This window comes from Faecalicatena contorta, from assembly GCF_001404335.1.
In the GTDB taxonomy this organism is placed as follows: domain Bacteria; phylum Bacillota; class Clostridia; order Lachnospirales; family Lachnospiraceae; genus Faecalicatena; species Faecalicatena contortus_B.
This window is the reverse complement of sequence record NZ_CYZU01000001.1, coordinates 57,672-114,688: the sequence shown is the minus strand read 5'-3', so window position 1 is coordinate 114,688 and position 57,017 is coordinate 57,672. Positions and strand designations below refer to the sequence as shown.

Annotated in this window: 65 protein-coding genes and 2 tRNA genes (2 of these 67 cut by a window edge); 7 read left to right on the top strand and 60 right to left on the bottom strand. The window is 44.3% G+C overall.

From position 1 onward, the window contains the following. Positions 1-494, top strand: partial view of a 6-phosphofructokinase gene (locus ARB69_RS00595; protein ID WP_050641787.1) — the end only. The gene continues 739 nt to the left of window position 1, outside the view; 494 of the gene's 1,233 nt are visible here — the last part of the coding sequence; its start codon lies beyond the left edge, outside the window; the stop codon is at positions 492-494. 129 nt (positions 495-623) lie between these two features. Here the strand turns inward: ARB69_RS00595 and ARB69_RS00590 are convergent, their stop codons facing one another. From ARB69_RS00590 to ARB69_RS00555, 8 genes are all read right to left on the bottom strand, one after another. Next, on the bottom strand, positions 624-1,982 hold the full coding sequence (locus ARB69_RS00590) for an 8-oxoguanine deaminase (RefSeq protein ID WP_055149923.1): 1,359 nt from the start codon (positions 1,980-1,982) through the stop codon (positions 624-626). 12 nt (positions 1,983-1,994) lie between these two features. Beyond that, on the bottom strand, positions 1,995-2,912 hold the full coding sequence (locus ARB69_RS00585; RefSeq protein WP_242857483.1) for an ABC transporter permease: 918 nt from the start codon (positions 2,910-2,912) through the stop codon (positions 1,995-1,997). Next, entirely contained in the window at positions 2,913-3,974 is a 1,062-nt protein-coding gene (locus ARB69_RS00580; RefSeq protein WP_083486973.1) for an ABC transporter permease, read from the bottom strand. Next, complete coding sequence (locus ARB69_RS00575; protein WP_050642739.1) at positions 3,975-5,471, bottom strand: ABC transporter ATP-binding protein; 1,497 nt, start codon at positions 5,469-5,471, stop codon at positions 3,975-3,977. Positions 5,472-5,543: 72 nt separating this feature from the next. After that, positions 5,544-6,599 (bottom strand): BMP family lipoprotein, encoded by a 1,056-nt coding sequence (locus ARB69_RS00570; RefSeq protein ID WP_050641789.1) that lies wholly within the window; start codon positions 6,597-6,599, stop codon positions 5,544-5,546. A gap of 41 nt (positions 6,600-6,640) precedes the next feature. Beyond that, entirely contained in the window at positions 6,641-7,585 is a 945-nt protein-coding gene (locus ARB69_RS00565) for a nucleoside hydrolase (RefSeq protein WP_050641790.1), read from the bottom strand. 28 nt (positions 7,586-7,613) lie between these two features. Then, positions 7,614-8,453: a YjjW family glycine radical enzyme activase gene (locus tag ARB69_RS00560; RefSeq protein WP_050641791.1), complete on the bottom strand. Its 840-nt coding sequence runs from the start codon at positions 8,451-8,453 to the stop codon at positions 7,614-7,616. Continuing rightward, entirely contained in the window at positions 8,453-9,964 is a 1,512-nt protein-coding gene (locus tag ARB69_RS00555; RefSeq protein ID WP_050641792.1) for a YjjI family glycine radical enzyme, read from the bottom strand. Before ARB69_RS00555 ends, ARB69_RS00560 begins: the two co-directional genes overlap by 1 nt. A gap of 140 nt (positions 9,965-10,104) precedes the next feature. Here ARB69_RS00555 and ARB69_RS00550 point away from each other — a divergent pair, with 140 nt between their 5' ends. Then, entirely contained in the window at positions 10,105-10,806 is a 702-nt protein-coding gene (locus tag ARB69_RS00550; RefSeq protein WP_050641793.1) for a Crp/Fnr family transcriptional regulator, read from the top strand. A gap of 88 nt (positions 10,807-10,894) precedes the next feature. Continuing rightward, positions 10,895-10,968, top strand: a tRNA-Arg gene (locus ARB69_RS00545). A gap of 42 nt (positions 10,969-11,010) precedes the next feature. Here the strand turns inward: ARB69_RS00545 and ARB69_RS00540 are convergent. From ARB69_RS00540 to ARB69_RS00485, 12 genes are all read right to left on the bottom strand, one after another. Then, the gene (locus ARB69_RS00540; RefSeq protein ID WP_055149921.1) at positions 11,011-13,254 is read right to left on the bottom strand and encodes a diguanylate cyclase domain-containing protein; all 2,244 of its coding nucleotides are present in this window, start codon (positions 13,252-13,254) and stop codon (positions 11,011-11,013) included. Positions 13,255-13,274: 20 nt separating this feature from the next. After that, on the bottom strand, positions 13,275-14,360 hold the full coding sequence (gene trpS, locus ARB69_RS00535) for a tryptophan--tRNA ligase (RefSeq protein WP_050641795.1): 1,086 nt from the start codon (positions 14,358-14,360) through the stop codon (positions 13,275-13,277). Between the two features lie 356 nt (positions 14,361-14,716). Further along, positions 14,717-15,397 carry a phosphatase PAP2 family protein gene (locus ARB69_RS00530; protein ID WP_050641796.1) on the bottom strand — a complete coding sequence of 227 codons (681 nt, stop codon included), beginning with the start codon at positions 15,395-15,397 and terminating at the stop codon, positions 14,717-14,719. 156 nt (positions 15,398-15,553) lie between these two features. Further along, positions 15,554-16,378 carry a glycerophosphodiester phosphodiesterase family protein gene (locus ARB69_RS00525; RefSeq protein ID WP_055149918.1) on the bottom strand — a complete coding sequence of 275 codons (825 nt, stop codon included), beginning with the start codon at positions 16,376-16,378 and terminating at the stop codon, positions 15,554-15,556. 15 nt (positions 16,379-16,393) lie between these two features. Then, the gene (locus tag ARB69_RS00520; protein ID WP_055149915.1) at positions 16,394-17,314 is read right to left on the bottom strand and encodes a diacylglycerol/lipid kinase family protein; all 921 of its coding nucleotides are present in this window, start codon (positions 17,312-17,314) and stop codon (positions 16,394-16,396) included. A gap of 73 nt (positions 17,315-17,387) precedes the next feature. Beyond that, positions 17,388-17,990 (bottom strand): TetR/AcrR family transcriptional regulator, encoded by a 603-nt coding sequence (locus ARB69_RS00515; protein ID WP_050641799.1) that lies wholly within the window; start codon positions 17,988-17,990, stop codon positions 17,388-17,390. Between the two features lie 243 nt (positions 17,991-18,233). Next, on the bottom strand, positions 18,234-20,006 hold the full coding sequence (gene mutY / locus ARB69_RS00510; protein WP_050641800.1) for an A/G-specific adenine glycosylase: 1,773 nt from the start codon (positions 20,004-20,006) through the stop codon (positions 18,234-18,236). A gap of 365 nt (positions 20,007-20,371) precedes the next feature. Next, positions 20,372-21,118, bottom strand: coding sequence for an amino acid ABC transporter ATP-binding protein (locus ARB69_RS00505; RefSeq protein ID WP_050641801.1), 747 nt, complete (start codon positions 21,116-21,118; stop codon positions 20,372-20,374). Beyond that, complete coding sequence (locus ARB69_RS00500; protein WP_050641802.1) at positions 21,108-21,800, bottom strand: amino acid ABC transporter permease; 693 nt, start codon at positions 21,798-21,800, stop codon at positions 21,108-21,110. Before ARB69_RS00500 ends, ARB69_RS00505 begins: the two co-directional genes overlap by 11 nt. 14 nt (positions 21,801-21,814) lie before the next feature. Continuing rightward, a complete protein-coding gene (locus ARB69_RS00495) occupies positions 21,815-22,588 on the bottom strand; it encodes a basic amino acid ABC transporter substrate-binding protein (protein ID WP_055149912.1) in 774 nt (257 codons plus the stop codon). A 204-nt stretch (positions 22,589-22,792) separates the two neighbouring features. After that, a complete protein-coding gene (locus ARB69_RS00490) occupies positions 22,793-23,620 on the bottom strand; it encodes an undecaprenyl-diphosphate phosphatase (protein WP_050641804.1) in 828 nt (275 codons plus the stop codon). After that, positions 23,614-24,459, bottom strand: a complete 846-nt coding sequence (locus ARB69_RS00485) for a Cof-type HAD-IIB family hydrolase (protein ID WP_055149909.1) — start codon at positions 24,457-24,459, stop codon at positions 23,614-23,616. Before ARB69_RS00485 ends, ARB69_RS00490 begins: the two co-directional genes overlap by 7 nt. 119 nt (positions 24,460-24,578) lie before the next feature. On the opposite strand from ARB69_RS00485, the gene ARB69_RS00480 reads away from it, so the two are divergent. After that, entirely contained in the window at positions 24,579-25,745 is a 1,167-nt protein-coding gene (locus ARB69_RS00480) for a cell wall hydrolase (protein WP_055149906.1), read from the top strand. Positions 25,746-26,612: 867 nt separating this feature from the next. Here the strand turns inward: ARB69_RS00480 and ARB69_RS00470 are convergent. The 38 genes from ARB69_RS00470 to ARB69_RS00280 all read right to left on the bottom strand — a co-directional run bounded on the left by ARB69_RS00470 (position 26,613) and on the right by ARB69_RS00280 (position 52,130). After that, positions 26,613-27,368 carry an aminoglycoside phosphotransferase family protein gene (locus tag ARB69_RS00470; RefSeq protein ID WP_050641807.1) on the bottom strand — a complete coding sequence of 252 codons (756 nt, stop codon included), beginning with the start codon at positions 27,366-27,368 and terminating at the stop codon, positions 26,613-26,615. 318 nt (positions 27,369-27,686) lie between these two features. After that, positions 27,687-30,305, bottom strand: coding sequence for a bifunctional acetaldehyde-CoA/alcohol dehydrogenase (adhE, locus tag ARB69_RS00465; RefSeq protein WP_055149900.1), 2,619 nt, complete (start codon positions 30,303-30,305; stop codon positions 27,687-27,689). Between the two features lie 276 nt (positions 30,306-30,581). Further along, positions 30,582-31,118 (bottom strand): bL17 family ribosomal protein, encoded by a 537-nt coding sequence (locus ARB69_RS00460; RefSeq protein WP_025654686.1) that lies wholly within the window; start codon positions 31,116-31,118, stop codon positions 30,582-30,584. A 173-nt stretch (positions 31,119-31,291) separates the two neighbouring features. Continuing rightward, entirely contained in the window at positions 31,292-32,251 is a 960-nt protein-coding gene (locus ARB69_RS00455; protein ID WP_025654685.1) for a DNA-directed RNA polymerase subunit alpha, read from the bottom strand. Between the two features lie 165 nt (positions 32,252-32,416). After that, a complete protein-coding gene (rpsD, locus tag ARB69_RS00450; RefSeq protein ID WP_025654684.1) occupies positions 32,417-33,010 on the bottom strand; it encodes a 30S ribosomal protein S4 in 594 nt (197 codons plus the stop codon). Between the two features lie 21 nt (positions 33,011-33,031). Further along, positions 33,032-33,427 (bottom strand): 30S ribosomal protein S11, encoded by a 396-nt coding sequence (rpsK, locus tag ARB69_RS00445; protein WP_009001882.1) that lies wholly within the window; start codon positions 33,425-33,427, stop codon positions 33,032-33,034. A 30-nt stretch (positions 33,428-33,457) separates the two neighbouring features. Beyond that, positions 33,458-33,826 carry a 30S ribosomal protein S13 gene (gene rpsM, locus ARB69_RS00440; protein ID WP_025654683.1) on the bottom strand — a complete coding sequence of 123 codons (369 nt, stop codon included), beginning with the start codon at positions 33,824-33,826 and terminating at the stop codon, positions 33,458-33,460. 384 nt (positions 33,827-34,210) lie between these two features. Next, complete coding sequence (gene rpmJ / locus ARB69_RS00435; RefSeq protein WP_003497809.1) at positions 34,211-34,324, bottom strand: 50S ribosomal protein L36; 114 nt, start codon at positions 34,322-34,324, stop codon at positions 34,211-34,213. 119 nt (positions 34,325-34,443) lie between these two features. Then, positions 34,444-34,662 (bottom strand): translation initiation factor IF-1, encoded by a 219-nt coding sequence (infA, locus tag ARB69_RS00430; RefSeq protein WP_005613024.1) that lies wholly within the window; start codon positions 34,660-34,662, stop codon positions 34,444-34,446. Between the two features lie 2 nt (positions 34,663-34,664). Next, positions 34,665-34,946 (bottom strand): KOW domain-containing RNA-binding protein, encoded by a 282-nt coding sequence (locus ARB69_RS00425; RefSeq protein WP_025654682.1) that lies wholly within the window; start codon positions 34,944-34,946, stop codon positions 34,665-34,667. A gap of 1 nt (position 34,947) precedes the next feature. Next, entirely contained in the window at positions 34,948-35,592 is a 645-nt protein-coding gene (locus ARB69_RS00420; RefSeq protein ID WP_025654681.1) for an adenylate kinase, read from the bottom strand. A gap of 192 nt (positions 35,593-35,784) precedes the next feature. Further along, positions 35,785-37,137, bottom strand: coding sequence for a preprotein translocase subunit SecY (secY, locus tag ARB69_RS00415; protein ID WP_025654680.1), 1,353 nt, complete (start codon positions 37,135-37,137; stop codon positions 35,785-35,787). Then, on the bottom strand, positions 37,137-37,577 hold the full coding sequence (gene rplO / locus ARB69_RS00410; protein WP_009001876.1) for a 50S ribosomal protein L15: 441 nt from the start codon (positions 37,575-37,577) through the stop codon (positions 37,137-37,139). The genes secY and rplO overlap by 1 nt, the downstream gene beginning before the upstream one ends. A gap of 26 nt (positions 37,578-37,603) precedes the next feature. After that, on the bottom strand, positions 37,604-37,786 hold the full coding sequence (rpmD, locus tag ARB69_RS00405; protein ID WP_025654679.1) for a 50S ribosomal protein L30: 183 nt from the start codon (positions 37,784-37,786) through the stop codon (positions 37,604-37,606). Positions 37,787-37,908: 122 nt separating this feature from the next. Beyond that, positions 37,909-38,418 carry a 30S ribosomal protein S5 gene (rpsE, locus tag ARB69_RS00400; protein ID WP_025654678.1) on the bottom strand — a complete coding sequence of 170 codons (510 nt, stop codon included), beginning with the start codon at positions 38,416-38,418 and terminating at the stop codon, positions 37,909-37,911. 15 nt (positions 38,419-38,433) lie between these two features. Further along, the gene (gene rplR / locus ARB69_RS00395) at positions 38,434-38,802 is read right to left on the bottom strand and encodes a 50S ribosomal protein L18 (RefSeq protein WP_025654677.1); all 369 of its coding nucleotides are present in this window, start codon (positions 38,800-38,802) and stop codon (positions 38,434-38,436) included. A gap of 17 nt (positions 38,803-38,819) precedes the next feature. Next, entirely contained in the window at positions 38,820-39,362 is a 543-nt protein-coding gene (gene rplF / locus ARB69_RS00390; protein ID WP_025654676.1) for a 50S ribosomal protein L6, read from the bottom strand. 144 nt (positions 39,363-39,506) lie between these two features. After that, complete coding sequence (gene rpsH / locus ARB69_RS00385) at positions 39,507-39,908, bottom strand: 30S ribosomal protein S8 (RefSeq protein WP_025654675.1); 402 nt, start codon at positions 39,906-39,908, stop codon at positions 39,507-39,509. A gap of 33 nt (positions 39,909-39,941) precedes the next feature. Continuing rightward, positions 39,942-40,127 (bottom strand): type Z 30S ribosomal protein S14, encoded by a 186-nt coding sequence (locus ARB69_RS00380; RefSeq protein WP_025654674.1) that lies wholly within the window; start codon positions 40,125-40,127, stop codon positions 39,942-39,944. A 13-nt stretch (positions 40,128-40,140) separates the two neighbouring features. Beyond that, positions 40,141-40,680 carry a 50S ribosomal protein L5 gene (gene rplE / locus ARB69_RS00375; protein ID WP_025654673.1) on the bottom strand — a complete coding sequence of 180 codons (540 nt, stop codon included), beginning with the start codon at positions 40,678-40,680 and terminating at the stop codon, positions 40,141-40,143. A gap of 23 nt (positions 40,681-40,703) precedes the next feature. Then, complete coding sequence (gene rplX, locus ARB69_RS00370) at positions 40,704-41,015, bottom strand: 50S ribosomal protein L24 (RefSeq protein WP_050641817.1); 312 nt, start codon at positions 41,013-41,015, stop codon at positions 40,704-40,706. Positions 41,016-41,028: 13 nt separating this feature from the next. Next, entirely contained in the window at positions 41,029-41,397 is a 369-nt protein-coding gene (gene rplN / locus ARB69_RS00365; RefSeq protein WP_025654671.1) for a 50S ribosomal protein L14, read from the bottom strand. A gap of 45 nt (positions 41,398-41,442) precedes the next feature. Continuing rightward, positions 41,443-41,700: a 30S ribosomal protein S17 gene (gene rpsQ / locus ARB69_RS00360; RefSeq protein WP_025654670.1), complete on the bottom strand. Its 258-nt coding sequence runs from the start codon at positions 41,698-41,700 to the stop codon at positions 41,443-41,445. Positions 41,701-41,711: 11 nt separating this feature from the next. Continuing rightward, positions 41,712-41,918, bottom strand: a complete 207-nt coding sequence (gene rpmC / locus ARB69_RS00355; protein ID WP_025654669.1) for a 50S ribosomal protein L29 — start codon at positions 41,916-41,918, stop codon at positions 41,712-41,714. Next, positions 41,908-42,345, bottom strand: coding sequence for a 50S ribosomal protein L16 (gene rplP, locus ARB69_RS00350; RefSeq protein ID WP_025654668.1), 438 nt, complete (start codon positions 42,343-42,345; stop codon positions 41,908-41,910). The genes rpmC and rplP overlap by 11 nt, the downstream gene beginning before the upstream one ends. Next, positions 42,345-43,001 (bottom strand): 30S ribosomal protein S3, encoded by a 657-nt coding sequence (rpsC, locus tag ARB69_RS00345; RefSeq protein WP_050641818.1) that lies wholly within the window; start codon positions 42,999-43,001, stop codon positions 42,345-42,347. Before rpsC ends, rplP begins: the two co-directional genes overlap by 1 nt. Positions 43,002-43,015: 14 nt before the next feature. Continuing rightward, positions 43,016-43,402, bottom strand: coding sequence for a 50S ribosomal protein L22 (gene rplV / locus ARB69_RS00340; protein ID WP_025654666.1), 387 nt, complete (start codon positions 43,400-43,402; stop codon positions 43,016-43,018). Positions 43,403-43,433: 31 nt separating this feature from the next. Next, on the bottom strand, positions 43,434-43,715 hold the full coding sequence (rpsS, locus tag ARB69_RS00335) for a 30S ribosomal protein S19 (RefSeq protein WP_025654665.1): 282 nt from the start codon (positions 43,713-43,715) through the stop codon (positions 43,434-43,436). 26 nt (positions 43,716-43,741) lie between these two features. Then, entirely contained in the window at positions 43,742-44,584 is an 843-nt protein-coding gene (rplB, locus tag ARB69_RS00330; protein WP_050641819.1) for a 50S ribosomal protein L2, read from the bottom strand. A 95-nt stretch (positions 44,585-44,679) separates the two neighbouring features. After that, a complete protein-coding gene (gene rplW, locus ARB69_RS00325; RefSeq protein WP_025654663.1) occupies positions 44,680-44,979 on the bottom strand; it encodes a 50S ribosomal protein L23 in 300 nt (99 codons plus the stop codon). Continuing rightward, positions 44,979-45,599: a 50S ribosomal protein L4 gene (gene rplD, locus ARB69_RS00320; protein WP_025654662.1), complete on the bottom strand. Its 621-nt coding sequence runs from the start codon at positions 45,597-45,599 to the stop codon at positions 44,979-44,981. The genes rplW and rplD overlap by 1 nt, the downstream gene beginning before the upstream one ends. A gap of 31 nt (positions 45,600-45,630) precedes the next feature. After that, a complete protein-coding gene (gene rplC / locus ARB69_RS00315; RefSeq protein WP_025654661.1) occupies positions 45,631-46,311 on the bottom strand; it encodes a 50S ribosomal protein L3 in 681 nt (226 codons plus the stop codon). Between the two features lie 66 nt (positions 46,312-46,377). Continuing rightward, positions 46,378-46,695: a 30S ribosomal protein S10 gene (gene rpsJ, locus ARB69_RS00310; RefSeq protein WP_004607300.1), complete on the bottom strand. Its 318-nt coding sequence runs from the start codon at positions 46,693-46,695 to the stop codon at positions 46,378-46,380. A 1,000-nt stretch (positions 46,696-47,695) separates the two neighbouring features. Continuing rightward, positions 47,696-48,421 (bottom strand): D-proline reductase (dithiol) protein PrdB, encoded by a 726-nt coding sequence (prdB, locus tag ARB69_RS25730; RefSeq protein ID WP_082203053.1) that lies wholly within the window; start codon positions 48,419-48,421, stop codon positions 47,696-47,698. Then, positions 48,418-48,717: a CBO2463/CBO2479 domain-containing protein gene (locus ARB69_RS00295; protein WP_050641822.1), complete on the bottom strand. Its 300-nt coding sequence runs from the start codon at positions 48,715-48,717 to the stop codon at positions 48,418-48,420. Before ARB69_RS00295 ends, prdB begins: the two co-directional genes overlap by 4 nt. A 1-nt stretch (position 48,718) precedes the next feature. Then, positions 48,719-50,572: a D-proline reductase (dithiol) proprotein PrdA gene (prdA, locus tag ARB69_RS00290; protein WP_050641823.1), complete on the bottom strand. Its 1,854-nt coding sequence runs from the start codon at positions 50,570-50,572 to the stop codon at positions 48,719-48,721. Positions 50,573-50,592: 20 nt separating this feature from the next. After that, positions 50,593-51,939, bottom strand: coding sequence for a proline reductase-associated electron transfer protein PrdC (prdC, locus tag ARB69_RS00285; protein WP_055149897.1), 1,347 nt, complete (start codon positions 51,937-51,939; stop codon positions 50,593-50,595). Between the two features lie 93 nt (positions 51,940-52,032). After that, a tRNA-Sec gene (locus ARB69_RS00280) sits at positions 52,033-52,130 on the bottom strand. Positions 52,131-52,457: 327 nt separating this feature from the next. On the opposite strand from ARB69_RS00280, the gene ARB69_RS00275 reads away from it, so the two are divergent. The 3 genes from ARB69_RS00275 (at position 52,458) to ARB69_RS27340 (ending at position 55,144) form a co-directional block, all read left to right on the top strand. After that, a complete protein-coding gene (locus ARB69_RS00275; RefSeq protein WP_050641825.1) occupies positions 52,458-53,495 on the top strand; it encodes a proline racemase family protein in 1,038 nt (345 codons plus the stop codon). A gap of 228 nt (positions 53,496-53,723) precedes the next feature. Further along, complete coding sequence (locus tag ARB69_RS00270) at positions 53,724-54,311, top strand: TetR/AcrR family transcriptional regulator (protein WP_050641826.1); 588 nt, start codon at positions 53,724-53,726, stop codon at positions 54,309-54,311. Positions 54,312-54,388: 77 nt separating this feature from the next. Then, entirely contained in the window at positions 54,389-55,144 is a 756-nt protein-coding gene (locus ARB69_RS27340; RefSeq protein ID WP_055149894.1) for a hypothetical protein, read from the top strand. 508 nt (positions 55,145-55,652) lie between these two features. Here ARB69_RS27340 and ARB69_RS00260 read toward each other — a convergent pair. Together ARB69_RS00260 and ARB69_RS00255 are read right to left on the bottom strand one after the other, a co-directional pair. Next, positions 55,653-55,889: a DUF3343 domain-containing protein gene (locus tag ARB69_RS00260; protein ID WP_050641827.1), complete on the bottom strand. Its 237-nt coding sequence runs from the start codon at positions 55,887-55,889 to the stop codon at positions 55,653-55,655. A gap of 24 nt (positions 55,890-55,913) precedes the next feature. Further along, on the bottom strand, positions 55,914-57,017 hold the 3' portion of the coding sequence (locus ARB69_RS00255; protein WP_055149891.1) for an aminotransferase class V-fold PLP-dependent enzyme. Its footprint extends 36 nt past the window's final position; 1,104 of the gene's 1,140 nt are visible here — the last part of the coding sequence; its start codon lies beyond the right edge, outside the window; the stop codon is at positions 55,914-55,916.

Below are 57,017 nucleotides of genomic sequence, written 5' to 3'. Positions count from 1 at the left end.
GTATCCGGCTCAAGGACAACCGTTATGTGTGCGAGCTGGGACAGAGCATTGATTTTGTAGATGCATTCGGCCACAAACAGCTCTCCGGTACAGCCAACTATCTTGCCAGCTATATCGCAGGTGAGGTCGGCTGCAAGACCCGTACAATAGAACTGAGCAGCCTGCAGCGTTCCGCATCCCACTGTGCCTCCCGCGTGGACATCCTGGAAGCGTATCAGGTAGGCGGTGCGGCGGTAAAAGCTGCAGATGAAGGCGACTCCGGCAAAATGGTCGTCCTGCAGCGCCTCTCCGATGACCCATATCAGAGCGGCACAGAGGTCAAGGACGTACACAAAATAGCAAACGATGAAAAGCTCGTCCCGAGAAACTGGGTAAACAAAGAGGGCACCTACGTAACCCAGGAATTCCTCAACTACGTGCGTCCGCTCATACAGGGCGATGTCTCCCCGATCGTTGTAGACGGAATCCCACGCCATCTGTTCAGGCCAATATAAAAGCTGTATAGAATATATAACAGAAAAAGAGGAGGAAATGAAGCACTTTCATTTACCTCCTTTTTTTTAATTTGCATCATTCCCCGCACAGCCATACATTTCCACATGAGTTCCGCTGTAAAAAATATGTTAATTACACAAATAATTTTTCGAAACTTGATTTGCCTCCTCAATTAACCGGCCTTCTTCCAAAGCAGTCAGCTTTCCCTCGCTTACAGTTATTTTACCTGCTACAATTGTATAATCGACCGGCTGTTTATACCCTACTGTAGCAAGCATGGATTTCGCATCTTCCATCGCTCCAACTAACTCCAATTTCCGTGTGTCGATCATAAAACAGTCTGCCTGCTTTCCAATTTCAAGACTCCCGATATCTTTACGACCAAGAATCTCTGCGCCACCTCTAGTTGCCATTTTCAGAATCTCATATCCATCTGGTGCATCAGAGCTTGCCTGCAGTCTATGCAGCAGATATGCTGCCCTCATTTCCTCTAAGAGGTTAGATCCATCATTACTGGCACTGCCGTCAACCGCAAGGCCAACTCGGACTCCAATACGGAGCATCTCAGGAATCCGGGCAACTCCTGATGATAATTTCATATTTGAAATCGGACAATGTGCAATCCCGGTATCTGTTGATTTTAACAATTCCAGTTCCCTGTCATTAAAATGAATTCCATGTGCAAACCATACATCTGGTCCCAGCCAATTCAGTTTTTCCATATACTCTAATGGTCTCATCCCCATTTTTTCCAGCATATAACATTCTTCTTCCTGTGTTTCTGCCAAATGTGTATGAAGGCGCACGCCAAAGTCTCTTGCAAGCTGCTGAGACTCTTTCATTAGATCTTCTGAAACGCTGAACGGAGAACAGGGCGCTAACGCAATCTGACGCATAGACCCTTCTGAAATGTCATGATACCGCTCAATTAGTTTCTGAGAATCCTTCATAATTTCTGAGGTTGTCTGCACAACCGCGTCCGGTGGAAGTCCACCGTCCTTTTGACTGAGATCCATACTTCCCCTTGATGCATGAAATCGAATTCCCAGCTTATTTGCCGCCTCAAATTGACTTTCAATCAGATGTCCCCCATTTTCCGGAAATACATAATGATGATCAAAGCAAGTCGTGCAGCCATTTTTCATCAGTTCACCAGCCCCAACTAGTGTGGCATAATATACTATTTTTTCATCTATATTTTTCCATATTCCGTATAAATATCGCAGCCACGGAAACAACTCCATGCGCTGAACCTCCGGAAGATTACGGCTAAATATCTGATACAAATGATGATGTGTATTGATCAGCCCCGGATAAACCACAAAGTTTGTTCCATCAATTATTGTTTTTGCCTTTCTGCCCTCTGAACCAATATAAGAAATTTTTCCTTTTTCTATATACATATTCACATGAGAATATACCTGGTCATTCTCATCGCATGTAACAAGATATTTTATATTTTTAATAAGAATACTTTCCTTTTCCATATTCCTCACCCTCTAGTCTTTGATGTCACCAGAAGCCTGTGGCCCCTTCGCTTTTCCACCTGCAAGGATCAGTACAAGCATTGTCAGCAGGTATGGAAACATTTGTAGAAATTGTTCCGGTATATCCAGATCAAGCGTAATTCTAAGTGCTTGTGAGAATGCAAACAACAGACTTGCCCAAAAAGATCCCAGTGGATTCCAGCCTCCAAAAATCGTTGCTGCAAGGGCAATGTATCCTCTTCCCGCAACCATCTCTTTTACAAAAAGATTGCTTTGCACGATAGACAAATAGGAACCGGATAGACCGCATAACATTCCGCATACTATAACTGCAATATACCGATATTTCGTAACGTCCACTCCTGCAGTAGACGCCGCTTTCGGATGATCTCCTATTGTACGAAGGCGCAGGCCCACTTTTGTACGATACATCACATACCACGAAATGGCTACGATCAATATAGTGATATACAAATACGGGGACTGTTCTTTAAATAGTGGACCGATCACTGGAATCTTATGTAAAAAAGGAACCGTCACAGTTGGAATCTGCGCAACTTCTCCACTCAATCCTTCTTTGTCCCAAATTGCTTTGCATAGAACAATTGTCAATCCAGAAGCAAAAATATTAATCCCCACACCACTTACGGCTTGATTTGTATGGTATCGGATACAAAAAACCGCATGGATCAGGCCAAACACTCCCCCCATCATGATAGCAGCTAAGGTCCCCATCCAGGGTGATTGAAATACAGAAGTTCCGATTACCGCACCTAACGCACCAGCCAGCATCATACCTTCAATACCAAGATTTATGATCCCGCTGCGTTCACAGATTACACTTCCTATGGAAGCCAGAATAAGCGGAATTGCCATTCTCAACGTCACTAACAGCATATTCATAGAAATGAGATGTTCCAAATTATCCACCTATTTTGCCCCCTTTCCCTTTATGAAAGAAACAAGTTCAGGCGTTGCTACAAACAGGATCACCAGCCCTTGCATTACCTTGATCATACTGGTAGATACCCCTGCTATGTAGCTCATTTTCATTGCCCCGGACTCCATGATCCCAAACAATAGTGCGCTCAATAGAACTCCTACAGGATGATTTCTTCCTAACACTGCTACTGCAATACCAGTGAAGCCATAACCCGGAGAAAAGCCATCCACAAATTTCCCTGTTTTTCCAAATACTTCTGTAATACCTGTCAGTGCAGCCAACGCGCCACTCACGGCCATTGTCATGATCACTGTCTTTATCATTCCAATGCCAGATGCCTGGGCTGCTGTACCATTCTCTCCAACTGCCCTGATATTGAAACCCGCCCTTGTTTTACTAAAAAAGAGATATAATAAGACAGCCAATAGGATTCCGATCAAAAATGCAGTAGTTAATTGGGACTTAGGCACTAATTTTGTAAGCATATATTTATCCCCAATCGCAGCAGTCTGTGCAACGCTGGACTTTGGATCCTGTATAGGGCCATGCACACAATAACTGGCAAAAAACTTTAAAATATAATTCAGCATAATGGCTACCAAGACCTCATTGATATTCAATTTTGCTTTTAAGAATCCAGTCACCCCGCCAGCAAGCCCGCCTGCTAACATCCCCGTAACAAAAGCTGCTGCTAATACCAGAGCCCTGGGCATTCCCTGCATTTGCAATGCTGTGACTGTTGCCGCAAGTCCTCCAATATACAGCTGTCCTTCACAGCCAATATTAAACAGTCCCCCCCTATTGGAATATGCACATGCCAATCCTACAAACACTAACGGTATGGTTTTGCCCAACGTTGTAGCCATCGAATTTCTGGAGCCAAAAGCGCCATCAAGTAATGCCCGAAAAGCCTCAAACGGGTGATACCCAGAAGCTAACATAATAACAGCAGTTATGAATAATGATAAAATAATTGCAATAGCTGACAGCAATAAATTTTGCAGTTCAGGCAGCATTATATAACTTGTTCTTTTCCCCTTCACCCCCATTTATTTCCCGCCTTTCTGTCCAGCCATCAAAAGACCTATGGCCTCTTTTGTAAATTCTTCATTTTTTTTCAGAGCCATCACTTCACCTTTGTATAATACTGCTATTCTATCACTGAGCTGAAAAATATCTGTCAGCTCTGCAGAAATTAATAAAATAGCTTTTCCTTGTTTTCTTAATTCTAATAATATTTCATGAATATAATGAATAGCACCTATGTCCAGTCCACGTACCGGTTGGCAAACAAGCACAAAATCTGAATTTTTTTCCACTTCACGGCTTAGGACCATTTTCTGTTGATTTCCGCCTGATAAAGAACCAACGGCCTGTTTTTCGTCTACAGCACGCACATCATATTTTTTCATTGATGCTGAGGCCATCTTATTTAAGTATGTATAATTAATTAGTTCCTTTTTTACAAACTTTTTATTAAATTGATTTCCTAATAAATAATTGTCTAAAATTGAAAAATTAGATAATATAGCCCTTTGATGCCTTTCCGATGGGATATAACTGATCCCCTTCTCTAAGCGTTTTCTAGTGGACCATTTTGTTACGTCCTCCCCTTTGATTACTATGGATCCCTCTTTACATTTTTGAAATCCCATCAAAATTTCTTCTAGCTGCATCTGGCCATTTCCCTCTACACCAGCAATTCCCAAAATCTCTCCCGCATGAATATCAAAAGATACTGTCTCCTGAGCATTTTCTAAAATACGTACTTGATTGATAGAAACGACTGCCTCCCCAATATCATTCGGAAGCCGTTTCAGGTTAAAAGTCACCTCATGTCCGACCATTCTGTTCGCAAGAGCCTTTATAGTCACCTCTTTTGTGGCAGCACTATATACTGACTTGCCCCCTCGCAAAACTGTAACAGAGTCCGAGACTGCTTTTGTTTCATTTAATTTGTGTGTAATAAATATAATGGTCTTTCCCTGTCTTTTTATGTCCCGAAAAATGTCCAGCAGCTGTTCCACCTCCTGTGGTGTAAGCACAGCAGTCGGTTCATCTAAAATAATAATTTCTGCCCCTCGATAAAGTGTTTTCAATATTTCAACACGCTGTTTCATACCGATAGACAAATCTGAGACTTTATCTTCTACATTTAGTCCAAAATTATAACAATCTGAAATTTGCTGTACCTGCTGAATGCTTGTCTTTCTGTCAATCGCAAATCTGCCCGGTTCATTCCCTACCACTACATTTTCCCACACTGTCAGTGCATCTACGAGCATGAAATGCTGATGCACCATGCCAAGTCCACATTCGAATGCCTTCTTTGCCGAATGCTTTACAATATCTTTTCCATTTATTTTCAGAGATCCTTTATCTGCCTTATATAAACCAAACAGTATATTCATGAGAGTTGTTTTCCCCGCACCGTTTTCTCCAAGCAGACAGTGTATCTCCCCTTTTTCTACCAAAAAGTTGATCTGGTCGTTTGCAGTGAAACTCCCAAAACGTTTTGTAATATTTCTCATTTCTACAGCTAACACCGTTGTCACCTCAACTATTCTCTTATAAAAAAGAAGATGTTCCCCGATACAAAACATCTTCTTTTCTTATTTTTACAACTCTGATGGTACTTCGATATCCCCACTAATAATCTGCGATTTAATTGTTTCTAACTGCTCTACAATTTCATCCGGAACCTTTATATTGCTCCCCTCTAAAGTATAACCAATTCCTTCATCAGACAGCCCCAGTACAGTCTCTTCACCAACTTTTAGATTGCCATTCACTGTAGATTCTACAATGTCATATGCTGCATTGTCTACTCGCTTAAGCATACTTGCAACTATATGATCTGGATCTACTGTATTTTGATTTGAATTAACACCGATTGCAATAAAATCAGACTCTTTTGCAGCTGCAAACACTCCAAGACCTGATCCTCCCGCAGCATGGAAAATAATATCATATCCTTTCGCATACTGGCTGCCTGCAATTTCCTTAGCTGTTGTAGTATCCCCAAAAGGATTATCTCCGCCTACATATTGTATGGCCACATCGGCATCTGAATCTACATATTTAACGCCGGCTTGATAGCCTGCGGCAAACCGGTCAATTGTTTCTGACTCCATTGCGCCGATAAACCCATACTTGTGATTATCCTCCAAATTATAGGACGCCGCATCCTGTTTCATATAAGCTGCAAGCGCACCTACAAGAAATGCGCCCTCCTGCTCCTTGCTTGCATAGCTTGCCACATTTTCTTCAAGAAGAGTCGCATCAATGAGTGCGTACTGCTGATCAGGATAGTCTGGTACAACCATTGTAAAAGCATCCAATTGATCGAAAGCAATTCCAATAATGACTGCATACTCACCAGAATTACTCATATCTCTAAGAATCGTTTCAAAATCTGTAACTTCTTTGGGCTCTGCATAGTCAAAATCTACTCCTAATTCTTCTTTCGCACGCTCTAGTCCACTATAAACCTGATCATTATAAGATTGATCTCCAAGACCTCCTATTCCCAATATGACAGCGACCTTTAGATTCGTATTCTTACTTCCCGATGCATTTGTGTCCTCTTTTTTCTGCTCTTTATCCGAACCCGAACATCCCATTAGACCAAATACCATAATAAGTGTTAATAAAAACGATACTACCTTTTTCATATACTTTCTCCTTTACTGTATCACGCCTCATTTCCTAAGATTTACTGAAAAGCTGCAAATAATGTATTAAGTACTTTTTCTGAATCTACATTTATGCAATGTTCAACATATCTCCCTGTTATCGGCTGCTCTCTTAAATCTGTCACAACCATACCTCGACAATACTTTCCCTCACACTCAATCCTCGTAATTCGTTTTTGTGTGCTAACAAGGGCGGGGTCCACCGCAACAACCATTGCCAATGGATCATGAAGCGGGCAGCACTCCCGCATCCAATTTTGTCGGTGAGCGCCCTGCATATACCACTTCATTTCCTGTTGTAAGAAAGACAGCAGCTCTTTGCATTCTTTTCTGCAGCTCACAAGTGCCTGATCGAAATCTGTCTTTCTCAGAATTGTCTTTAAAGTGACATCCAAGCCGACCATTGTTAAGTTCCATGGAGTCTGTACTACAATATCTGCTGCCTCCGGATCCCCTCCTATATTTGCTTCCACTACCGGTGACACATTTCCTGGTGCATGCAGGGTTCCCCCCATAGAAACAACCCGCTTGATTTTTTTATAAAAGTCCGGATATTTTGACAATACCATGGCAATATTTGTCATACGTCCCAATGTAATTAATATCATTTCCCCATCATATTCGCATGCCTTTTGATACAGGAAATCACAAACATCCATTTCTATTGGCTTCTGCTCTGCTTCAGGTAACTCAACATTTCCAATCCCATTTCTTCCATGTATGAAATCCGGGAATTCTCCGCATTTCCCTTCCAGCGGACTCTCCGCACCAATGCAGACTGGTATTCTCCCCTCCATTCCTGCCAGTTTTAGAATCCTTAATGTATTCTCGGCTCCCTGCTTTGCAGTTACATTCCCAGCACTTGTTGTTATTCCCACAATTTCGATATCCGGCCGGGATAGCGCAAATAATATTGCCAGTGAATCATCTACTCCCGGGTCGCAATCGATACAAATTTTCATCATAGTATGTCTCCTTTCTTTTGTGAGAATATCAGATTATTACAATATCATGAAACCCATTTCTTAACGCGATCTCTTTATAGTACTGCATCTCCGAAGGATCGGGAGATCTCAGTTCTTCCCTGTAAGGTGCACGAACCCCAAACGGCCTATATGCTATAAGCTTATATCGGATATCTCGTCTCTTTAAATATGGTCTTAACAAGTTTGTGATCCTATCCACCGTATCTTCATTTGGCAGGTACTCCGGTACGATTACCGTACGAATTTCTTCCAGCTTTTCATGTTTTGCTAAAAATACTGCATTTTTTAAAACCATTTTATTATCCGTTCCCGTCAGCTTAATATGAGCATCCGGGTCAAATGCTTTTATATCCAGCATCACACCATCGCAAACCTGTAAAAGCTTCTCATCCTGAGTATAATCATAACTGCCATTACTGTCTGCCAATGTAGTAAGTCCCTGTTCTTTTGCCAGCTTAAACAACTCAACGATAAAATCTCTCTGCAGGGAACACTCCCCTCCTGATGTTGTTATTCCCCGGATAAAAGGTATATCACCTCTTATTTCCTCCATTATCTGCCTTGCGGTATAATTCTTTGTTCTTGGCGATGACAGATGCGGACAAACACGGACACAGGTATCACACTCACAACAAAGCATTTCATTCCACTGCACAGTTCCACTCTCCAAACGCAATGCTCCGGCAGGGCAATGTTCTATACAGAGTCCACATCCTATACATTTTGCTATAGTTTCCGGATTATGACAGTAAACACATTTATAGTTACACCCTTGAATGAATATCGCAACCCTGTTCCCCGGCCCATCCACCACACTGCTATGTATGATTTTATTCACAACAGCCATTATAAATTTCGCACCTTTCTCTCATAAATCTTACTGTTTTTCACCTCATAGTATCCCCACATAGCGTTTGCCTGCGGAACAGCAATTCCTGCATCCAATTTTGCAACGTCTGATTTTTTTACCAGATACCCGGTAATTCGTATCACATCGCTGTCAGATGAATAGGTAGAAAAGTATCTCATTCCCTGAGAGAATCCTCCTTTTATCATATCCAGGATTGCATCAGGATTTCTCTGTGCTGTAGCATCAAACGGAAAGATATCCCCGACACCCGACGTGAAGTAAGGATGCACCCTGCCGCAATGTTTAAGATGTTCATGCAGCGGAAGTTCAGAACCAATTGCAATCCTTGCTCCTGGGCTGATATCATAATCACTGTCAATCCCTACTTGTGCATGCATTGTAAAATGATGATCTGTGCAGTCACAATATTTGCTTTTAAAAGAATTCACACATTCTTTCATTTTTTCCAATATATTAACCGCCAACTGATCTGCATATTCACTGTAACCATACTTATCTGACCGCCCTTCCTTCTCCATCAGTATGTTGACGCATTCATTCATTCCCACAACACCAAACATACCTGTAAAATTTTCTACTTTTAAAAATCCTTCTTTTACAAGAAAATTAGATTTAAAGAAATGGCTCTTTTCCACTAAAAACTCAATTTTTTGTTCAATATATTCACATAATACCTTCACTGCATGCGGCAACAATTCACTTACAAAATGTTCACTATCCTTGGCCCTCTCTGACAGTCTGCTGAGAACAATTCGTGATAAAGTATAGGAGCCCCCGGAAACAGGAAGTGCATTATAGCAGCTTGCAATACCATATGGCACATCATATAATTTACTATACTCCTTATGATTTGCAAAACTTGGTTTTGCACAATTCAACGCACAAATCACACATTTTTCTGCAAAATCATCAGGCGTTATATCAGAATCATAGAGCAATGTAATAGATGGAATTGCATTTTTCAGTTCGGTTTCAATTTCGATGATCATTTCACCCGCTCTGGTAGCTTCGGGACCCAGATTCATATGGCAATAGGAATCTGGAATCGAGCGGTCTAAAAAAATCAAAAAACTTCTGATCAGGTCATATGCATGCTCGTCATCCATAAACGGTTCCAAAAGTTTATCAACAGACCCTAAATACACCGGATAATGCGTAACAGACGGAATATGACGGTAAAACATTTCCAGTGTCTGGATCGCATCAAACAAACATTTTGGAGGGTCCAGCCTCAGAAACTTACATCCCTCCCGCATTAATTTTTCATAGTCAGGAAGTGCATATCTGGGTTGATACGTAACATTTCCTTCTGTCATAGTACACAGACATCCTGCCTCGTAAAGCTCGCGAAACTCTTTTGTGGTTTCAAAAAACTCCACATAGTTTAAAGGAATTGCGGATAAGTTTATCATAGCCTGCTCATGTGTGAGAGCTCCATTCGTAATCACTGATTCAACATCCTTTTTTAGATTCGTAATATTTAACATATTCTTTCCTCCTCCAATATTAAAATACTAATGTGAGGCCGGTTCATTTTACTGGTTGCGCCTTATCTGAAAATATGATATCATTACAGACACTTTAAAAAAATGCCATCTGTCACCTTTTTGGTAGAAAGGAACAAAAAATGTCGGTGAATTTCCGAAAAATTATTCAGTATGTTACATCTCCAGAGTATCGCTATCCACTAAGTAAAGAATTTATAGAAATATTAGACAATGAACATTTAAAAATTGACTATGCAGATAAAAACGATCTGCTTATTTCGAACGAAATGCCATCAAATAATATCTACCTTCTTCTAGATGGTTATTGTTGTACGGAAAAATACAGTCCTTCCGGTAAAATGTTGAAATCTATTGCCGCAGGGCCTATACAAATCTATGGACTTTTTGAAGCCGTACATCCCACGCTTACAAAACATACGGCAACCATACGCTGTATTACTTCCTGTGCCTATATCCGTATTACAAACCAAAAATACATAGATGAACTATTAGCAGATCCTATATTCGGATGGATAAATATCCAATATCTCTCTTCTTTCATTAATCAGGTTTTAACGGAAAATGACGGCTTACTTTTAAACAATACCAGGGATAAACTTTTACTCCAGCTTTATCAATATTGTCCAAATTCACACTTTCCAGTCATTGTTAAAACAAAAAAAGAAAACCTGGCACAAATATTAAATATAAGCCTCCGTACGCTTTACCGGCAATTAGATGCTCTTTATAAAGAGGGCCTGCTATCTTCAAAAAAGGGGAAAATTTTAATTACAGAAGAACAATATTATAAAATTCAGACAATTCTCAGCGAGTTCTTTTGATCAATCTATTTTTATTTCATAAACCTATTGACAAGCCCGTGTTTTTATTATATACTAATATCTGCTGTGAACGAAATAGTTTCAGTATGTGCGCGTAGCTCAGCTGGATAGAGCGTCTGGCTACGGACCAGAAGGTCGGGAGTTCGAATCTTCTCGCGCACGCTAAAAAACCTGGAAGCATCTGCTTTCAGGTTTTTTATTATTCTAATTTCTTTTTACAGAAGCATTCCTTTCCTCTAAGAATACTTCTTCAAACTCCGCTGGCGGAACTGCCTTACTAAAATAGTATCCCTGTATCAGGTCTATCCCAATCTCTTTTGCAACGTTATAATCTTCTACCGTCTTCACACCTTCCAGGCAGACTGTTTTTCCAACGTCATGGCATAGCTCTGTGATTGAGCGGATAAATGTGGCTGTAAACAAGTCTGTCGTCAACCCGTTTACAAATCCCTTGTCTATTTTTACGATATCTGCAGGCGTGTTTTTCAGCTCGTACAGGGAAGAATACCCCATCCCAAAGTCATCCATTGCGGTTTGAATCCCTTTTTCCTGCAGTCTTCCCATGATATCATGTACAATGCTATCCTGCTCAATCAGGTAAGTTTCCGTAACTTCCAGGGTAATATTTTCATATGGTACATGAAAAGAATCCAGAGTTCCAAGCACAAAGGACTCAAAATCCTCCTCCAGCATCTGGGGATACGAAAGATTGATACTCATTCGAAAATCCGGCTTCCGCTTAATCCATTCACTGCACTGACGGACTGCCTCTGTAAATACCCATTTTCCGGCCTTGATTATCAGTCCGCTCTGCTCCAGGATCCGTATAAACTCTGACGGCGGTACATCGCCGAAAGCAGTACACTGCCATCTTGCAAGCGCTTCCGCCCCACTCAGCTGTTTTGTCCCGGAGACAATCTGGGGCTGGTAATTCAGAGAAAACCCGGTGAAGCCTCTCTCGATACTTTCTCTGAGAAGTTCCGTCATTTCAAGCTTTCTCCCTCTGCTCTCCAGGATCTCCTTCGTAAATACGGTAAGCCGGTTTTTCCCTTTTAGTTTCGAACATTCCAGTGAATAATTTGCGTACTGCAGAAGTTCCTGATAGTCATCCGAATCCTCCGGATAGGAAGCATAACCAGCAGACATCGTGCAGTAATATTTGCGCCCTTTATAGTCCTGAATCTTTTGGAAATGACTCTGGATCCGGCTGAATACCTCCATGGCATCCTCCTTGCTTCCATTCAGAAACAGGACTGCAAATTCATCTCCATCCATCCGGTACACTCTCGCATTGGATGGAAGGAATTCGACAATCTTCTGTGCCGTTATTTTTAGGACAGCGTCCCCAAAAGAGCGGTTATTTAAGTCATTGATATTGCGGAAACCATCCATATCCAGAAGCATAATTCCAAGATACTCGGTTTCCTCCAGATCTACCATATATTTTTTTGCATCACCCTCGAATTCGAACCGGTTATAAAGACCCGTCATATGGTCAGTCTTATGATTGCGCCCCAAATTGGTAATCATTCCCGCAAACAGATTCGGTTCCCCTCTCTCGTCCCTGATCATCCTGCCGCGGCAGCGAAGCCAGATCCATTCTCCCCTGGCATTTTTGGCGCGGTATTCGATATCATGGGACTCCATCCGTCCGTCTGCGATCTCCTGATTGCTCTCCAGAAAGTGACGTTCATCATAAGGGTGTATCTTCCCGCCCCAAAACGCAGCAGCATTCTCCACCACTTCCCCTGGAAGCCCGAATTCCCTGACCATAGCAGGCGGATAACGAAATACTCCGGTTTTCATGTTTCCGACAAATATATAATCGTCTGTACTTTCCATAAGTGCATCATAAAGATGCTCCTTGTCATATATAAACTCCCGGACTCCGGAATCATTCTGCTGCTCCAGCCTCTGCTTCGCACGCAGTATATGATAATTCCTCTTCTGTATATACATTTTGCAGTCCGCTTTTTCAAGAAGGTCTTCAACCATATAGTATTCTTCCGGATAGATTTCTACAAGACCATAGGAAAAAGACGTTTCGTACATTAATTTTCTGGAATTCTTTTTTTCATTAAGATATGCCAGGATCCTCTGCATGCGCTTTTCTGCATTCTTTTCATTTTCATCATAAAATGCCATAGCAAATTCGTCCCCGCTCAGCCGGAAAAGAACATCGTTTTCTTTCAGTTCCCGGGACATGGACATCGCAACGTATCGTAGCATATTGTCACCTTCACGGTGCCCGTGTCTGTCATTGATCTGTTTCAGGTCATTCACATCACACAGTGCCACGACCAGTATCCTGCTCTCAGTTCTTGCCTTTTCAAGCAAACTTATCAGACGTTCCCTGCCCGCCCTGCGGTTCAATACCTTTGTCAGATCATCATAGTTGGCACGCGCCCAAAGGCTCTTATACTCTTCAGAGTTCTTTATATCCTGCATATTAGGACCCCTTCGCTTCGTTACTCCCTGAACTTCTCTGCCTGTGCATTGATCAGCTCCAGGTCTTCAAAGTAATTAATCTTCATCGCCTCTTTCACATCACGCAAAGTATCGGCAGCCACGCTCTCAGCCTTCTCACTTCCCTTTTTCAGAATCTCATATACGTATGGGATATCTTTCTGGTATTCTTTTCTTCTGTTTCTGATAGGCTCCAGTTCCGCCTGAAGGACTGCGTTCAGGAAACGCTTCACCTTCATATCTCCAAGCCCGCCCCTCTGGTAATGTGCTTTAAGTTCATCCAAATCCGTATAGTCCGGCAGAAATTCCTCAAAATATTCCGGCCTGCAGAAGGCATCCAGATACGTAAACACCGTATTGCCCTCCAGCTTACCCGGATCTTCTATTTTAATATGCGTGGGATCCGTAAACATACTAAATACCTTCTGTTTGATTGAATCCGGCTCCTCAGAGAGATAAATGCAGTTATTCAAAGACTTGCTCATCTTTGCCTTTCCGTCCGTACCCGGAAGCCTCAGGCACGCCGTATTGTCGGGAAGAAGAATATCGGGCTCCACGAGCGTATCGCCATAGACCGAATTAAACTTTCTTACAATCTCCTTTGTCTGTTCCAGCATCGGAAGCTGATCCTCTCCAACCGGAACTGTGGTTGCCTTAAACGCTGTAATATCAGCGGCCTGGCTGATCGGATAAGTAAAGAAACCGACTGGTATGCTTGCCTCAAAATTCCGCATCTGAATCTCGGATTTTACCGTAGGATTACGCTGCAGACGCGAAACCGTAACCAGGTTCATATAATAAAAAGATAATTCGCATAATTCCGGTATCTGTGACTGGATAAACAGCGTTGACTTCTCCGGATCCAGCCCGCATGCCAGATAATCCAGCGCCACCTCTATAATATTCTGACGTACCTTCTCCGGATTGTCCGCGTTATCCGTCAGTGCCTGCGCATCCGCTATCATAATAAATATATCGTCATACTCGCCTGCATTCTGCAGTTCCACTCTTCGCTTCAATGAACCGACATAGTGTCCCACATGCAGCCTCCCGGTCGGTCTGTCCCCTGTTAACATTATCTTGCCCATGTCTAATCTCATTCCTCCTAATTCTTTTCATATTCAAGTACGCCAGGCGTCATTGCGGCGCTACGCGCTTCTTCCCGGCTAATCTTTTCACATTATAACACTACAGCCAATGGTTTGGCTATAGATATAGTGATTCCGGCTGGTTTTTTTAGTCCCTGCCAGGGCAGGCCGCAGAACCTGCTGCCATCGCTGCGGCTTAACCTCTGAATACTGAAAAAATTTCACCCGGATCAGAGATTCCAGAAGCCATTTTGAAAAGTCCGGATGACTTTTCCGCAGTCCTCTTAATTTTCCAAAGTGTGCTTTGGGAAATACTCTCTGTTTCGGATGAAATAATCTAAAATATGCTGTGAATACTATTTGCCCCAGGTGGCAATCTGATTCGAAAGCTTGGGCGCTTTTTTGCGGCTTGACTCATAGACAAACTGGTAAATGGTATAAGCCATGATAAAAGCTGCCATTACGTCTATGATCGAATGCTGCTTAAGGAACATTGTTGCGAGTATAATCAGGGCCGCCAGGGTATAGGCACTCCAGCTTATCACCTTATGCTTCTGCAGCGCCTTGCTGTTATAGATGGCTATACAGGCCCCCAGAGAGTTATATACATGAAGGCTTGGCAGAACATTGGTCGGAGTATCTGCCTTGTAAAGCATCTTTACCATATCCACAAAAACATTATCCCTGGCAAAGTACATAGGACGCAGATTCAGGCCGTTCGGAACTAACGTGGATATAATCAGAAAAATCGTCATTCCAGCAAACATCAGCTTTGCCAGCTTGTAGAAGCCGTCCACATCTGTAAAAAAGAAGTATAAAAATGTGGCTGCTATGAATACAAACCACAGCAGGTATGGCACAATAAAGTATTCTACAAACGGTATCTTATTATCAATTACGGAATGTATAACATGATAGCCTGATGTTACATGCTTCTCAAGATACATGAACCAGGGCATGTAAATCAGGATATAGCTGAACACCCAGGCATGCTTATATTTCTTAATAAAATTCGTGGCTTTCGTCCTAAAGTCCATACCGAACGCTCCTTTTTTTAATGCATATTCTCTAGCTGCCCCGATTATAGCACGAATCACATGCCACAACAATAATGTTCATAAAACCTTAACAAAATCTTTTGATTTTACGGGCCTTTGCAGCTTAATTGTTACTAATTTATTACTAACGAACCTTCACTTTTTACCAGACGGCCTTATCCCCTCAAATATATACATATCATATTGCTTTACCGCCTGTTCCATGGCTTGGGAGGTACGAAGCGTCCATACCGCCACCGGTGTAAACAGAAGGCTGTGGAGCACCAGGAGGCTGACGTTCTGGCTGTCCTTTAATTTGTAGGAAATGAAATCCGGCCTGGTGATGCAGTTACTTAACAAATATTTTACGCAGAAACGCAGTATATAATGCGGCGAATGGTCACTTTTCACCAAATTAGACGATAACTGGCCCCTCAGAATATCCTTCCGGTGTTTTTTCAGCCAGCAAAGCACCAGGCAGTTAAAGGACTGAATCAGATAAGGCCCGGTGTATCCGCGCAGCTGCTCTTCCAGATGCACACAAATATCCGTGTTCTGCGTGGGAAGCTTTACCTCGATCAGCAGAGGGACACGCCCCTTAATATAGGACAGGACGGAGGAAAAAAGGGGAATCTTTTCGGAAGTTCCGCTGAGATAGCATTGCTGCAGCTCCTCATATGACATTTCTTCTATTCTGCCTTCTTTCCCGCAGACGCGCTTCAAGGTATCATCGTGAAAAACAACCAGACGGCCGTCTTTTGTCAGATGAACGTCCAGCTCTATCCCATACCCTTCTTTTACAGCCTCCTTAAAGGCTGCCATGGAATTCTCCGGTATCCCTTTCTCAACGCAATGAAGCCCTCTGTGGGCCCACTTTTGGCCCATAAAGAGCTTCATTTGTTTCCGCTTCGTCATACGCGGCATAATCATAAACAGATAAACAGCTGCTGTTCCAACTGCAGCCAGAACCAGTACATACATAACCTGCTCCTTCTTTCACGCTGTGATCACCCTGATTTGTTCTTCCAGTACCTCCGCCGTTATCTGATCTCTCAGGAATACGGGTTCCCCGTCTGTATGTACGGCAAGCGGACGTTCTGTTTTTATCACGGCCTTTTTGCACCTAAAAACATGAATTCCAGGAAAATGCACATGCCATCCCTTATATGCCGTGGGCAGGAGCAAAAGGACAGCCAGCCTGGGAAGCCCCGATATTACAATCACATCCAGCAGGCCGTCATTCCCGGCCGCATCCGGGCAGAAACAAAAACCGCCGCCCTCGTATGGCTGGTTCATGGCAGCCGCAAAGTATACCTTCGAAAACTTTTTTATCTCCTGTCCATCCAGAGTAATCTCTGCCTGAACCGGCTTGTCATGGAACAGCCTGTTCAGGGCAATTCCCACATATGTCAGTTTGCCCAGTTTCAGATGGTTTAACAGGACTTTCAGCCTGGATACGGCCGCCTGATGGCAGATTGCCGCATCAAACCCAATTCCCGTACTCACCGCAAACCGCCGTTCTTTCCCTGCGCGGGTTAAAAGCCCCACATCCATGGACTGAATCCTGCCGGGCTTCAGAATCATATCCAGCGCCCCAAGCGGATCTGTGGGAAGCTTCATCCCTCTGGCAAAATCGTTGCTGGAACCTGTGGGGATATAGCCCAGGACCGTCTTCCCAAGGTCGGCGATTCCGTTCAGCACTTCATTCACGGTTCCGTCTCCCCCCAGCACGACCAGGGTATGTTCCTCTCCGTCCCCGGTGATACTGCCGGTAATTTTAGTTGCATGACCGGGGGAATCCGTACGAAAGCTCTCATATTCAACCTGTCTTTTTTTCAGTTCCGGCTCTATGATATCCCATATCAAGCCTCCCATACCGGAACGGGAATTCGGATTCACTATAAAGCTGTATCTCATACTGCTGCCTCCATTTCTGGGGATGAGTTTTTTTCAATTCACGGCCGGTATTTTCAAAGGGTACGGCCGCATCTTATAAAATCGTACTGTCCAGGTATTTACCAAGTGAGCGGCGCATATTGCCTTCAAAATCGGCATCCCCTCCGCGGAGACACCATTCAAATACATTGCCGATTACAATCATACGGATGTCAGTTGTAAACTCTTCAATGCTGACATTCAGTCTGACAATTCCTTCCTGCATGGCTTTCTCAACATAGGTCTGCACGGTCACAATGGGATAGGGTCTCTCTGCGCGGCTGGCAGGATTCAGCGCCTGATTTTTCGTATCGTAGTATCCAGAGATAAACTCAACGCCAAGTTCCCTGCAGTAATTCACATAATTCAGATACACATGGATGATGGCAATCTTCGCTTCCTCCGCATTTCTGGGCAGATCGAGCAGATCAGGGTTGATGCTGGGCTGATCCTCTATATAATAAGACAGCAGATCATCTTTTGTTTTAAAATGATGGTAAAAGCTTCCGTTTGACACACCTGCTTCTTCACAGATATTTTTAATAGAAAGCTCTTCGTACCCATTCTTTTGGAGAATCCGCTTTGCAGCGCGGAAGATCCGTTCTTTTGTTTCTTTTGATTTCTGCTGCTGCCTGGACAGCTCTGTCTTGTCACCCATAAATGTACACTCCTTTTATCCCGCTTGTTATAAAGTGAGTATACCATAAATCCGCCCGGGATTCAAGAAAACAGAGCGGACTCTAAAACAACTCTGCAATATACGTTACTGTGCACACCCTACGGGCGTGCACAGTAACGGCATCTGCCCATTTAAAGTCGCCTACGGCGAGGGGTGCTATGCGCCAGTGGCGCATGTTTAGCACGGACCGAAGCGGAGCAAAGACCAGATGCCCCGAGACCATCACTTTATCGGCTCCGATGCCGTGCAGCGAGGTGCACGGCACGGTCTGAACAGTAACCGATATACCTCAAAAGCAGAAGGAATCGGGTATTTATCTTCAATCTCTTCTCTGCGGACAAACAGCATATCCGCGCTGCAGTTTTTCTCCAGCCCGTCCACTTTAATCTCATATCCCGTCATATGCCACTCTACATGGCTGAATATATGTTTCGCGCTCTGTACCTTTTTTATATGCAGCGGAGACAGCCCGATGGAGTTGCAGTACTGTATCACTTCTTTTCTGTCCAGGTGCCCCTCCAGATTAGGAAGTTCATACAGGCCGGCCAGAAGCCCCTTTGGCGGGCGTTTTTTAATCGCAAGCGTGTCCCCGTCCAAAAGGATCAGAACCGTTCTCTTCTCGATCCGTCTGGCCTTTGCCTTGGACCTGACTGGCAGTTCCGTCTCAATGCCAAGCTTTCTGGCCTTACAAAGCCCGGACAGGGGACACTCCGTACATTTAGGCTCACCGTTCGGCACACAGACAATGGCTCCCAGCTCAATCAGTCCCTGGTTAAAATCCGACGGCGCATCGGCAGGAATCACTTCCTCGATCTCCTCCTCAATGCGCGCCCGGACACCCGCTTTCATAATATCGTCATCCCGCGCCATAAGCCTTGCCGCCACCCGCAGGACATTCCCGTCCACCGCAGGCTTCGGAATTCCAAATGCAAAAGAGCCGACCGCTCCTGCCGTGTAGCTCCCGATTCCCGTCAGCGAACGGATTCCCTCATATGTATCCGGAAACTCCCCTCCATATTCCTCCATAATCTGACGGGCCGCCTTCTGCATATTCCGTACCCGGTTGTAATAGCCAAGCCCCTCCCACAGTTTCATAAGCCGGTCTTCCTCCGCCTCAGCCAGGTCCTTCACCGTAGGCAGCTCCCTTAAAAATCTTTCGAAATAGGGCTTCACAGCCTCCACCCTCGTCTGCTGGAGCATAATCTCAGATATCCAGACCCGGTATGCGCTGATATCATGCCGCCAGGGCAGATCCCGTTTATGTTCCCGGTACCAGCGCACAAGGGGAACCACCGCCTCTTTCAGCTCCGGACTCCCCAGCACCACCGGCACCGCCTCATCCATGACAATACGATCCGCCGTCACTTTACAGTCCCGCGCCAAGATATGCACGCCCGCCGCCTTGGCCCTGCGCAGCGCTTCTCCAAAGGCAGGATGGGTATCCATATTCGGGGTAAAATAGCGGATCCCCTTCATCTGGATCACAAACAAAACATAAGCCTCATATCCATCCTTTACAGCCTTACATAGCTCTTCCACATGCTTAACCGCCCGCTCGCTCGGTGCATCTGGAAATCGCGCCACGCCATCCTCTTCCAGCGTAACCCCCTTCACCTCTACAAAACACTTACGCCCGTCTGCCTCAACATAGAGATCAAACCTCGAGTTCCCATAAGTAGTCTCCGCCCTGACAAACGGAGACTCCCCAAACAAATTACCGGCTTCGATCCATTCCTGAGCCACTCTGTTCGGAATCTGAGAATCCATATTCACCATCCTGTCCCCTTTTTCCACAGCAATTAAATCCCACTTCGTCTTCCGCTCCGGCTTAAGGCTCTCCTGCACATAAATAACAGCCCCCGCCTTGAGAAGCTCCGCGCACCGCCCCGTATTCTTCACATGAATCGTCTCTCTTCGCCCCGCAACCAGAGCATACGCAATAAACCGATTCGGCCGCTCCAAAAACACAGCCTTTTCTATTCGTTCATACTTCATACACAAAAACCTCTTTCATCACCAATACCTATTAGACTACCACAGAACCCCCTAAAAAGAAACAAAATAATAGTTGGAGATTATTGGCTGCCTAAGAAGAGTTGTAACAGTTCAGACTGGCCTGAACTGTTACGAAGAGTTTACTGCGAAAAAACCGCATTTTATGGGAGAAAATTGATTCCGAATCAATTTCCCGGAGCGTATTCACTTAGAAAGCATCAGCTTTCTAAGTGAATACGCTCCGTCCCATAAAATGCGGTTTTTTTGCAGTTAGCTCTTCTTAAGCGAAGCGGCCGGTTTCCAAAAACAGCATAAGCATCCCCCGCCGCTGTCGGTGCGTCCCGCTTCCATCAGGCGTCCCCTGCCTACAAAATCTTCGAAAGAAACTCCCGAAGCCGAGGTTCCTCCGGATTATTAAAGAATTCCTCCGGAGGCCCCTGTTCTTTTATTTTCCCTTCATCCATAAATATAACCCGGGTCGCCACTTCCCGTGCAAATCCCATCTCATGTGTCACAACCACCATAGTCATTCCATCATGGGCAAGCTTTTTCATTAGCTCCAGAACTTCCCCCACCATCTCAGGATCCAGGGCGGAAGTCGGTTCATCAAAAAGCATGACATCCGGATTCATAGCCAGAGAACGGATAATTGCAATACGCTGCTTCTGACCGCCTGACAGCTGGGACGGATAGGCATGTGCCTTTTCCTCCAGCCCAACCAGCTTCAGAAGTTCCATCGCCCGCTTTTCAGCATCGGCTTTACTCTTCTTCAAAAGCTTAATCGGTGCAAGCGTGATATTTTCCATAATCGTCTTGTGCGGGAATAGATTGAAATGCTGGAACACCATGCCCATCTTCTGGCGATGGCGGTCGATATTCGTTTCCTTGCTTGTAATGTCTGTTCCTTCAAAATATACGTGCCCCGTCGTCGGAGTCTCAAGAAGGTTCAGGGATCGTAGGAACGTTGATTTACCAGAGCCTGACGGTCCGACAATTACAACAACTTCGCCTTTACGGATTTCTTCCGTTACCCCATCCAGTGCATGAAGCCTGTTATTAAATACTTTATGAAGGTCTTCTACCTTAATCAATACTTCTCCATCAGTGATCACTGTTTCTCAGCCTCCTCTCCAGCAGATTTACGAGCTTTGTAAAGATCATTACCATAATCAGATAAATCAAAGCTACAGCAATAAGAGGCATGAATGCATCATATGTACGGCTTCGTATGATATCGCCGCCCTTGGTAAGATCCTGCAGGGCGATATAACCAGAGACTGATGTCTCTTTTAACAGCACGATAAACTCATTGCCAAGCGCCGGGAGAACATTCTTAAAAGCCTGCGGCATAATGATATGGATCATGGTCTGCACATAATTAAATCCCAGGCTGCGCCCAGCCTCAAACTGTCCGTTATCAATAGACATGATACCAGAGCGGAATATCTCGGCAACATAGGCCCCGGAATTGAACCCGAATGCCATAATAGCTACCAGCACTTTGCTGATGTCTGAGCTTCCGAATATTACAAAGTAAATGATCAAAAGCTGTACAACAACCGGAGTTCCTCTGATCACCGTCAGATAGATCTTACAAATTGCATTAAGGATCTTCAGCCTTCCTGTTTTGTCATATGTGGAGCGTATAATTGCAATCAGAAAACCAATTACAATTCCGATTATGACGGCAAAGAAGGTCACCTGCAAAGTGACCCCCAGTCCATCTAAAATGTATTCCCAGCGGTTTTTTTCTATAAAATTCCCATAAAACTTATCCTGCAACGTCTGCAACATAATCGTATCCTCTTTTATTCCGCGCTGTCAGCGCTGATATATTTCGCTACGATTTCATCCAATTTACCAGATTCCTTCAGATTAGCCAGTGCATCATTGATTTTCTCTTTCAGTTCATCATTTCCTTTTTTCACTGCAATTGCGTACTCTTCCTCTGTAAACGCTTCGTCCAGAATCTTGAGCCCTTCCGCTTCTTTTACAAATTCCTTAGCCGGCTCTCCGTCGATGACTACTGCATCAATCTTGCCCTGCTGCAGTGCCTGTACAGCCTCAAATCCCTTGTTATAACGCTCTACAGTTGCATCTTCAATGTCGTCTGCGTAGATATCGCCTGTGGTTCCCAGCTGTACGCCGATCTTCTTACCTGTCAGATCATCTGGTCCGGCAATTGCACTGTCGTCTTTAACGATAATTACCTGTGTTGCTGTTGCATATGTATCAGTAAAGTCTACATTTTCCAGACGGTCCTCCGTCACAGTCATACCTGCCGCGCCGATGTCTGCTTTTCCGCTTGTTACTGCAGTGATGATAGAATCAAAAGCCATGTCCTCAATCTCGAGCTCCATCCCCATCTCCTCTGCTACTGCAGCCGCAATATCAGCATCGATTCCTACGACTTCTTTTCCTTCGTAGAATTCATACGGCGGAAATTCCGCATTCGTAGCCATCACCAGCTTTTCCTTCTTACCACTGTCACCTGCGCTGCTGTCTTCCTTCTTAGATCCGCATGCCGCCATTGATAATACGCATACTGCCACCAATAAAACGCTTAAAACTTTCTTTTTCATTTTCCGTACCCTCCAAATTTACATTGTTATGCATAATCATACACATTATCTCTATATTTTATCATGTTTTCTATAAAAAACAAGACTATGCGCCGTATTTCCCTTAATATTCCATCGGAAATAAAAAGGAGAAGGCTATAGAGGCCCTCCCCGTACTGAATATACTATTTCTTTTATCCCCTTTATACTTCTGTCTGCCGCCTTTTATGCAAATAATGCAGTCATCCCAAAGTAGAGCAGCACAATGATTCCCAGGACGATTCGGTAATAACCGAATACTTTAAAGTCATGATTCTTGATATACTGCATCAAAAACTTGATGGCGAATATGGATACCACAAAGGAGATGATACATCCAAGCAGCAGCAAAAATACTTCCGCGCCCGTAAAATGAAAACCGAACTTAATGATCTTAAGGAAGCTGGCCCCAAACATAACCGGAATGGCTAAGAAAAATGTGAATTCCGCAGCTACGCCTCTGGCCGCCCCAATCAGCAGACCGCCGATTATCGTTGCGCCCGACCGTGAGGTACCCGGTATCAGCGCCAGCACCTGGAAGCATCCGATAATCACGACCATTGGGATCGTCAGGTCCGACAGCCTCTTCACCGCCGGCTTCACATGTTCATGCCGTTTTTCAACGACAATAAATGCAATACCATACAGAATCAGCGTAATCGCTACTACCACATAATTCATCAAATGTTCATCAATAAAGTCGTCAAACAAAAGGCCGATTATGGCTGCCGGAACCGATGCGATCAGCACTTTTACCCACAGCTGAAGGGTCAGCATCTTCTGTTTATGCGTCTTCGTATCAGAAAACGGATTCAGTTTATGAAAATAGATGACTACAACCGCCAGGATTGCCCCCAGCTGAATGACCACATTGAACATTGACATAAAGTCTTCCGTCATCTTCAGCTTTATAAACTCTTCTACAAGTATCAGGTGTCCCGTGCTGCTGATCGGCAGCCATTCGGTAATACCTTCTACAATCCCCAGTACAATTACCTTTAAAGCTTCTAACATATGTCTCCTCCTCTTAGAGCAAATCTTTCAATGGCCTTTGCCGCCCCCTCTTCTTCATTGGAAAGTGTTATGTAATCCGCGGCGGCCTTTACCTCTTCTTCCGCATTACCCATCGCAACGCCAAAGCCGGCTTCTTTTACCATCTCAATATCGTTGTCGCCATCACCGCATGCCATAATCTCCTCGCGCCTGATTCCAAGCATACTGCCCAGTTCAACTAAGGCTGTTCCCTTGTTTACTCCGGCGGCGTTTATTTCTATATTATATCCCAGCGAGCTGACCAGTACGATACCCTCCTGCTGTTCCAGTTCACTCCATGCAGCCGCTTTTTCTTCCAAATCGGCAAACAGCGCCTGCATTTTATCCATATCCTGATATCGTTCCACTGCCAGCGCCATGACATCCGGCACTGCTTTCCTGGTGCTGCGCACATAATCCCACATATGCGGATTGTGATGGTAACGGCTGATGGAATCCAGCTTCTCTTTATCTGCATACCCCTGTCCGTCAAAGTACACTTCTTGTAATGTATCATATTTCCGCAGAGTTTCCAATGCTTTCTTCGCTTTTTCTATCGGAAGGAGGCGTTCAATGAGAATTTTCTCTTCCTGCGCATCGATCACCCTCGCCCCGTTTGCGGTAAGTGCATAACGGATGCCGGGGAAATATCTCAGTTCCTCCGGAATGCCCGTAAACGACCTTCCTGTTGCCATCAGTACGACTATCCCTTTTGCAATTGCTTCCTGCAGCACCTGCTTTGTATACGGCAGCAGTTCCTTTTTGTCATTCAAAAGTGTACCGTCCAAGTCCAGTCCAATCATTTTTATCTGCTGTTTCATCTCCTGCCAGCTCCTTACTTCTCACTAAATTTTTATAACTTATTCTATCAAAATTTGCTTAATAAAGCAATTTATAGTATAATATCAGGGCAAAACAATTAAGAAAGGAATTGTAGAATATGAAATTGCGCTTAAAACACAGGGGACAGGCTCTTCTGGCATTTATCTGTTCTCTTGTACTGGTGCTTTCTGTTTTCCCGGCGCATGCCGAAGATGCAGAAAGTCTCGAAAGCAAAACTTCTGATCTGCAGAATCAGCTTGAAGGTATCAATCAGGAACTTGTGGCAATAAGTGATGAGATATCAACAACTGAGATGCAGGTTGAAATTACCAACGGTGAAATCCAGAGGACAAAAGATTCCTTAGCTGAGGCAGAGGCAGACGAAGCACAACAATACGAAGATATGAAATCCCGTATTAAGTATATGTATGAAACCGGTAATGCAACACTCCTGGAGATGCTTTTTTCGGCGGACAACCTGACTGACTTTTTAAACAAAGCCGACTTCATACAGAATATCAGTAAATATGACCGGGGGATGCTCCAGATCCTGCAGGATACCCAGAAAGAGATTGCTGACAGAAAAGTAACTCTGGAGGCTCAGCAGGATTCTATGAAGGAACTGCAGAAAAACCTGGAGACCCGGCAGGCAGAGCTGGTTCAGAAGGCAGAGGCAACCTCTACTGATCTGAACGCCTTCAACGCACAGCTTAAAAAGCTGCGGGAGGAGGAAGCCGCCAAGCTGGCTGCAGAGGCAGCCGCTAAAGTTGCGGCAGAAAACGCCGCTGCCCAGAAGCCTGACAGCGGCAATAACAACGCGAATGACAATAATAACCCCGGAGACACGCCATCCGAAGGCAATGATTCCGGAGGCGGCAGTGATAACGGAGGTTATGATGACACCATAGTCAACGGCGGAGCAACCAATGTGGCCGGAAGCGATCTGGATGTATTTGCGGCAATACTCGATTGTGAGGCCATGCATGATTACGATTCCATGCTTGCCGTAGCAACAGTGATCATGAACCGCGTAAACAGTCCGATCTTCCCGAACACAATCACAGATGTCGTCTATGCAGGCGGACAGTTTGAGCCGGTATGGTCAGGCCGTCTGGATACCGTACTCGCAAGAGGCGCCAGCGAACTGGCCTACACCGTGGCCCAGGATGCCATCAACGGAGCACGGCTGGCCGCAGTATCCGACTGCTATTACTTCCTCTATGCAGGAACAGCGGGGAGGCCCGGAGTCAACATCGGAAATAACCTCTTCTTCCCAAGCTGGTAGCTAGGGGGATTCGATTTTAGGGCTTTTTGGATGAGGTCCGCCTGACTAAGACGGGGAGGGGGACAAAGCCGGAAGAAAAGAAGGCCGGGGCTGTGTGTAACCCACTTACGGAGAAGTCCTAACGCACAAGGAGCTGTCCATGAGGGCACAGACAACATGCAACGGGAAAGCCTGATGCTTTCCCGTCTTAGGTTGTCCTGGCAAGTGATTTGGTAAATCACTTGCCATCCCTCATGGACAGCTCCTTCTGCGTAAGGACTTCTAGACCGTGCGTTCTATACACTCAGTCCCGGCCTTCTTTTCTTCCGGCTTTGTCCCCCTCCCCATCTCAGTCAGGCTGGGCTTCATCAAAACGGCAGGTAAGATCGAATGTAGGAGAACGCTGGCGGTGGCAACGGATTGGGCTGGATATGCGGTAGGGATGTCTTGTTGAGATTCTTTGTGTACACATACTCTCCCTTCCGCCCCGAGCAAAGTTACGGCCATCCACTGTCACCGTCCAGAGACCTCCCCCAGTAGGAAGGTTTTAATTACCGGCGGATGCGCCCAGCTAAGAGGAAGGTGAGACTGTTTCCCCCGCCGGGGCAGTGCATGCCGTTTCAAGACTCCATAGAACGCGCGGTTAGAATCCGTTAGAGAAAAAACAGGGAACAGGAAGGGCAGAATTTGTTTTGCCAAAACAAATTCTGTTGCCGCCGGCGGCGCGAATGCATCGGCATTCGGGCCAACTGCGGCAAGTCCCTTCCTGTTCCCTGTTTTTTCTCTTACGGATTCTCCGCAAGTGGGCAGGAGTTTGAAACGGCATGCACTGCCCCGGCGGGGGAAACAGTCTCACCTTCCTCTTAGCGTCCCCTCCCCAAATCTCCCCTACTGATAATCAATCACATCAATCCATTTCATTAGGAATTCTTTTTCTAGTTCGTTATCTTTTGTGAGCTGTGCCGCTGCTACGATTGGCAGCCACTGCTGTACGTATTGTTTTGCTGTATCGCTCTTTTTGCAGAACAGCTTCATATACAGGTCTGCTGCATTCTGGTCTTTTAGTGCGAACAGCAGATAGGTCATGGCTGCATCTGCACTGGCGTTGCCCTGGGTTGCGTGCGCCCAGTCTACGACTGTCATCTTGCCGTTCTTTCCTACGATTACATTGCTTGGATTGAAATCGCCGTGGCAGACTTTGTTGTGTTTTGGCATGCTCTCCAGCCTTGTGAGCAGCTCGTATCTTGTTGTGGCATCTAAGTCTTTCAGACCGTTAATCTGACGGGACAGTTTATCTTTCAGCTTGTTTAGCAGCGGTGCGGTCTTGGCATGTACCGTCAGCTGCAGGTCTACAAAGTCCTCCATATATTTTTCCAGGTTGCTGCTGTCTGCTTCCATCATGTCTTCCAATGTCTTTCCTGCTTTGTATTCGATGGCAAGCGCCCATTTACCGTCTATCTGTGTTACCTCTTTTACCTTTGGGATATCCAGTCCTGTCTCTTCTACTCTGGCAGTATTTAGCGCCTCGTTGAATACTGCTGATTTTGGATGCGCAGATTCGAATACTTTTACGACACTATCTTCACATTTGTAAACTTTCTTATAGGGACGTTCCACGATTAAATTCTTTTCTTCCAGTTTCATAAGCTATACCTCCTGTTTTTGATGCCGCTCTTTTAAGTTGTTTTTATTATACATCAACTTTTTTAACAATGTAAGACCCCCCGAGTAATTTTGTGCAATTTTTAACTAACTTTTTCCGTGTGGTTTTATTGTTAATTTTATATCAATCAGAGTCAAAGGGGTCTGACCCCTTTGCAGAATTTAAAAGCGTGACGCTCATGCGCCACGCTCCTATTTGTGAGAAAAAATTTATGAATTTATATTCAAAAGGATATTTATTATTTTTATGCTGCCGCTGCGCCTTACGGCACGGCGGCCGTGAATGAATAACTGCGAAACTTATTTGCCGTAGTAACACTTCAGATAGATCTCTTTGATCTCCTTCATCAATGGATATCTTGGGTTAGCGCCTGTACACTGGTCGTTGAATGCCTGCTCTACCATATCATCCAGTGTGTCGAGGAAGTATTTCTCATCTATGCCATAGTCTTTGATCGTTTTCTTGATGCCGATTGTCTCTTCTAACTCTTCTAATCTTGCAACAAGGTTATTGAATACTTCCTGGTCATCTTTGCCCGTGCAGCCTGCAAAACGTCCCAGTTCAGCATATCTTGCAAGTGCATGCGGGTACTGATACTGTGAGAATGTACCCATCTTTGTCGGAGCCTCTGCTGAATTGTATTTCATAACTTCTGTCAGGAGTACTGCATTTGCAACACCGTGTGGAAGGTGATGAAATGCACCCAGCTTGTGTGCCATAGAGTGGTTCAGTCCGAGGAATGCGTTTGCAAAGGCCATACCTGCCAGACAGGAAGCATTTGCCATCATCTCGCGTGCATGTGGGTCGTTTGCCCCGTTCTCGTATGCGGATGGAAGATTATCAAATACCATCTTTACAGCTTTCATTGCCAGGCCGTCTGTGTAATCTGTGGCCATGATAGATACATATGCCTCGATTGCATGTGTCATAACGTCGATACCTGATGCGCTTGTCAGGCCCTTTGGCTGGGTCATCATGTTATCAACATCTACAATTGCCATATTCGGAAGCAGTTCGTAGTCTGCAAGCGGCCATTTTACCCCGGTCTCTGCATCTGTGATGATTGCAAAAGGTGTGACCTCAGAACCGGTTCCTGAAGAGGTCGGGATCGCTACGAAATAAGCTTTCTCTCCCATTTTCGGGAATGTATATACTCTCTTGCGGATATCCATAAAGTCCATTGCCATGTCTTCAAAATTTGCTTCCGGATGTTCGTACATTACCCACATGATCTTTGCTGCATCCATTGCAGAACCACCGCCAAGTGCGATAATTGTATCCGGCTCAAATGCTCTCATCTGGTCTGCACCTTTTTGTGCACACTGCAGGGTCGGGTCTGGAGCTACTTCATAGAAGCATGAATGCTGGATACCCATTTCATCCAGTTTTGCCTCGATTGGAGCTACGTAGCCATTTTTGTACAGGAAGGAGTCGGTAACGATAAATGCTTTTTTCTTGTGCATGATTGTTCCCAGCTCATCCAGTGCAACCGGCATACAGCCTTTTTTGAAGTAAACCTTTTCAGGTGTTCTGAACCAAAGCATATTCTCTCTCCTCTCAGCCACTGTCTTAACATTCAGTAAGTGTTTTACCCCAACATTTTCAGAAACGGAGTTTCCGCCCCATGAGCCGCATCCCAGTGTGAGGGATGGAGCCATTTTGAAGTTGTAAAGGTCGCCGATGCCGCCGTGAGAAGAAGGTGTGTTGATAAGAACACGGCACGTTTTCATGGCTGCTGCATGTTTTGCTATTTTCTCTGTCTGTGCCGGATGGATATACAGGGAAGCTGTGTGACCGTATCCGCCGTCGGCTACAAGCTGGGCTGCTTTTTCCAACGCTTCATCAAATGTTTTTGCTTTATACATGCCAAGTACAGGAGATAATTTTTCATGAGCAAACTCTTCGGAAATGTCTACTGATTCCACTTCACCTATCAGGATTTTTGTGTTTTCCGGAACATCCACTCCAGCCATTTTTGCAATTTCGTATGCTGATTTGCCTGGAATCTTGCTGTTCAGTGCGCCATTAATAATGATTGTCTTGCGTACTTTATCCAGCTCTGCTCCCTTTTTCAGGAAATAGCATCCACGGTAAGCAAATTCTTTTTTCACTTCCTCATAAATGCTGTCAAGAACTGTTACAGACTGCTCAGATGCGCAGATCATGCCGTTGTCGAATGTCTTGGAATGTATAATGGAATTTACTGCCATCTTAACATCAGCTGTCTCATCAATAATTACCGGTGTGTTTCCAGGTCCTACTCCGAGCGCCGGCTTGCCTGATGAGTAAGCAGCCTTTACCATTCCCGGTCCGCCGGTTGCAAGAATGATGTCTGAATCCTTCATAACGGTGTTTGTTAATTCCAAAGACGGTACATCAATCCATCCGATAATGCCTTCCGGAGCGCCAGCCTTTACAGCTGCGTCCAGAACAACTTTTGCCGCCTCGATCGTACATGCTTTAGCAGCAGGATGGGGGCTGATAATAATTGCATTTCTGGTCTTCAGACAAAGCAGTGTTTTGAAGATCGCTGTTGAAGTCGGGTTTGTGGTCGGAATAACCGCAGCTACCAGACCGATCGGCTCTGCTATCTTTTTAATGCCAAACGCCGCATCTTCCTCTATCACACCACATGTTTTGGTGTCTTTATACGCATTGTAAATGTACTCAGCTGCATAGTGGTTCTTGATAACCTTATCTTCCACAATTCCTCTCTGCGTCTCTTCTACCGCCATCTTTGCAAGCGGAATACGCATCTTATTCGCAGCCATGGCTGCTTCATAAAAAATCTTATCTACCTGTTCCTGCGTAAAAGCAGCAAATACTTTCTGAGCTTCACGCATAGCTTTCATTTTTGCTTCGAGTGTTTCCACGCTGTCTACAATCTCAGGTACTACGACCTTTTCCTTCTTTGCCATTTCTATTTTTCCTCCCGTAATAGAATAATTTTCTTAATTACAGGTTTTAGTTTAACCTATCGTTAAATAATTGTCAATATTGCTTTTGTCAAATATTTAACGTTATTTTTTTAACATTTATTGTTGATATTGCACAAAAATAGATGCAATCCATACTATGAAGACAAAAATCCGGCGGCTGCGGAAAGCATTAAAATTCAATAAGCTTTCCGCGGCCGCCGGGCCGTATCATTATTTATCAAGAATTTATATCTCTATAAACTTTTCTTTCCAGAATTATACTAATTCAATCAGCACTTCCATAGCTGCGTCACCTTTACGCTGACCAATCTTTACGATTCTTGTGTAGCCGCCGTTGCGGTCTGTATACTTAGGAGCGATCTCTGAGAACAGTTTTTCCGGAAGATCAACTTCTTTTGTATTTCTCTTCTTACCTGCAGCAGCTGCCGGAACTTCCTTTACAGGATAAAGAACCTTCAGCATCTCTCTTCTTGCGTGAAGTCTGCTCGGCATATCTTTCTTGATCTTCTTGTCAACTTCATCATATACGGTAACTTTTTTGCCGTCTACTACTTCTTTTACTCTCTTGCCGTCTTTATCTTTACGTGCAACCTTTGCTTTTACGGTCACTTCTTCGTAATTATCTTTTTCTCTGACAGCCATAGCAATTAATCCCTCCGCTACTTTGCGGATCTCTTTTGCTTTTGCTTCTGTCGTAATGATTCTGCCATTATTCAGCAGAGCTGTTACCTGGTTTCTGATTAAGGCTTTTCTCTGGCTGGATGTTCTGCCGAGTTTTCTATACTTTGCCATTGTTTTAATCCTCCATTTTCAAACATTTGGTTATGCATCTTCGGGCTTATTAATCAAATGCTCCCGCCATGCTCTTCGGGCTTACTGACAGGATAATTCAAATAATAATCTATATGGTGCAGTGGCTGTTTATTCGTTACTATACACGGCCCATAAGCCGTGAATAGTAACGTTTATTCATCGCCCTGGTTCAGCTCAAGGTCTAATTCCTTCAGCTTGGCCAGCACTTCTTCCAGTGACTTGCGTCCAAGGTTACGCACCTTCATCATATCTTCCGGTGTCTTATTGGTAAGTTCCTCGACGGTATTGATGCCGGCTCTCTTCAGACAGTTATAAGAACGTACGGAGAGCTCTAATTCATCAATGCTCATCTCCAGTACTTTCTCTTTTTCATCATCTTCTTTTTCGATCATGACTTCCGCAGCCTGAGCAACTTCTGAGAGGTCGATAAACAACTTCAGATGCTCGCTGAGCACTTTCGCAGCAAGGCTGACAGCCTCGTCCGGAAGCAGTGTTCCTTTAGTCCATACATCCAATGTCAGTTTGTCATAGTCAGTAATCTGGCCGACACGCGTATTCTCTACTGTGAGATTTACACGGTCTACCGGAGTATATATGGAATCAATCGGAATAACGCCAATCGGTAAGTCTTCATTCTTATTCTTGTCTGCGCTTACGTATCCTCTTCCTTTTGTAATGGTAAGTTCCATGTACAACTTGCTGTCCTTGCCTCCGCTTAAGGTTGCAATGACCTGGTCGGGATTCATAATCTCAATATCGGAATCCGCCTGGATGTCAGCGCCTGTTACAACACCTTCTCCTTCAAATTCGATATATGCGGTCTTTACTTCGTCTGATTCTGATGTATTCTTGATTGCCAGTGATTTCAGATTCATGATAATCTCGGTTACATCTTCTTTAACACCCGGAATGGAACTGAATTCGTGCAGGACTCCGTCGATTTTAACAGAACTGATAGCTGCTCCCGGAAGGGATGAAAGCATAATTCTTCTCAGGGAATTGCCTAATGTTGTTCCGTATCCACGTTCCAGAGGCTCGACAACGAATTTTCCATATTTTTTATCTTCTGAAATTTCGGTAATCTCAATATTAGGTTTATTAAAATCAAACACTACACAGACCCTCCTTATGGGTTTAAATATGTTGAGGGGTACGATGCCTGTGTCACACAGGGGCCGTTTCCTAAAGGCTCCTGTGCGACAAACTCCATCCTGCCGCCGGATCGGCATCACCGGTTCCCGGCGGCATGGATGTCACTATCATGCTATACTCAAGGATTATTTAGAATATAACTCGACGATAAGCATCTCATCAACAGGAACATCAATTGCCTCACGTGCAGGAAGTTCTTTTACTGTAGCTTTCAGGTTCTCAGCATCTACTTCCAGCCAGTCAGGAATCATATTTCCTCCTGTTACTTCCAGGATATCTTTGTATCTCTGGCTTCCTTTGTGCTTTTCTTTGATTTCAATTGTATCTCCGGCTTTTACAAGGTATGATGGGATGTTTACCTGTCTGCCGTTTACCATTACATGCTTGTGGTCAACAATCTGTCTTGCTTCTTTTCTTGTTCTTGCAAATCCCATACGGAACATTACATTGTCAAGTCTGGATTCCAGAAGAATCATCAGGTTTTCACCTGTCATGCCTTCCATCTGTTTTGCTTTTGCATAATAGTTTCTGAAAGGTTTCTCCAGTACGCCGTAGATAAACTTAGCTTTTTGTTTCTCGCGTAGCTGAAGGCCGTACTCACTCATTTTTCTGTTGGATCTCTTTAACTGCCTGTTAGACTTTTTATTGATTCCTAAATAGATTGGGTCCATACCTAATGAACGGCATCTCTTAAGAACTGGAACTCTATTTACTGCCATGTTAGCTTCCTCCTATATATACTAGACTCTTCTGCGTTTCGGTGGACGGCATCCGTTGTGTGGTACCGGTGTTACGTCTTTAATGCTTGTTACATCAATCCCGCATGCCTGGAGCGCACGGATTGCTGCTTCTCTTCCTGATCCCGGACCCTTTACAAAAACGTCTACCGTTTTAAGACCATGTACTAATGCTGCTTTTGCTGCTGTCTCAGCTGCCATCTGAGCTGCGTATGGAGTAGATTTCCTTGAACCTCTAAATCCCAGACCGCCTGCACTTGCCCATGAAAGAGCATTTCCCTGTGCATCTGTTAATGTTACGATTGTATTATTAAAAGATGACTGGATGTGTGCTTGTCCTCGTTCAACGTTTTTCTTGACACGTTTCTTTGTCACTTTTTTGGTAACTTTCTTCGCCATTTAAACTAACCTACTTTCTTGAATTCTTAATTATTTTTTCTTATTAGCTACAGTTCTCTTAGGACCTTTGCATGTTCTTGCATTTGTCTTGGTCTTCTGTCCACGTACCGGAAGGCCTTTCCTATGACGGATTCCGCGGTAACATCCAATTTCTTTCAGACGCTTGATATTCAACTGGATCTCTCTTCTGAGATCACCTTCTACAGTCTGAGTCTCTTCGATCACTTCACTGATTTTCTTTACTTCTTCACTTGTCAGATCTCTGACGCGGGTATCAGGATTTACTCCTGCCTCTGTCAGGATACGGCTGGCACTTGTTCTACCGATTCCATAGATATAAGTCAAGCCGATTTCTACACGTTTGTCTCTTGGTAAGTCTACACCTGCAATACGAGCCATGTGTCTTTCCTCCATTTCAAATCTGTTTTCATATTGTCCCTAACTGGGATGTCTCCTGGCATCCGGAAAGGTGCTTCCTTCTCCCGAAAACATCCAGGCATACTTTATTCCGCAGTTTACTGCGGATCCGCCCGCAGGGCATGAGTTACGGGATGCCCTTTGGGTATACTACAGTACGCCCTTTCCCGACACGGATTTTCACCGTAAATGATCGCCGGGTATTATAAGCAATATACAAAAGACCACCAACCCTTCGGTACCTGCAGATTCAGCAGTGTGGTGTATCCTTACTGTATATTAAACAGCCCTACACACTTCCTGGTGTGTCGCGCTGTCAGCCGCCTAATTAATTCACAAATCCCAACAGTCTGTACTTCTTAAGTATTAGCCCTGTCTTTGTTTGTGCTTCGGATTCTCACAGATTACTCTGATGCTTCCTTTTCTTTTAATGATTTTACATTTTTCACAAATTGGTTTTACTGATGATCTAACCTTCATGTCAAATCCTCCTTCCATCCTTTGCCTGGCTATACGCTTCCAACTATTTTTGGGCACACCTATCCAAAAACAGCCACTTCATAGTATACCACTAGTTTCCAGGCAAAGTCAATACTTTTTTACTTATCTCTCCAGACAATTCTCCCCTTGCTCAGGTCATATGGAGACATTTCCAACGTCACTTTGTCACCTGGTAAAATCTTAATAAAATTCATACGCAGTTTTCCGCTGATATGTGCCAGCACAATATGGCCATTTTCCAGCTCTACCTTAAACATAGCGTTTGGCAGTTTTTCAACTACGACTCCTTCAATTTCGATTACGTCAGTTTTTGACATACTTAATCCTCCTGCACGTTTGGCACTTTACTATTCTCATTCGTGTCCAAACGAGAATATCTGTTTATAACACTTCTGATTGTTTCATCATCTGTAGTGGAAGGACTTGCCGCCTTCTTTATAATCTGCAGATGCTTTGGATTCTTTCGCTTTCTCCGGCGGACGGTTCTTTTAGCCCCATCCGCCAGATATATATATTCAGCATTGACATCAATTATGACATATATACAGCCTTTATCGCGGCCTGCTTTGGATTTTGCAAACATTCCCGGTTCTATTGTCATATTACTCTCCGAGGATTTTTACGATGGCAGCAAATACATCCTCAATATCGATGGTTCCGTCCACCTCTTTGAGGATTCCGGCCGTTGTATAATAATCAATGAGCGGCTGTGTCTGCTCATGGTAGACACCGAGACGCTTCTGGACTGTCTCCGGCTTATCATCATCTCTCAGGATCAGCGTCCCGCCGCAGTTGTCGCAGATGCCTTCCTCTTTGGTCGGTGCATATTCCATGTGATAAGTAGCGCCGCAGTCTACACATGCCCTTCTTCCGGACATACGGCGGATGATATTCTCATCCGGTACTTCTACATTGATGGCATAATCCACCTTCTGATCCAGTTCCGCCAGAGCCTTGTCTAAAGCTTCCGCCTGCGGAATTGTTCTCGGGAATCCGTCCAGCACATATCCTGATGTACAGTCTTCCTGATTCACTCTGTCCACTACCAGGTCTACAACCAGTTCATCCGGAACAAGCAGTCCCTGGTCCATATAAGTCTTTGCTTTCTGTCCCAGTTCTGTGCCGTTCTTGATGTTCGCCCTGAAGATATCTCCGGTAGAAATATGAGGTATTCCATATTTCGCCGCGATCTTCTTAGCCTGTGTCCCCTTGCCTGCTCCGGGAGCCCCTAACATAATAATCTTCATATACATGTTCCTCCATATTTTCATCACCGTCCTGTCCCTAAACGGTGATATATCCATATAGCACATTAACCCGCCGGTTCCGTCCGTCTCAGGACAAAACTTGGCGAGCTAAGTAGTTTCAGTGAAATCCCCGAGGACAGCCGCCATATATACATGCAGACATGCACATCTGGCTTATTGCGCTCACGCGAATTAATAACCGAGGAAACTGTTCTTCATAGAGTTTCCCTTATTATTCAAAAAGCCTGAATAATTGCGTACAAGCATCTGTGCTTCAATCTGTTTGATCGTCTCTAATACGACGCCCACAATAATGATCAGGGATGTTCCTCCAAAGGAGACATTGGCCTTGAATACACCATTGAAGAAATAAGGTATTACCTGAACGATCACAAGCCCGCATGCACCGATAAAGATAATATAGTTCAATATCTTCTGTAAGTACTCTACGGTTGGCTTGCCAGGACGGATACCCGGAATAAAGCCGCCGCTCTTTTTCATATTGTTTGCTATCTCTAACGGGTTGAATGTAATTGATGTATAGAAATAAGCAAAGAAAATAGTAAGCACAATATATACAATCAGACCCCATGAATAGATTAAATTGCCCGGGTTACACCAGTTGTTGGAATTCATTCCCTTCAGAATCTGGCTTCCGATTCCTGTTCCTTCTCCCTTTCCAAGGAAAGACGCGATTACGATCGGGAACTGCATCAGCGAGGATGCAAAGATAACCGGGATAACACCTGCTGTATTTACTTTTAACGGGATGTGTGTGGACTGTCCGCCATATGTCTTTCTTCCCTGTACCTTCTGTGAATACTGTACTGCAATCTTTCTCTCACCACCCTGGAGGATGATAACAAACACAATGACAACCAACAGCACTGCAAGAATTATAATTGCTGCCAGACCTCCTTTTGCAATGGTTTTACCCCTTACAAACTGTTCGTACAGCTGGACGAAATCATCCGGCACACGAGAAACAATGTTAATAAGCAGGACAATGGAGATTCCATTTCCCACACCTTTTTCTGTAATACGCTCACCGATCCACATTAGGAATGCAGAACCTGCGGTAAGTGTACATACTACAATAGCAGCATTTACGAAATTATACTCAACAAGAAGTCCCTGGCGCCCGAACCCTACCGCCATAGCGATTGATTCGATCAAAGCGAGAGCTACTGTGACATAACGGGTAATCGCTGCAATTTTCTTTCTTCCGTCTTCTCCCTCTTTCTGCATCTCTTCCAGCTTTGGAATCGCGATGGTCAAAAGCTGCATAATAATGGAAGATGTGATGTACGGTGTAATGCTGAGTGCAAACACAGACATCTGGGTAAAGGAACCGCCGGTAAATGCATCAAAAAAATTGAATGCATCACCGGTCTGATTCGCAAAAAATTCCTGTATATAGGTTGGATCCACACCCGGTGTCGGCAGCTGGGAGCCAAGTCTAACAACGACCAGCATTAAAAACGTATAGAATAGTCTTTTACGGATGTCTTCTATTTGAAATGCTCTTCGTACAGTTTCTAGCATTAGATCACCTCTGCTTTTCCACCAAGGGCCTCTATTTTTTCAGCTGCTTTTGCACTAAATGCATTTGCCTGAACAGTAAGCTTCTTAGTTAACTCTCCATTTCCAAGAATTTTTACACCGTCTTTTGGATTTTTAACGATACCGCTCTCAATTAATGTTTCTACTGAAACTGTAGCGCCATCCTCAAATGCTTCTAACGCGCTTAAGTTAATACCAATGATTTCTTTGGAGTTTCTACATGTGAAACCTCTCTTTGGTATTCTTCTGTATAAAGGCATCTGACCGCCTTCAAAGCCTGGTCTTGGCGCTCCTGAACGAGCTTTCTGACCTTTGTGGCCCTTACCAGCCGTCTTACCATTACCAGAACCGTGTCCACGGCCTCTTCTGAAATTATCACTCTGCTTTGAACCGTCTGCTGGTCTTAAGTTTGATAAGTCCATGATATTACCTCCTTATCGTTTTTTATTTATGCTTCTTCTTCAACTTTCACTAAGTGTCTAACCTGCTGTACCATACCTCTTGTAGCTGCATTATCCGGCATGATGACTGTCTTGTTGAGTTTTCTGAGTCCCAGAGCCTCAACAGTTTTTTTATGCTTTGGCACAGCACCGATTGTAGACTTTACCAGTGTAACTTTTAAGTTTGCCATTATAATTTACCTCCTATACGACAAAGCACGCTCTCACATCTTATACGACAGGGCAATCTCTATCCTTTTATGCAATAGATCAAACTCTATCTTCTTATGCGATAGAGCAAAGCTCTATCTTTTTAGCCTACGATCTCTTCTACTGATTTGCCGCGAAGTTTTGCAACCTCTTCCGGAGTCTTCACTCCTTTAAGCCCCTCAATAGTAGCAAGAACAACGTTCTGCTTATTATTGGATCCCAAAGATTTTGTACGGATGTTCTTGATTCCTGCCATCTCGATCACGGCACGGGCCGGGCCTCCGGCAATAACACCGGTACCATCCGGAGCTTTCTTCAGCAATACGGAAGCGCTTCCGAATTTTCCGATCACATCATGTGTTACACTGTCATTATCATCCATGGCAACTTTGATTAATTTCTTAGCTGCATCTTCTTTTCCTTTGCGGATTGCCTCCGGAATCTCAGTAGCTTTTCCTAAACCTGCACCAACATGGCCTTTCCCATCGCCAACAACTACTAAAGCTGTGAATCTGAAGTTACGACCACCTTTAACAACTTTGGTAACACGTTTGATTGATACCACTTTTTCTGTTAATTCCATCTGACTAGCATCAATACGTTCCTGTTTCATATGTGTTCTCCCTTCCTAAAAATTCAGCCCAGCTTCTCTTGCTGCGTCTGCCAGTGCTTTCACTTTACCCTGATATATAAAGCCGCCTCTGTCAAAGACTACCTCTGTGATGCCTTTTTCTTTTGCTTTTTCGGCAATCACTGTTCCTAACTTTGCTGCTGCATCAACGTTGTTGGTCTTTTCTAATTCCGCTTTCACATCTTTCTGAAGAGTGGAAGCCGCAACCAGAGTGTTTCCAACTGTATCGTCGATAATCTGAGCATACATATGATTATTGCTTCTAAACACAGCTAAACGTGGTCTCTCAGCTGTACCGCTGAAACGGTTACGTAATTTCATGTGTTTTTTTCTACGAACTTCGCTTCTTGATTTCTTACTAACCATTTTCACACTCTCCTTAATTATTTCTTACCAGTCTTACCAACTTTACGTCTGATCACTTCATCAGCATACTTGATACCTTTGCCCTTATAAGGTTCAGGTCTTCTCTTGTCTCTGATTTCAGCTGCGTATTGGCCTACTTTTTCTTTATCGATACCTTTTACAGTAATTTTGTTCTGGCCTTCCAGAACGGATTCGATACCTTCCGGGTCGATCATCTCAACTGGATGAGAGTATCCTAAGCTTAATGTCAGTTTATTTCCGGATTTAGCTGCTCTGTAACCAACACCGTTGACTTCCAGAACTTTCTGATATCCTTCTGTTACACCTACAACCATATTGTTGACCAGTGTTCTTGTAAGACCATGTAAAGATTTCATCTTCTTTAAATCACTTGGTCTTGTGACGATAATTTCTTCGCCTTCTTTTTTGATTTCCATTTCAACCGGAAGCTCTTTTTTCAGAGTTCCCTTCGGACCTGTTACGGTCACTACGTTATTCTCTGCAATATCAACAGTTACACCTGCCGGGATTGCGATTGGCAGTCTTCCTATACGTGACATACCGTACCTCCTATAACTTAAATTCTCGGAGAAGCTGCTGTGTGGCTTCTCTGTTTTCAGTTGCTCTTAAATTCTCTGTTCTTAAATACCAGAGAACGGCCATTTCACTCTATTCTTATCATACGAATATAAAGTGTCCGGCACCTACCAAACGAAGCACAGTACCTCTCCGCCTACATTGAGCTTTCTTGCATCTTTGTCTGTGATTACGCCTTTATTTGTAGAAATAATGGCTGTTCCAAGTCCGCCCAGCACCTTCGGGATGTCTGCGCTGTTCGCGTAAACACGAAGACCCGGTTTAGAGATTCTCTTCAGACCTGAAATAACTTTTTCGTTCTTGTCTGCACCATACTTTAATGTGATGTGGATCGTGTTGAAGTTTCCATCGGCTACGATGTCATACTTTGCAATATAACCTTCGTTCAACAGAATCTCAGCAATCGCGGTTTTCATCTTAGATGCAGGAACATCAACTGTATCATGTTTAGCAGTATTAGCATTACGGATTCTTGTAAGCATATCTGCGATTGGATCACTCATAGTCATTGATTATTGACCTCCTTATTTCTTTTTGGTTAGTTACCAGCTTGCTTTTCTAACGCCTGGGATTTGTCCCTTATATGCCAGTTCACGGAAGCAAATACGGCAGATTCCATATTTTCTCAAATATGCATGCGGACGTCCGCAGATTCTGCAGCGGCTGTACTCTCTTGTAGAGTATTTTGGTTTGCGCTGCTGTTTGATTTTCATTGATGTCTTAGCCATGAATTTCCCTCCTTTACTTAGTGAATGGCATATTGAACTGAGTCAATAATTCACGAGCTTCTTCGTCAGATTTTGCTGTTGTAACAAATATTACATCCATACCTCTGACTTTATCTACTTTATCGTATTCGATTTCCGGGAAAATCAGCTGCTCCTTGATACCAAGGGCGTAGTTGCCTCTTCCGTCGAATGCATTCGGGTTAACCCCTCTGAAGTCACGTACACGAGGTAATGCAAGGTTGATCAGACGGTCAACAAACTCATACATTCTTTCCCCTCTTAAAGTAACTTTGCATCCGATTGCCATGCCTTCTCTGATTTTGAAGTTTGCGACAGAATTCTTAGCTTTTGTAAGAACTGCCTTCTGTCCTGAAATCTTCTCAAGATCAGCGACTGCTGACTCCAATACTTTTGCATTTTCTTTTGCTTCGCCGACACCCATGTTGATAACTACTTTATCAAGTTTCGGCACTTCCATGATATTTTTATATCCAAATTTTTTGATCATTGCATCAACGATCTCATTCTGATATGTTTCTCTCAGTCTACTCAAAGTTCTGGACCTCCTTCCCTGAATTAGTCAATTACGTCTCCCGTTGATTTCGCAACACGTACCTTTTTGTCCCCATCCATCTTAAAGCCGATTCTCGTAACTGTTCCTTTGTGTACATACATCACATTGGAAATATCAATCGGTCCTTCCTGATGAATGATACCGCCATTCTGATTCACAGCGCTTGGTTTTGTGTGCTTTGTCAGCATGTTGACACCTTCGACCAGAACTTTTCCATCTTTTTTATTAACAGCAATTACTTTGCCTTCTTTGTCTTTATCTTTTCCAGCGATTACTTTGACAGTGTCGCCTTTTTTGATCTTCATAGTTGACATTCTCGGCACCTCCCTACAGTACTTCCGGAGCTAAAGAAACAATCTTCATAAACTTCTTGTCTCTGAGCTCTCTGGCTACTGGTCCAAAAATACGTGTTCCACGTGGGTTCAAATCGTCTTTTATAATAACAGCAGCATTTTCATCGAATCTGATATAGGAACCGTCTTTACGACGAGCGCCTTTTACAGTACGGACAACTACAGCTTTTACAACGTCACCTTTTTTTACAACGCCGCCTGGTGTTGCATCTTTAACAGTCGCAACGATCACGTCTCCGATATTGGCATATCTTCTTGTAGAACCGCCAAGTACACGGATACACAGTAACTCTTTAGCGCCTGTGTTGTCTGCTACTTTAAGTCTGCTTTCTTGTTGTATCATGCAGGTAAACCTCCTTTAAATATGCTTGCAAAATATGCGATATAATTATTTCGCCTTTTCCATGACTTCCACAAGTCTCCATCTCTTATCTTTAGACAGCGGTCTTGTTTCCATAACCTTAACTGTATCTCCAACGTTGCACTCATTCTTCTCATCATGAGCTTTCAATTTATAAGTTTTTTTGATGATTTTCTTATAAAGTGGATGCTTAACGTGGTCTTCAACTGCAACAACGATTGTTTTGTCCATTTTGTCACTAACAACCTTGCCTGTACGGGTTTTTCTAAGATTTCTTTCTTCCACAGTGCGACCTCCTACTCAGCTTTAGAAGCTTCAGTTATCACCGTCTGGATTCTGGCGATATTTTTTCTGACTTCTTTAATTCTGCTTGTATTATCTAATTGATTCGTTGCATTCTGGAACCTCAGATTAAAAAGTTCCTTCTTAGCAGCTACTAATTCTTCATTTAATTCTTCTACAGATTTCCCTTTTAATTCTTGTACAAATGTATTAATTTTCACTGTTATCACCGCCTTCTAAGTCTGCGCGAGAAACGATTTTGCATTTGCAAGGTAACTTATGCATTGCAAGACGAAGTGCCTCTCTGGCTGTTTCCTCAGGTACTCCTGCAATTTCAAACATAACACGGCCTGGTTTCACTACTGCTACCCAGTACTCCAGTGCTCCCTTTCCTTTACCCATACGAGTTTCTGCTGGTTTTGCTGTTACCGGTTTGTCCGGGAAGATCTTGATCCAGACTTTACCGCCACGCTTGATATAACGTGTCATAGCAACACGGGCTGCCTCTATCTGATTGGAACGGATCCAGCAAGGCTCCGCTGCAACGATACCGTATTCACCATAAGAAATCGTATTGCCTCTTAAGGCTTTTCCTTTCATGGTGCCACGGAACTGTTTACGACGTTTCACTCTTTTTGGCATTAACATTATTTATCGCTCCCTTCCTTATCTGCTTTCGTCGGAAGAACTTCGCCTTTGTAAATCCAAACTTTTACACCGACTTTTCCGTAAGTTGTGTCAGCTTCTGCGAATCCATAATCAATGTCAGCTCTCAGTGTCTGAAGCGGAATGGTTCCCTCGCTGTAGAACTCTGTACGAGCCATATCAGCGCCGCCGAGACGTCCTGAAACAGATGTCTTAACACCGAGTGCTCCGGACTTCATTGTTCTTGACATGCAGGATTTCATAGCACGTCTGAATGAGATACGGTTTTCAAGCTGCTGAGCAATATTCTCAGCTACTAACTGAGCATCTTTGTCTGGTCTCTTAATTTCTTTGATGTCAACGATCAGCTTCTTGTTTGTATAATTTTTTAATTCAGCTTTCACTTTTTCAATCTCAGAACCGCCTTTTCCGATTACTACGCCAGGCTTAGCTGTATAGATAATGATTTTAACACGGTCAGATGCTCTTTCGATCTCGATTCTTGAAACACCTGCGCTGAATAATTTCTTTTTAAGGAATTTTCTGATTTCATGGTCTTCCACCAGGTTATCAGCGAAATCTTTTTCTGCATACCATTTAGAATCCCAGTCTTTGATAACGCCGACTCTTAAACCATGAGGATTAACTTTCTGTCCCATTATTGCCCTCCTTATTATCTTTCATTAAGCACGATTGTAATGTGGCTCATTCTCTTCTCGATCCTATAAGCTCTTCCCTGTGCTCTTGGTCTTACTCTCTTCATTGTTGGTCCCTTGTTTGCGTAACACTCTTCTATATAAAGGTTCTCAACATTCATACCGTTGTTGTTCTCAGCATTTGCAATTGCTGATTTTAATAATTTTTCTATTACACTTGAAGCATATCTTGGGTTGTAAGCTAAAATACCAAGTGCTGTCTGTACATCCTTACCTCTGATGGCATCCAATACAAAGCAAGCTTTCTGAACTGACACTCTGGCGTAAGAAATCTTAGCTGATGGTCTTGTATCTTTCTGCTCGTTTCTTTCTCGTTTGATTTGGGATCTATGTCCTTTTGCCATGGATGAACCCTCCTTTCGAATATCTTATGATTTATCTTACTCTTGACTTTTTCTCGTCCTTGCCGTGTCCTCTGTATGTTCTGGTTGCTACAAACTCTCCGAGCTTGTGGCCTACCATGTCTTCTGTAACATATACTGGTACATGTTTTCTTCCGTCATGGACAGCAAATGTGTGCCCAACGAATGACGGGAAGATTGTAGAACGACGTGACCATGTCTTAACAACTGATTTATCACCTGCAGCGTTCATAGCGTCTACTTTTTTCAGTAAGCTTTCGTCTGCAAATGGTCCTTTTTTAAGTGAGCGAGCCATAGGTTCTAACCTCCTTGTAATCTGAATTATTTAATCGCTTTTCCATCTCTTCTTCTTACAATCAACTTGTTAGAAGCTTTGTTTTTCTTACGTGTCTTAAGACCGAGTGCCGGTTTGCCCCAAGGTGTACATGGACCTGGACGTCCGATACCTGTCTTACCTTCACCACCACCATGCGGATGGTCGTTCGGGTTCATAACGGAACCACGTACTGTAGGTCTGATACCCATGTGACGTGTACGGCCTGCTTTACCTACGTTGATCAGGTTGTGCTCTCCGTTTCCTACGACACCAACAGATGCTCTGCAAATGATTGGAACCATTCTCATCTCGCCAGACGGAAGTCTTAATGTTGCATATTTTCCTTCTTTCGCCATCAGCTGTGCGCTGTTTCCTGCTGAACGAACGAGCTGTCCGCCTTTTCCAGGATATAATTCGATATTGTGGATCTGAGTACCAACCGGAATCTCAGAAAGAGGCAGGCAGTTTCCTACTCTTACTTCTGCTTCTGGTCCGTTCATGACTTTCATGCCATCCTTTAATCCTTCCGGAGCGAGGATGTATGCTTTTTCACCGTCTGCATAGCAGATCAGTGCGATGTTTGCTGATCTGTTCGGATCATACTCGATTCCAACAACCGTTGCCGGAACCCCATCTTTCTTTCTCTTGAAATCGATAATTCTATATTTTTTCTTAGCTCCGCCGCCGCGGTGACGAACTGTAATTTTGCCCTGGTTGTTGCGGCCGGCTTTTCTGCTCTTGGAATCCAGCAGAGATTTCTCAGGAGTTGTCTTTGTTATCTCAGAGAAATCAGAGCCAGTCATCTGTCTTCTGGAAGGTGTATATGGGTTATATGTTTTGATTCCCATTACTTTCTCTCCTTTCGTTTTGCCTGATTATTAGTTTCACGGAATTGCACCGTATATTGTACGCTTAAATGGGTTCTCTCAAACCCGGCCCGGTCTTACAGGCCCTCAAAAATCTCGATATCAGCGCTGTCTTCTGTAAGCTGAACGATAGCTTTCTTTGTCTTAGCTGTCTTTCCGTATGTCATTCCACGTCTTTTCGTCTTACCGTCAAGGTTCATGGTATTTACGCTTTTTACTTTTGTTCCATTGAACATTTTTTCAACAGCTTCTTTGACCTGAGTCTTGTTGGCCTCTGTGTGGACAAGGAATGTGTATTTCTTTTCAGCCATCAGCTCCATTGTTTTTTCAGTAACAACTGGTTTAAGGATTACATCATAATATTGAATGTTAGCCATTATGCATACACCTCCTCAATCGTTGCAACAGCAGCTTTCGTAGTGATTACTGTGTTGTATTTTAAGATATCAAATACATTGATTGTATTTGTATGAGCCGTCTTCACGTCTTTGATGTTTCTTGCGGAAATCTCCACGTTCTTGTTGCCGTCTTCCAGAACAAGCAGTGCTTTGTTCACGTTCAGGTTATTTAAAACTTCCTGGAATTTCTTTGTTTTGATCTCGTCGAAATTCAGCTCGTCGATTACGATAAATTTGTTTTCCTCTACTCTGGAAGTAAGAGCGGATTTGAGAGCAGCTCTCTTTTCCTTCTTGTTCATCTTAAATGAGTAGTCTCTCGGTACCGGAGCGAATACAACCCCGCCGCCTGCCCACTGTGGTGCTCTTGTAGAGCCCTGTCTTGCGTGGCCTGTTCCTTTTTGTCTCCATGGTTTTCTTCCGCCTCCGGAAACTTCTGCGCGTGTCTTTGCTTTCTGCGTTCCCTGGCGTTTGTTTGCAAGCTGGCTTACAACTGCCATGTGTACAAGATGTTCATTTACATCAACACCAAATACGGCATCGTTCAAATCGATTGTACCAACTTCTTTACCTTCGATATTATAAACAGATACGTTTGCCATCTGTGTGTTCCTCCTTTCTTCGTCAGTCAGACTAGTTAGCCTTTACAGTTTCTTTGATTGTCACGAGGCATTTTTTTGGTCCCGGAACTGAGCCTTTTACTAAAAGCAGATTGTTTTCAGCGTCAACTCTGACAACTTCAAGATTCTGAACTGTAATTTTCTTGTTACCCATCTGACCTGGCATCTTCTTGCCCTTGAATACCTTGCTGGGATCAGATGCCGCACCATTGGAACCAGCGTGACGGTGGAACTTAGAACCGTGGGTCATTGGTCCTCTGCTCTGATTGTGACGCTTGATTGCACCCTGGAAACCTTTACCTTTTGAAACTGCAGTAGCATCAATCTTGTCTCCTGCTGCAAAGATGTCGGCTTTGATTTCCTGAGCCAGTGTATATTCTTCAGCATTGTCAAATCTGAATTCTTTTACATATCTTTTCCCGGATACGCCGGCTTTGTCAAAGTGTCCTTTTTCAGCCTTTGTAACACCGTTTCTGTGCGCAATTTCTTTCTTGCCGCTCTTGTCTTTTGTGACAATCTTTTCTTTCTTGTCGGCAAAACCAACCTGAATTGCACTGTAACCGTCGTTCTCTGCTGTCTTAACCTGTGTTACTACACATGGGCCAGCCTGAAGTACAGTTACCGGAGTTAACACTCCATCTTCGTTGAAGATTTGAGTCATTCCGACTTTTGTAGCTAAAATAGCTTTCTTCATTATAATTACCTCCTGTGATTTACAGCGGAGCGCTTATGCGCTCATCCTAAACTTTAGGAATACTGCTTACTTATTTTTCATTTTGATATCAATGTAAACACCGGCCGGCATCTCCAGTCTGGATAATGCGTCCACAGTCTTCTGTGTCGGTGTGATGATATCGATGAGTCTCTTATGAGTTCTCTGCTCGAACTGCTCTCTGGAGTCTTTGTACTTGTGTACAGCTCTTAAGATTGTTACGACTTCCTTCTTAGTAGGAAGTGGTACTGGTCCACTCACTTGTGATCCGTTCTTTTTTACAGTTTCGATGATTTTCTTTGCAGATGCATCAACCAGCTGGTGATCATATGCCTTCAATGTGATTCTCATTACTTGACTTGCCATAAAAAAAGTCGCCTCCTTTTCGTACTATTCCATCAGTACGACAAGCGGTGACTGTACACTCTCCCGTGTGTGTCGTGAGAAACTCACACGTTGTTTCATACCTCTTATCCTTTGATAATCAGTAATCAGTTGTGATTCGTACAGTGACTTGTCGCCAGTTTCCTAACTTGACATTCGCTCCACGGAAAACCTGCCATCATGCTTTCGCACCCGGCAGCAACCTCACGCTTCACAGCTATCATGCCACAGCTCTCTTAGTATAGCGGATTCATCCATATATTTCAAGAGGTTTTTCGGAATTATTGTATTTTTTTTAATACATCCCAAGCTAATTTCACATTCCATGTCTTTTCCTTGAAATTGAAACATATTTATATAGAAGAAACAGCTTTACCTTTGGTTTAATATATATTGTTTTTATATCAGGCTTAATGAGTATAACGTACTTTTTATAAAAACTGCAATATTTATTTGTTAATTATTTTCAGAGTGCAATCATTTTTTACAAAACTATTCTTTTTAATCCCCCTCTCTTGACATCACCGCGGTAAAGTGGTATAGTGTAAGCAACTTATAGGATTGTAACCAAAGGCGGTTTCCCTCATACTAGGAAAGCGCCTTTTTATAAAAGTATAAGCCTTATCCTTTACCCGCATAACCAAAACCATACATATGGTTGCTATTGCAGTTATGCCAGCGCCGGTTGTTTCCCCCAAGAACAATCTTGCACTGGTAAACTCCAATTAATATATACATCCTCATTGTAGGACATTCCCCAGATTTGTATATAATACAAACTGCATGGCAACGAGGAAAAACCTCTCAATGACATACCAAAAGCGAAAAGCACGACCAAGGTCGTGCTTTTCGCTTTTCAACAAGGAGAGCAAGGGGGTCAGCCCCCTCTGCAGAGGGGTCTGACCCCCTTGCTCTCCATTTTTCGTATTGTTTAACAAAAAAGGGACAATTCCACCGGATCGTCCCTTTTTGTATCTTAATATTACACTTTTGCCACATATTCGAACGGCAGCGGAACTATCGTGCCTGGTGTTTCTATTTTGACAAGCTGTTCAAGCGCTGCTTTTACTATATCCGTCTGCATTTCTACATCATTCGGCGCACCTGCGTTGGCACCCATGGGTACTAACGGAGCTACGGCGCGTGGTGTACCGGTCTGACGGACAACCGGGGGAAGGGCTGCAATAATAATCGTAGGTATTCCAGCCTCTTCAATCGCTCTCTGCACCAATACTGCAGAGCGGTGGCAGGTACCTCAGCCAGCGGTGAGGATGACTGCATCCACATCCTCTTCTTTGAACATCTGTGCGATTGCAGGTCCTGTTTCGTTTTTAAACTTATCCTGATCTCCACCGCCTCCCATGAATCCGGCATGCACCGGGGCGCATTTTCTGATAAATCCTTCTGCTGCCAGTTCATGGATTCTGTCGATGGGGAACATACAGTTAATGTCTTTGTTTACATCCCCATTATCGTACCCTCCATGGGATACCATCAATTCACTTGACGGAGTATCGTTCGTGATCCTTCTCCAGCTTGAGTCGCCGGCCAGATTAAATCTTTCCTGACTCTTACAGTGTACACCCGCTGCGGTAGCAAGGGCAATAGACATATCCCTCAGCGTTTTTGTCACAGGTGTCCACACTGCCGGAGGAGTAATCGGAACGTATATTTCTGACTGTAAACCTTTTGTGGTTGTCAAACTCATTCTTCTACCTCCTTGTTTTCTGCGTCGGCTTTACGCATCTCTTCCTGATGTCTTTTATATGTGGTCAGATTACTCACGTACTTCTCGTTTATCCCGGCCCCGAGCTGCTCCACAAAACTCATGTTCCATGCAACCTCCTGCCCTACTGCCAGGGGATAGTCGGTAATCAGCATGCGCATCGGAATCTTCAGATAGCCGAGTCTGCCCTTTAAGTCTATCCCGACGCAGCCGTCATGGATCTCAACGATTACCCCTTCCATACGTATCATCTTGTCGCCATATATTAATTCTTTCATCTTAGTCGTATTTCTCTTTTCTCTTTTGGCTCATCGGCAGTGACTGTTCATTCTTCACCAGCTCTATCGGCCGGCCCGTCACATTTGATATGAGTTCTACATTTGTCTTTTTTACACTTGGATTCCATTTTCTCTCTGCTTTATTCACCCCTTCACCCGCCATTGCATTCTTCAGCATGGCAAGGGCTCTGAGTGCATCCTCATGGCAGAGAGTATTGCAGGCAAGCACTTCGTTTTCAATGCCCGACTCCGATTTATTGTTGTCAACCATATTGGTCATGTATTTATTACCAACGACCAGAGCCCCCTGTACTGCGCAGAAAGACATACCAACAACGGGAATCCCGCGCATTCCAATCTGTTCGTGATGGCTCGCAAAATCAATATGGTTATTGCCAAAGCCTTCGGTTGTGATAAACGCTCCGTCCACATCCATCATCTCCGCCATCATACCGACACGTTTCGAAACATAAAATTTCTCGGAATTGATCTGCGGGCTTCCCACAAAGATTACTCCACACAGGTCGATTTCCGGATCGTGGAGCGCTTCGAGTACCAGCGGCTCCCTCCAGTAGTGCCTGGACATCTCTTTGGATGCCGGCCCGATGCAGGTCAGCGCGTGGATACAACCGTCCAGCACCTCCAGCGGTGATACACAGACCGGCACATTGCCAAGGTCGACATTCGGCTTGGCTCCGAGCACACCCACCGGTTCAACCGGAAGGATCAGGTTATCGTGCATAGCACCCTGTCCCATGATCTCCTTTACAATGACAACTTTCTTCCTGCCCGGCCTTCTCACCTGGTCAAATGTCTCTGTATCAACCACCAGTGAATCGTCATCCAGTTCTTTTAATGCATCCCTGATCTCCTGCGTAATGACGTCTGTGGCTGTGTGCGCAGCAAGAGGTCCCGGCCTTTCCATATTCATGCCTTCTTTGATTGTCACCTGGGTCTTGATAAAGATCTCACCCTTGTCAGGCGCTCCGGGCCGGTTCCACATAATATTTTCATCCAGATACCCTTCTGAAGAGCCGAATTCCCCAATCTGCACTCCATTGGCATCTGTACCTGTAACCATCATGATAACGCCGTCCAGAACTCTCGTTGTGCCGCTTCCGACTTCATCGCCGTCTTCCTTGCAGGCAATCGGCTGTACATCCATAATCGTCTCGGAATACGTGTGATATTCTGCCGGTACAATAATGTCGATCCGCAGATCAAATACCAGGTCCTGGGAATCTACACATTCTTTTTCAATTCCTTCCCTGATATACAAGATGGTGCCTTTGATCTCCGTCTTCGGGCCGCGCTTTACTTCTGTAATCTTATAATGCTTTCTTGTCAGTGTTCTGACAACTTTTTCCTCCTGCCCCGGTGCCTCCGGAATAGATTCCGCTGACAGGCCGGTTCCCTGAACAGCTGCCGGAGCAGCTGCCTGTGAAACTCCCGCCGTATTCATCAGCGCCGCAGGTAGTTCTATATCTATATCTCTGCCTTCCCCTATATGAATCCGGAACATCGGTCCTTCTGCCGTCGGTAAAATCGGTAAAACCGCTGCCGGTTCCGCTTCAGCGGCCGGTTCCGGTTCGCTGGCCGCTGCTGCTTTGGCTCCTTCTACGACATCTGCCGTCAAAGGGCACAGAGAATCACAAGTCTTTGAAAGCCTGGCCCCCAATACCTGTTCAATCGTCAATGCGCCTTCCAGTTCCAATAACCCTGAATCTACCAGATCATCAAAGATAGCCGGATCTTCCAGATTGGATGCCTGTATGATAGTCCCCGCCTCCGCTCTGCAGCAGAGTACCGCAGGGTCATTCGCATGTTCTTTCGCTGTTTCAGCTGTTATTGACATACTTTTCTTTCCTCCTTTATCTATTTTCCATCAGGGATGGACTGCCTGTCTTTTGGCAGCTGGTCTACCTGCTTAGAAACGGTTAATCTTCTATACAGCGGATGGTTGATCGTCCTCATAACATGATCTGTCTGATGGAATACTTTCAGTTTCATCTTCGGGGCGGAACCCATAACGGTATTGGAACAATCCGAGCAATTGCCAATAATTATATATTCCGAACCGTCCTTTTTGAACTGCAGACATTTTTGGGCCTGTCCCGGACAGTTGCCGGGATTCTCGCACTTCAGCGTCCCGTTCTTCATCTCCACAGCCTGCTTGCATCGAGCTACTGACACAACATTCCCATGCATCTTTTCACAGACATCCCTCATACGGTCCTCATCGCCTCCGCAGGCGCAGACGAGAAGTCCCACAGGCGCACCATGAAGGTCCGGCAGATCAATTGTCACAATGATGCCTCCCGTGGTTTTTGTTACCGGAGCATCCTTTTCCACAGGTTTTCCCGTGAAAGGGCCGCCCATGATGATTTCCCCGTACACGCCGTCAATTCCGCCTGCCCTCTCAATCATATCACCCACACTGGTTCCGACCGGAACATCCATATAAACATGAGGCTCATTTCCGCCATTGATTTTTCCAATAACAGTCATGTTTTTGCTGAAGCAGGGTTTCTTCAGATCTATAGCTTCAGCGACCCGCAGGACGGTTTCTACATTAATCACAATAGAGTCCGCCGCCGAGGGAAGCTGGGTTGGATCCAGAAGCTTTCCCAGTGTCTCCCTGACCACGGCCCGCTCTTCTCCCATCGGATAAATATCCGGAAGAAGATGAATGGAAATATTCTCCTCATTCCGGACCGCCTCTCTTAATATATCCACAGCCTTTTTATTCTTGGCCTTGATAGCAAAAATGGCCTGAGCTGCATTGGCTATCTCCATGCAGTACCTGACTCCCTTCAGGGTCATCTCTATATTATCTTCAATTTGGCGGATATTATGATAGAGTCCGGGTTCGCACTCTACCGCATTAACCAGAATGTATCCGCCATTCAGATCCGTGCCCAGCTTCACTCCTGTCGGAAATCCCGCGCCGCCCATTCCAACAACGCCGGCTTCTTTTATCATATCCAGGTGGTCACCTTCCTGAATCGGTACGAACGCATCTTTCTGTTCGTCATCCGGAACGATAATAATCCGGTCTTCAAGAATGTCCTGTACACTTCCGTAAACGCTGGAAAAAATATTTGCTCCCAGCCCGGTCGGAGCGGCGATCAGCGTCCCCTTTTCCACTCTGTCACCTATTTTGACAACCGGCTCACACGGAGCTCCAACATGCTGTCTTAGCAAAAATTGTAAATTTCCCATGGCCCGTTTTTTCTCCTTTATATCACTTCTTTATGAATCCTTACTTCTTTATAAATAGTCTGCAGAAATTAATGATCCTGCAGATCTTGTTTTTGGCGGAGGCATGTGGGAATCGAACCCACCCAGGACGCTTCAAACGCCCAACACTGGTTTTGAAGACCAGGAGGCACACCAGTTACCCTTCTACCCCCTCACTTATATGATTATTCTATATCATTGCCATATTTACCGCTGGTTATGATATCTGATGTTAAATGAAATAAACCAGGCCGCTTGCTGTATGATTTATTCACCCTAATCGTGTTTATATATTAACAAATAATCGTTGACTTTTCAAGGCTTTTCATACATAATAATTTGTATAAACTGAACCGCATACTAGAACGTGGTCTATTATTGGTTTTTTATCATTTTTTACCTGTTTAATCCACAGATTAATCTCCATAATAACCCGTAAGGTATTATTTAAGAAACGCTTATAGGTGGATTCTATAAATCAACAGCTAGGAGGAAGGGTTATGAATTACAATCCCAAAATTAACCTGAATGCATTTGAAGCATCATTTAAGGCAATTGACACACATACCGTCGGAGAATTTACCCGTATCATCATGTCCGGCTTTCCCGAATTAAAAGGCGACTCCATGATGGAGCGCAAACAATATCTTGCAAATAACTTTGATAAATACCGCCAGGCGCTGATGTTTGAACCCCGGGGGCACCATGACATGTTTGGGGCCCTGGTAACGGAACCGGTGAACCCGGAAGCTGATTTCGGCGTTATATTTATGGATACCGGAGAATATCTGAATATGTGCGGCCATGGTACAATCGGAACAACAACGGCGCTTATTGAATCCGGCCTCGTGCCCGCCGTAGAACCTTTCACAGAAGTAGTATTGGACGCGCCGGCCGGTCTTATTCGTGTAAAAGCAGAAGTTAAAAATGGAAAGGTACTGAATGTCACACTAACAAACGTCCCCGCTTTTCTTTATAAAGAAAATCTTACGACCGTAGTAGACGGCAAAGAAATTAAATACGACATTGCATTCGGCGGAAGTTTTTTTGCTCTTATCAATATCGAACAGCTTGGCTGGACGGTAGATAAGGAATCTATTCCAAAGCTGACAGATTTTGGCATGAAGGTAATAAAGCAGGTAAACGCGGAGGTGGAAATCAAACACCCATTTCTTGACATCACCTCTGTTGATCTGGCGGAGCTCTACTGCCATACCGACACAGAAGGCTGTAATTACCGCAATGTAGTTATTTTCGGTGATTATATGTCTGACCGTTCCCCGTGTGGTACCGGGACAAGCGCAAAGCTTGCAACGCTTTATTCACGCGGTGAAATTAAGATCGGAGAACCGTTTGTATACGAAAGTTTTATCGGATCCCAATTCAAAGGTGTGATCAAAGAAGAGGCAACTGTCGGTGAATTCAAGGCAGTGGTTCCCCAGATTACCGGAAGCGCTTATGTTACCGGCGAAGCAACCTACGTAATCGATCCCGATGATCCGCTGAAATACGGATTTAAAGTTGCAAGAGGCGAATAATATGATACACAAAAAATGGGTGTGGTTTACTTCCCGAGTAACAGTTCAGGCAAGGTTAAACTGTTACTCGGGAAGTAAACCACACCCATTTTTCTATATTTTTTCCATAGTCGTTATTTATAACTTATGCTATACTAATAAACGAAACAGAACGTATAAATGCTAAGGCGTGTTTGCTTCTTAATATCTAAGAGATTGTTAAGCACCCCTCGGGAAAGAGAGCTTGTTATGCCAAGGAAAAAACAGACAACCAAAAGCCGTATCGTAAAAGCTGCCTGGAACTTATTTTATAAAAACGGATATGACGACACAACCGTAGAGGACATTATCAAACTTTCCAAGACATCAAAAGGAACATTTTATCACTATTTTAAGGGGAAGGATGCCCTTCTCTCCACCCTTTCGGATCTTTTTGACCAGAAATACGAAGAGATCTACAGTACCATGGATCAAACGCTGTCCTCCAGGGAGAAACTGCTGCTGCTGAATCACGAATTATTTTATATGATTGAGACAAGCATTGACCGCAATCTGCTTGCATCCCTGTATTCATCGCAGCTTGTCACAAAAGACAACCGTTCTCTTCTGGATGACGACCGTTACTATTTTCAGCTGATCACGGAGATCATCACTGCCGGGCTTGATTCCGGAGAATTTTGCAGTGCTGCCTCCGCAGCGGAGCTTGTAAAGATTTATACAATGTATGAGCGCGGACTTCTCTATGACTGGTCACTCTGCGAAGGTAAGTACCCGCTGTCCGCATACAGTGACAGACTGCTCCCTCATGTACTGGATAACTTTGAAAAGGGGCTTTAAGCCTTTCTGCCGCCTTTTATTGTATTTTTCGACAAAAACTGATATGATTAAGAAAAATACATATGGAGGTATAATCTGTGTCCGAAGAATTAATTCCTACAAAAGATGAAACTGTCAATAAAACACCCGGGACTCCCACGGCTGTCCCTCCGGTTGATACAGATGTTTCGAATATTGTGCCATTTGCATCAGAAATGCCAGGCTCCACTGAAATCAACAGGGAATGCGCCGTAAAAGAGGCAGCAGCAGAGACCACCTCCGCGGCTTCCGCTTCGTCTGCATCTGCGTTATCCGATGGATCCGGCAGCCCGGCACCGGTATCTCAGGCGCAGGAATCTGCAGCTAAAGAACCGGAATTATCACAAAAAGTATCTGAATTAAAGAACAAAGCCGCTGACTTCACAGATAAGGCTTCTGAGTTTACCGGTAAAGCCTCTGAATTCACCAGCAAGACATTTAAAAAAGTATCCGCCCAAAAGGAGACAGATACCGATTACGAAATGCCCGATGAGGAGCCGGCCGATAAAAAGCGCTTCCATTTCAAAAAGGAAGATAAAGAGTTCTTCCGTGATAAGTGGATTTTCTCCCGAATCAGCGACGATAATCTTATGGACTATCTTACTTTGGAGCAAAAGCGCAATGAATTGCAGCAGCAAGCCCGGGACATCAAAGAAAAACGGATTATGAAAGCATTTGAGCTGACGATATCCCTGGCGGCAATTGTTGCTGTGATATATCTGCTTAGAGATAATCCAACCATACTCGTCAACATACTTTACATAACTGGAATACTCGTGGCATTTTGGTTTTGGAAGAATCCTCGTGATAAGTAGAGCGGGGAGAGGGGACGCCTGGACGTGAGGGGAGCGGCGGGAGGGACGATGGTGTTTTCTGATACCGGCCGTTTAGCCTAGTTTCCGTAGGGATAAAATAAAAAAATCTGATGGAACCAGCGACATGCAGCGACAAATCTGATGATTTGTCGCTTAAGTCGCTTCAAACTTTGCTTTGGATAGCAAAGTTTGTCCATCAGATTTTTTTATTTTATCCCAACGGAAATACGGCACACTATGAGGCATCAGAAAACACCATCGTCCCTCCCGCCGCTCCCCTCACGTCCAGGCTGCTCGCATCCAGGCTGTACTTAAAAACTTACACGGGCAGGGGATATGACGGAGCAGGCGGATCGTATTGCTTGGGTTTGATGTTTTTGATGCTGTTTTTTATTTTTTTAGCTCAGGTCTAGTACATTGAAAAATAAGTAACTTACTGTTCGATGTGCTAGTATTCGTATTATAATTCCAGTACTCCTCTCAGACATCTTTTTTATGCAAAGTGGATTTATACCATGCACTCCTGGATTGCTTCTTCCTGGATTCCGGCCAGTTCTATTGCTTTTTGGACTGCGGCTTTCTGGGATGGGGCCGTGCACCAGGAGAGGCCGCAGCCTGCGGATAGGATGCGGGGGACGGGGATTAATCTGCCTGGTATGTTCTTTTGACGGCATAATTTTTCCATTGCCATGGCGTCCGCAGTTGTATGAAATGTGATGACTAGTTTTAACTCTTTTTTTCTCATTTTACTCACCTACCGTAATGCAGACTATGACGGCTGCGCTAACTCTCTTACTGCACGGACAGCTTCTTTAATTTCTTCTTCTGTGTTGTAATGTGAGAAACTGAACCTTACGGCCCCCTGGCCTTCCGTTCCCAGCGCTCTGTGCATCAGCGGTGCACAGTGTGCCCCCGGCCTGGTAGCAATCTGATATGTTACAAATAGTTCATCGCTTACATCAGAAGAATCATAGTCTCCAATGTTGAAGGATACGATTGGACATCTCTCATCCGTGGCAAAATCACCGTAAACCGTCACGCCTGGAATATGGAAGATTCCCTCGTAGAACTGCCGCATATGGGCTAATTCTTTTTTCCGGATCCAGTCAATCCCATTCTCCTCCAGATATTCCAGCGCCGCATTTAAGCCCGCGATTCCATGTCCATTCAGGGTTCCTGCTTCCAACGCCGTCGGCATTTGCTTTGGGTGGTGTGTATTATACGTATCCACACCGCTTCCGCCGCTTAAAAGCGGACGTACTTCTACGCCCTCTCTGACATACAGGCCGCCGGTTCCCTGTGGGCCCAACAGGCTTTTATGGCCGGTAAAACACAAAATGTCAATGTGCATTTGCTGTACATCGATCGGATACACTCCGGCTGTCTGGGATGCATCCACGATGAGCAGGATCCCACATTTGGCAGCAATCCGCCCCACTCTTCCAATATCCACCATATTACCGGTCAGATTGGAGCCATGTGTGCACACAATTGCCTTGGTATTTTTTTTGACTGCATTTTCCATCTCTTTATAGGAAATGTTGCCCTTTTCATCGCATCCCAGGATCGTAAGTTCCGTTCCTTTTTCCCGGCATTCGTATAGCGGGCGGAGGACCGAATTATGCTCAAGTACGGTTGTTATCACATGATCACCGGAACCCACGATCCCCTTGACCGCAATATTCAGGCTCTCCGTTGAATTAGCCGTAAACGCAATTCTTGTTGGACTTTCCGCATGGAACAAACGGCAGAGCTTTTCCCTCGTGTCAAATATCATTCTGGACGCACTCAAAGACGCCTCCGTTGCGCCTCTTCCCGCATTTCCAATCGAGCTCATTGCGCTGACAACAGCCTCTGCCACTTTTTCCGGCTT

Excerpts from the sequence above, each read along its gene's own strand:
- mutY (WP_050641800.1), bottom strand. The coding sequence starts at position 20,006 with ATGAAGTATGAACGAATAGAAAAGGCTGTGTTTTTGGAGCGGCCGAAT.
- rplR (WP_025654677.1), bottom strand. The coding sequence starts at position 38,802 with ATGGTTAGTAAGAAATCAAGAAGCGAAGTTCGTAGAAAAAAACACATG.
- ARB69_RS00525 (WP_055149918.1), bottom strand. The coding sequence starts at position 16,378 with ATGTATGTACTGGTTCTGGCTGCAGTTGGAACAGCAGCTGTTTATCTG.
- rplX (WP_050641817.1), bottom strand. The coding sequence starts at position 41,015 with ATGTCAACTATGAAGATCAAAAAAGGCGACACTGTCAAAGTAATCGCT.
- ARB69_RS00540 (WP_055149921.1), bottom strand. The coding sequence starts at position 13,254 with ATGCAGGATATAAAGAACTCTGAAGAGTATAAGAGCCTTTGGGCGCGT.
- ARB69_RS00485 (WP_055149909.1), bottom strand. The coding sequence starts at position 24,459 with ATGAAACAGCAGATAAAAATGATTGGACTGGACTTGGACGGTACACTT.
- secY (WP_025654680.1), bottom strand. The coding sequence starts at position 37,137 with ATGCTAGAAACTGTACGAAGAGCATTTCAAATAGAAGACATCCGTAAA.
- rplW (WP_025654663.1), bottom strand. The coding sequence starts at position 44,979 with ATGGCTAACATTCAATATTATGATGTAATCCTTAAACCAGTTGTTACT.
- adhE (WP_055149900.1), bottom strand. The coding sequence starts at position 30,305 with ATGGCAAAGAAGGAAAAGGTCGTAGTACCTGAGATTGTAGACAGCGTG.
- ARB69_RS00515 (WP_050641799.1), bottom strand. The coding sequence starts at position 17,990 with ATGGGTGACAAGACAGAGCTGTCCAGGCAGCAGCAGAAATCAAAAGAA.
- rpsK (WP_009001882.1), bottom strand. The coding sequence starts at position 33,427 with ATGGCGAAGAAAGTTACCAAAAAAGTGACAAAGAAACGTGTCAAGAAA.
- ARB69_RS00580 (WP_083486973.1), bottom strand. The coding sequence starts at position 3,974 with ATGGGGGTGAAGGGGAAAAGAACAAGTTATATAATGCTGCCTGAACTG.
- ARB69_RS00270 (WP_050641826.1), top strand. The coding sequence starts at position 53,724 with ATGCCAAGGAAAAAACAGACAACCAAAAGCCGTATCGTAAAAGCTGCC.
- infA (WP_005613024.1), bottom strand. The coding sequence starts at position 34,662 with ATGTCAAAAACTGACGTAATCGAAATTGAAGGAGTCGTAGTTGAAAAA.
- prdC (WP_055149897.1), bottom strand. The coding sequence starts at position 51,939 with ATGGGAAATTTACAATTTTTGCTAAGACAGCATGTTGGAGCTCCGTGT.
- ARB69_RS00380 (WP_025654674.1), bottom strand. The coding sequence starts at position 40,127 with ATGGCTAAGACATCAATGAAAATCAAACAGCAGCGCAAACCAAAATAC.
- ARB69_RS00590 (WP_055149923.1), bottom strand. The coding sequence starts at position 1,982 with ATGGAAAAGGAAAGTATTCTTATTAAAAATATAAAATATCTTGTTACA.
- ARB69_RS00560 (WP_050641791.1), bottom strand. The coding sequence starts at position 8,453 with ATGGCTGTTGTGAATAAAATCATACATAGCAGTGTGGTGGATGGGCCG.
- rplV (WP_025654666.1), bottom strand. The coding sequence starts at position 43,402 with ATGGCAAAAGGACATAGATCCCAAATCAAACGAGAAAGAAACGAGCAG.
- ARB69_RS00420 (WP_025654681.1), bottom strand. The coding sequence starts at position 35,592 with ATGAAGATTATTATGTTAGGGGCTCCCGGAGCAGGCAAGGGGACACAG.
- ARB69_RS00260 (WP_050641827.1), bottom strand. The coding sequence starts at position 55,889 with ATGAGAAAAAAAGAGTTAAAACTAGTCATCACATTTCATACAACTGCG.
- ARB69_RS00425 (WP_025654682.1), bottom strand. The coding sequence starts at position 34,946 with ATGACAATAGAACCGGGAATGTTTGCAAAATCCAAAGCAGGCCGCGAT.
- rplN (WP_025654671.1), bottom strand. The coding sequence starts at position 41,397 with ATGATACAACAAGAAAGCAGACTTAAAGTAGCAGACAACACAGGCGCT.
- rpsE (WP_025654678.1), bottom strand. The coding sequence starts at position 38,418 with ATGAAACAGGAACGTATTGATGCTAGTCAGATGGAATTAACAGAAAAA.
- prdA (WP_050641823.1), bottom strand. The coding sequence starts at position 50,572 with ATGTCAATAACAGCTGAAACAGCGAAAGAACATGCGAATGACCCTGCG.
- ARB69_RS00550 (WP_050641793.1), top strand. The coding sequence starts at position 10,105 with ATGTCGGTGAATTTCCGAAAAATTATTCAGTATGTTACATCTCCAGAG.
- ARB69_RS00565 (WP_050641790.1), bottom strand. The coding sequence starts at position 7,585 with ATGATGAAAATTTGTATCGATTGCGACCCGGGAGTAGATGATTCACTG.
- rpsM (WP_025654683.1), bottom strand. The coding sequence starts at position 33,826 with ATGGCTCGTATTGCAGGTGTAGACTTACCAAGAGACAAACGTGTAGAA.
- rpsH (WP_025654675.1), bottom strand. The coding sequence starts at position 39,908 with ATGACTATGAGTGATCCAATCGCAGATATGCTTACAAGAATCCGTAAT.
- ARB69_RS00530 (WP_050641796.1), bottom strand. The coding sequence starts at position 15,397 with ATGGACTTTAGGACGAAAGCCACGAATTTTATTAAGAAATATAAGCAT.
- ARB69_RS00490 (WP_050641804.1), bottom strand. The coding sequence starts at position 23,620 with ATGTTAGAAGCTTTAAAGGTAATTGTACTGGGGATTGTAGAAGGTATT.
- rplC (WP_025654661.1), bottom strand. The coding sequence starts at position 46,311 with ATGAAGAAAGCTATTTTAGCTACAAAAGTCGGAATGACTCAAATCTTC.
- rplP (WP_025654668.1), bottom strand. The coding sequence starts at position 42,345 with ATGTTAATGCCAAAAAGAGTGAAACGTCGTAAACAGTTCCGTGGCACC.
- ARB69_RS00275 (WP_050641825.1), top strand. The coding sequence starts at position 52,458 with ATGAATTACAATCCCAAAATTAACCTGAATGCATTTGAAGCATCATTT.
- rpsS (WP_025654665.1), bottom strand. The coding sequence starts at position 43,715 with ATGGCTCGCTCACTTAAAAAAGGACCATTTGCAGACGAAAGCTTACTG.
- rpmJ (WP_003497809.1), bottom strand. The coding sequence starts at position 34,324 with ATGAAGGTTAGATCATCAGTAAAACCAATTTGTGAAAAATGTAAAATC.
- ARB69_RS00470 (WP_050641807.1), bottom strand. The coding sequence starts at position 27,368 with ATGAAACTGGAAGAAAAGAATTTAATCGTGGAACGTCCCTATAAGAAA.
- ARB69_RS00570 (WP_050641789.1), bottom strand. The coding sequence starts at position 6,599 with ATGAAAAAGGTAGTATCGTTTTTATTAACACTTATTATGGTATTTGGT.
- ARB69_RS00480 (WP_055149906.1), top strand. The coding sequence starts at position 24,579 with ATGAAATTGCGCTTAAAACACAGGGGACAGGCTCTTCTGGCATTTATC.
- ARB69_RS00520 (WP_055149915.1), bottom strand. The coding sequence starts at position 17,314 with ATGAGATACAGCTTTATAGTGAATCCGAATTCCCGTTCCGGTATGGGA.
- rpsC (WP_050641818.1), bottom strand. The coding sequence starts at position 43,001 with ATGGGACAGAAAGTTAATCCTCATGGTTTAAGAGTCGGCGTTATCAAA.
- rplD (WP_025654662.1), bottom strand. The coding sequence starts at position 45,599 with ATGGCAAACGTATCTGTTTATAATATCGAAGGTAAAGAAGTTGGTACA.
- ARB69_RS00295 (WP_050641822.1), bottom strand. The coding sequence starts at position 48,717 with ATGAAAGAATTAATATATGGCGACAAGATGATACGTATGGAAGGGGTA.
- rplB (WP_050641819.1), bottom strand. The coding sequence starts at position 44,584 with ATGGGAATCAAAACATATAACCCATATACACCTTCCAGAAGACAGATG.
- ARB69_RS00555 (WP_050641792.1), bottom strand. The coding sequence starts at position 9,964 with ATGTTAAATATTACGAATCTAAAAAAGGATGTTGAATCAGTGATTACG.
- rpsD (WP_025654684.1), bottom strand. The coding sequence starts at position 33,010 with ATGGCAGTAAATAGAGTTCCAGTTCTTAAGAGATGCCGTTCATTAGGT.
- ARB69_RS00495 (WP_055149912.1), bottom strand. The coding sequence starts at position 22,588 with ATGAAAAAGAAAGTTTTAAGCGTTTTATTGGTGGCAGTATGCGTATTA.
- trpS (WP_050641795.1), bottom strand. The coding sequence starts at position 14,360 with ATGGGCAAGATAATGTTAACAGGGGACAGACCGACCGGGAGGCTGCAT.
- ARB69_RS00500 (WP_050641802.1), bottom strand. The coding sequence starts at position 21,800 with ATGTTGCAGACGTTGCAGGATAAGTTTTATGGGAATTTTATAGAAAAA.
- rpsJ (WP_004607300.1), bottom strand. The coding sequence starts at position 46,695 with ATGGCAAGTCAAGTAATGAGAATCACATTGAAGGCATATGATCACCAG.
- rplF (WP_025654676.1), bottom strand. The coding sequence starts at position 39,362 with ATGTCACGTATAGGAAGACTGCCAATCGCAATCCCGGCAGGTGTAACT.
- rpmD (WP_025654679.1), bottom strand. The coding sequence starts at position 37,786 with ATGGCAAACTTAAAAGTTACACTGGTAAAGTCTACAATCGGTGCTGTG.
- ARB69_RS00460 (WP_025654686.1), bottom strand. The coding sequence starts at position 31,118 with ATGGCAAAGTATAGAAAACTCGGCAGAACATCCAGCCAGAGAAAAGCC.
- rplO (WP_009001876.1), bottom strand. The coding sequence starts at position 37,577 with ATGGACTTATCAAACTTAAGACCAGCAGACGGTTCAAAGCAGAGTGAT.